The sequence below is a fragment of the Pseudomonas sp. GW821-FHT01E05 genome, assembly GCF_059422425.1.
In genome coordinates, this window is record NZ_JBWKWW010000014.1 from 1 (window position 1) to 54,938 (window position 54,938).

Genomic DNA, 54,938 nt, shown 5'->3' on the forward strand with positions numbered 1-54,938 from the left:
CGCCGATGGTAGTGTGGGGTTTCCCCATGTGAGAGTAGGTCATCGTCAAGATTAACTTCCGAAACCCCTATCTGCGTACGCAGGTAGGGGTTTTGTTTTTGCGCGCAAGAAGCTCACAGTCTTGCGTTTTCTATGCAACGGCTCTAGGCATGGCTATCATGCGTGCCTCATTGTGAGGCGGGATGCGCATGCTGACGTTGTTAAAGCTTCTGAAGGACGGTCGATTTCACTCGGGACAAGCGCTTGGTGCTGCTTTGGGCATTAGTCGCAGTGCTGTGTGGAAGCAGCTTCAGCATTTAGAAGCCGACCTGAATCTATCCATTCACAAGGTGCGTGGTCGTGGCTATCAATTGGCTACACCGCTGACGCTTCTAAATCCTGCCGAGATCGCCGGACAAGCGCCGGATTGTGCGTGGCCGGTGATGATTTTCGACTCTATTGACTCCACTAACGCAGAGGCCCTGCGCTCCATCGAGAGGGGGCTGCCTGCGCCGTTTGTTGTGCTTGCAGAGAGACAGACTGCTGGTAGGGGGCGGCGGGGTCGAAAGTGGGCAAGTCCTTTCGCAGAAAACATTTATTACAGTCTGGTACTGCGTATAGATGGCGGTATGCGACAACTTGAGGGGCTCAGTCTCGTCGTTGGTTTGGCTGTAATGCAGACCTTGCGTGAGTTGGGAGTGCTGGAGGCGGGTCTGAAGTGGCCAAATGACGTTCTAGTCGGTCAGAAAAAGATTGCCGGGATACTATTGGAGTTGGTTGGCGATCCTGCTGATGTGTGCCACGTCGTCTTGGGTGTAGGGATTAACGTGAACATGCAGATGACTGAGGAGGTCGATCAGCAATGGACCTCGATGCGCCTCGAGGCGGGCAAGGCTTTCGATCGCAATCACCTGGTTGCTAGCCTGGGGGGGATGCTTCAGAAGTATTTGAGTCTCCATCAGGATTCGGGCTTTGCCGCTATCCAGGCGGAATGGGAGCAGAACCATCTATGGCAAGGACGCGCAGTTTCGTTGATCGCTGGAGTTAACCAGATTGATGGAATTGTAATGGGCATCGATCGGCAGGGCGGGTTACGTTTGAAGGTGGGTGGCGTGGAAAAAGTATTCAGTGGCGGTGAGCTCAGCTTGAGGTTGCGCAATGATTCTTGAGCTCGACTGCGGTAATAGCTTCATCAAGTGGCGTGTGCTTCTTGCTGATGCGGCTCGTGTATTTGCCGAGGGGGTGGTTGATTCGGATCTCGCTCTGCTGGACAGCTTGCATAAGTGTGACGGGTTGCTCCTGACGCGCTGTCGGTTAGTCAGTGTCCGGACCAATGAAGAGACTCGCGCGCTTATCTCTTCATTGGTTGACTCGTTCGGGGTATCTGTTGCCTGTGCGGCGCCGGCTCGTGAGATGTCGGGGGTTCGAAACGGTTATAAGGAGTACGAGAGGTTAGGTCTCGATCGGTGGCTTGCGATGCTCGGTGGGTTCCATCTCGCGTCTGGAGCTTGTCTGGTGCTCGATTTTGGCACTGCAGTGACAGCTGACTTCATTGCAGCGGATGGCGAGCACCTGGGCGGATTCATCTGTCCAGGAATGCCGTTGATGCGTAACCAGTTGCGCACCCATACACGGCGAATCCGTTATGACGACCTTGCAGCTGAGCGGGCATTGGAAAAGCTGGTGCCGGGTATTACAACGGTCGAAGCGGTTGAGCGCGGTTGCTCATTGATGTTGAGAGGCTTCGTCCTGACTCAGCTGGAGCTGGCGCGCAACTATTGGGGGCAGAATAATTTCACGGTGTTCCTCACGGGTGGTGATGCGGGGCTGGTTTCAGAGGTTGTGCCGGGGGCCAGGGTTGTCCCGGATCTTGTATTTGTAGGCTTGGCTATGGCGTGTCCCTTGTCCTGAGGTTTTTATGCGTTGGTTGTTTCTGTTGTTGCTGGTTCTCAATGGGTTCTATTACGTCTGGCATCAGCAGGAGGCACCTTTGCGGGCAAAAGAGGTGATGCCGCTTACCTTGTATCGTGGTTCGCAGCAGGATATCCGTTTGCTGAGCGAGTCGGCTGATGCGGTGGCGAGGCGCGACAAGGGGCGGTTGGCTGATATGGATAGCAATTGCCTTTATGTGGGGGGCTTTGCTCGTCAGGAAGCTGCTCAGGCACTCGAGCAGCGGTTGAGTGGTCTGGATATCAAGGTCCGGCCGCAGTTACTCAACCTTGCTGATTCCGCCGGTTATTGGCTGCGTGTGGAGCCAGAAAGCCGGCATCTGGCGGACGATATGCTTCTGCAAAACCTTTCCAAAGAATTCAATGAGTTAAAACATAAAATAATGCCGTGCGAAGGCATTGCAACTGTCGAATAGTTTGCATAGAATGGCGCCCGCTCCGCAGTGAACACCTCTTGAGGTGTTAGCGGCGAAGCAGAAGGTCATGCAGCTAACCTCAGGTTTTTAATGAGAAAATGCTTGACAGAAGGGCAGCGTAGTATAAAATGCTGCCTCGCTTAGGAGGGGTTCCCGAGCGGCCAAAGGGATCAGACTGTAAATCTGACGTCTACGACTTCGAAGGTTCGAATCCTTCCCCCTCCACCATATTTTAAGCGTGAGCTGCAAGCTCCGCGGGTATAGTTTAGTGGTAGAACCTCAGCCTTCCAAGCTGATGATGCGGGTTCGATTCCCGCTACCCGCTCCAAGTTTGCTGTTTGTGCACAGTGTTTCGCTCTTGTAGCTCAGTTGGTAGAGCACACCCTTGGTAAGGGTGAGGTCAGCGGTTCAAATCCGCTCAAGAGCTCCATATAACAAGGCAGATATGAAAATATCTGCCTTTGTTTTAATGGTTGATGTAGCTAGCTCAATTCTTCTCCTGAGGGTGATTTCGATGGCTAAGGAAAAGTTCGAACGTAATAAGCCGCACGTCAACGTAGGTACCATTGGTCACGTCGACCACGGTAAGACCACGCTGACCGCTGCGCTGACTCGTGTCTGCTCCGAGGTTTTCGGTTCGGCAAAAGTTGACTTCGACAAGATCGATAGCGCCCCGGAAGAAAAAGCTCGCGGTATCACCATCAATACCGCTCACGTTGAATATGACTCGGCCGTGCGTCACTACGCACACGTTGACTGTCCGGGTCACGCTGACTACGTAAAAAACATGATCACCGGCGCTGCCCAGATGGATGGCGCGATCCTGGTTTGCTCGGCCGCTGATGGTCCTATGCCGCAGACTCGTGAGCACATCCTGTTGTCTCGTCAGGTTGGCGTTCCGTACATCGTTGTCTTCCTGAATAAGGCTGACATGGTTGACGATGCTGAGCTGCTGGAGCTGGTTGAGATGGAAGTGCGTGATCTGCTGAGCACTTACGATTTCCCAGGCGACGACACTCCGATTATCATCGGTTCCGCTTTGATGGCTCTGAACGGCCAAGATGACAACGAGATGGGTACCACTGCGGTTCGTAAGCTCGTTGAGACTCTGGATAGCTATATTCCTGAGCCGGTTCGTGCAATTGACAAGCCGTTCCTGATGCCGATCGAGGATGTGTTCTCTATTTCTGGTCGCGGTACTGTTGTGACTGGGCGTATCGAGCGCGGAATCGTCAAGATTCAGGAAGAGATCGAGATTGTTGGTCTGCGTGATACTATCAAGACTACTTGTACGGGTGTTGAGATGTTCCGCAAGTTGCTCGACGAAGGTCGTGCTGGCGAGAACTGTGGTGTTCTGCTGCGTGGTACCAAGCGTGACGACGTTGAGCGTGGTCAGGTTTTGGTCAAGCCAGGTAGCGTGAAGCCTCACACCAAGTTTGTTGCTGAGGTTTACGTTCTGAGCAAGGAGGAGGGTGGTCGTCATACCCCATTCTTCAAGGGTTACCGTCCGCAGTTCTACTTCCGTACGACTGATGTGACCGGTAATTGCGAATTACCGGAAGGCGTTGAGATGGTGATGCCGGGTGATAACGTTCAGATGACCGTTACCCTGATCAAGACCATTGCAATGGAAGATGGTTTGCGTTTCGCCATTCGTGAGGGCGGTCGTACCGTCGGCGCCGGTGTCGTGGCAAAAGTCATCGAGTAAGTTGTTGAAGTATCTTTGTCGGGCCGACATAATGGTCGGCCTGATTTTGTTTTTAGGTCAGTAGCTCAATTGGCAGAGCGACGGTCTCCAAAACCGTAGGTTGGGGGTTCGATTCCCTCCTGACCTGCCAGATTCACTCGGTGTGTCTGGCTTTCTTTTCACAGGATTTTCTTAGATGACACCCAAGGCTGAAGCTCAAGGTTCTCGCTTCGATCTGCTTAAGTGGCTTGTAGTAGTCGCTTTGGTGGTTGTCGGTGTTGTGGGTAATCAGTATTACTCCGGTTCGCCGATCCTGTACCGCGTACTCGTGTTGCTCGTCATTGCTGCTGTAGCTGCCTTTGTAGGCTTGCAGACTGTCAAGGGCAAGTCTTTCTTTGTACTGGTTAAGGAAGCTCGCACCGAAATTCGTAAAGTCGTATGGCCAACTCGCCAAGAAACCACGCAGACCACGTTGATTGTTGTGGCTGTTGTTCTGGTTATGGCGTTGCTGTTGTGGGGGCTTGACTCCCTGCTCGGCTGGCTTGTTTCCTTGATTGTTGGCTAAGGGTGTCCCGTGGCTAAGCGTTGGTACGTTGTGCATGCTTACTCGGGTTACGAGAAGCATGTCATGCGCTCGTTGATCGAGCGTGTGAAGCTGGCTGGCATGGAAGAAGGCTTTGGCGAAATTCTGGTTCCCACTGAAGAAGTGGTTGAAATGCGTAATGGCCAGAAACGCAAAAGCGAGCGCAAGTTCTTTCCAGGCTATGTGCTGGTTCAGATGGATATGAATGAGGGTACTTGGCACTTGGTCAAGGATACTCCTCGTGTGATGGGTTTCATCGGCGGAACCGCCGACAAGCCCGCGCCGATCACCGATAAAGAGGCTGAAGCCATTCTGCGTCGTGTTGCCGATGGTAGCGACAAGCCGAAGCCGAAGACGTTGTTCGAGCCGGGTGAAGTGGTGCGCGTCACGGATGGTCCGTTTGCTGATTTCAACGGTACTGTCGAAGAAGTTAACTACGAAAAGAGCCGGATCCAAGTGGCAGTGCTCATTTTCGGTCGCTCTACTCCGGTAGAGTTAGAGTTCAGTCAGGTCGAAAAGGCATAACTGAACAAGCATCCCATACCCCCGCAGCCCTAGGCTGTGGGGTTTTGTCGTCACTGGGATAAACGCGCGAGTAACCGGGGAGCCTTTTCAGGCGTTTGAACCCGTAATTGGAGTGCCTCATGGCTAAGAAGATTACTGCTTACATCAAGCTGCAAGTGAAGGCCGCACAGGCCAACCCAAGTCCACCCGTCGGCCCGGCTCTGGGTCAGCACGGCGTGAACATCATGGAATTCTGCAAGGCATTCAACGCCCGTACTCAGGGTCTTGAGCCAGGTCTGCCGACTCCTGTGATCATCACTGTTTACAGTGACCGCAGCTTCACTTTCGAAACTAAAAGCACCCCAGCTTCGGTTCTGCTGAAGAAGGCTGCTGGTCTGACTAGCGGTTCCGCTCGTCCGAACACCGTTAAGGTTGGCACCGTGACTCGTGCTCAGCTGGAAGAAATCGCGAAAACCAAAAACGCGGATCTGACTGCAGCTGATATGGAAGCAGCCGTGCGTACTATCGCCGGTTCTGCTCGTAGCATGGGCCTTAACGTGGAGGGTGTGTAATGGCTAAGTTGACCAAGCGTCAAAAGGCTATCGCCGGCAAAATCGAAGCAGGCAAGGCCTACAACTTTGTAGATGCCGCTGCTCTGCTGACCGAGCTGTCGACTGTCAAGTTCAGCGAGTCGGTTGACGTCGCTGTAAACCTGGGTGTTGACCCGCGTAAATCCGACCAGGTTGTTCGTAGCGCTACTGTGCTGCCGCACGGCACTGGCAAGACCGTTCGCGTTGCTGTTTTCACCCAGGGCCCAGCCGCTGAAGCTGCTCTGGCTGCCGGCGCTGATCGCGTAGGTATGGACGATCTGGCTGCTGAAATGAAGGGTGGCGACCTGAACTATGACGTCGTTATTGCTTCCCCGGATGCAATGCGCGTTGTTGGTCAGCTGGGTCAGATCCTCGGTCCACGTGGCCTGATGCCTAACCCTAAAGTCGGTACTGTTACTCCAGACGTCGCTACCGCGGTTAAAAACGCCAAGGCTGGTCAGGTTCGTTATCGCACCGACAAAAACGGCATCATTCACACTTCCGTTGGCAAGGTCGGTTTCGACGCCGTCAAGCTGAAGGAAAACGTTGAAGCCCTGATCGCTGATCTGAAGCGTATCAAGCCGGCCTCCTCGAAAGGCATCTACGTCAAGCGCGTTACCCTGAGCACCACTATGGGCCCAGGTCTGGTCATCGACCAAGGTTCGCTGGACGTATAAGACACAAATTGGCGTGAGAGATCGCGCCAATTGAAAGATTGGGGTCCCTGCCTGGCGGGGGCTATCCAAGACCGTAGGCGACGCAAGTCTTAAACCTCAAGCCTACGCAGATGGTGCTCCCGGTTCCTTACCGAATCAGACACCAAAACGACATCCGGTCTCGACTGGATGAAACGGTAACAAGCAGGAGTTAAACCCGTGGCAATTAAACTCGAAGACAAGAAGGCCATCGTCGCTGAAGTCAACGAGGCTGCCAAAGTCGCTCTGTCCGCTGTCGTGGCTGATGCCCGTGGCGTAACAGTAGGCGCGATGACCGGACTCCGTAAAGAGGCTCGTGAAGCTGGCGTTTACGTACGTGTTGTACGTAACACCCTGCTCAAGCGCGCTGTTGCTGACACTGAATACAGTGTTCTCAACGACGTGTTCACTGGCCCGACCTTGATCGCGTTCTCCAACCAACATCCTGGCGCTGCTGCCCGTTTGTTCAAGGAATTCGCCAAAGGTCAGGACAAGTTCGAGATCAAGGCAGCTGCGTTCGAGGGCAAGTTCCTCGCAGCTAATCAGATCGACGTACTGGCAACTCTGCCGACCCGTGACGAAGCAATTTCCCAGCTGATGAGCGTGATTCAAGGCGCTACCAGCAAGTTGGCTCGTACTCTGGCGGCTATTCGCGACCAAAAAGAAGCTGTTGCAGCCTAAGGCTGAGCACTTCCTTTCGCGCTTTTTTGTTTATTTCGATGGTCGCGTAGGCCGTCCCCAAATCAGGAATTAGAGTCATGTCTATCTCTCAAGACGATATCCTCAACGCCGTAGCTGAAATGTCCGTTATTCAGGTTGTTGAGCTGATCAAAGCTTTCGAAGAAAAATTCGGCGTTACCGCTGCTGCTGCTTCCGCTGGCCCAGCTGTTGCTGCTGCCGTTGCTGAAGAGCAAACCGAATTCAACGTCATGCTGCTTGAAGCTGGCGAGAAGAAAGTTAACGTGATCAAGGCTGTACGTGAGCTGACCGGTCTGGGCTTGAAAGAAGCCAAGGCTGTAGTTGACGGCGCTCCAGGCATGGTTCTGGAAGCTGTAGCTAAAGACGCTGCTGACAAAGCCAAGGCTACCTTGGAAGAAGCAGGCGCTAAAGTCGAGCTGAAGTAAGCATCGACTTTGCGTCTCCAGCCCAAGCGTTAAGCGGAAGGCTGATGGCTGGTGGCTCTTGCCACCGGCCTTTTTCCGTTATTGGCAATCGACTCGGTCGTCGCCACTAACGTGCTGTAACCACCCGATGCGGTGGCGCAAACCATGGGGTTTGCAAGATTTTCTGGCTGCTCCCGTCGGGAGGGGCCAAACAAGCAGGTGACCAAGCTGGGGAACGCTGATGGCTTACTCATATACTGAGAAAAAACGTATCCGCAAGGACTTTAGCAAGTTGCCGGACGTCATGGATGTGCCGTACCTCCTGGCCATCCAGCTGGATTCGTATCGTGAATTCTTGCAAGCGGGAGCGACTAAAGATCAGTTCCGCGACGTGGGCCTGCATGCGGCCTTCAAATCCGTTTTCCCGATCATCAGCTACTCCGGCAATGCTGCGCTGGAGTACGTCGGTTATCGCTTGGGCGAACCGGCATTTGATGTCAAAGAATGCGTGCTGCGCGGTGTCACGTACGCCGTACCTTTGCGGGTAAAAGTTCGTCTGATCATTTTCGACAAAGAATCGTCGAACAAAGCGATCAAGGACATCAAAGAGCAAGAAGTCTACATGGGTGAAATCCCCCTGATGACTGAGAACGGTACCTTCGTAATCAACGGTACCGAGCGCGTAATCGTTTCCCAGTTGCACCGTTCCCCGGGCGTGTTCTTCGACCACGACCGCGGCAAGACGCACAGCTCCGGTAAACTGCTGTACTCCGCGCGGATCATTCCTTACCGCGGTTCGTGGCTGGACTTCGAGTTCGACCCGAAAGACTGCGTGTTCGTGCGTATCGACCGTCGTCGCAAGCTGCCTGCATCGGTACTGCTGCGTGCGCTTGGCTATACCACTGAACAAGTGCTCGACGCGTTCTACACCACCAACGTATTCCATGTGCAGGGTGAAAGCCTCAACCTGGAGCTGGTGCCTCAGCGCCTGCGTGGTGAAATTGCTGTTCTCGATATTCAGGATGACAAAGGCAAGGTTATTGTCGAGCAGGGTCGTCGTATCACCGCTCGTCACATCAATCAGCTGGAAAAAGCCGGGATCAAAGAGCTGCAAGTGCCTCTGGACTATGTCCTGGGTCGCACTACCGCCAAGGTCATCGTGCATCCGGCAACCGGCGAAATCCTGGCTGAGTGCAACACCGAGCTGAACACCGAGATCCTGGCGAAAATTGCCAAGGCCCAGGTCGTTCGCATCGAGACGCTGTACACCAACGATATCGACTGTGGTCCGTTCGTCTCCGACACTCTGAAGATCGACTCCACCAGCAACCAATTGGAAGCGCTGGTCGAGATCTATCGCATGATGCGTCCTGGCGAGCCGCCAACCAAAGACGCTGCCGAGACCCTGTTCAACAACCTGTTCTTCAGCCCTGAGCGCTATGACCTGTCTGCGGTCGGCCGGATGAAGTTCAACCGTCGTATCGGTCGTACCGAGATCGAAGGTTCGGGCGTGTTGTGCAAAGAAGATATCGTCGCAGTCCTCAAGACTCTGGTTGATATCCGTAACGGCAAAGGCATCGTCGATGACATCGACCACCTGGGTAACCGCCGTGTTCGCTGCGTAGGCGAAATGGCTGAAAACCAGTTCCGCGTTGGCCTGGTGCGTGTTGAGCGTGCGGTCAAAGAGCGTCTGTCGATGGCTGAAAGCGAAGGCCTGATGCCGCAAGACCTGATCAACGCCAAGCCAGTGGCTGCGGCGGTGAAAGAGTTCTTCGGTTCCAGCCAGCTGTCCCAGTTCATGGACCAGAACAACCCGCTGTCCGAGATTACCCACAAGCGTCGTGTCTCTGCACTCGGCCCTGGCGGTTTGACTCGTGAGCGTGCCGGCTTTGAAGTTCGTGACGTACACCCGACTCACTATGGTCGTGTATGCCCGATTGAAACGCCGGAAGGTCCGAACATCGGCCTGATCAACTCCCTGGCCGCTTATGCGCGCACCAACCAGTACGGCTTCCTCGAGAGTCCGTACCGTGTGGTGAAGGACGCTCTGGTCACTGACGAGATCGTGTTCCTGTCCGCCATCGAAGAAGCTGATCACGTGATCGCTCAGGCTTCGGCCACGATGAACGATAAGAAAGTCCTGATCGACGAGCTGGTAGCTGTTCGTCACTTGAACGAGTTCACCGTCAAGGCGCCGGAAGACGTCACCTTGATGGACGTTTCGCCGAAGCAGGTAGTTTCGGTTGCTGCGTCGCTGATCCCGTTTCTCGAGCACGATGACGCCAACCGTGCGTTGATGGGTTCGAACATGCAGCGTCAGGCTGTACCGACCCTGCGTGCCGACAAGCCGTTGGTCGGTACCGGCATGGAGCGCAACGTTGCTCGTGACTCCGGCGTTTGCGTCGTGGCTCGTCGTGGCGGCGTGATTGACTCGGTCGATGCTAGCCGTATCGTGGTTCGTGTTGCTGATGACGAAGTTGAAACCGGCGAAGCTGGTGTCGACATCTACAACCTGACCAAGTACACCCGCTCCAACCAGAACACCTGCATCAACCAGCGTCCACTGGTGAGCAAGGGTGATCGGGTTCAGCGCAGCGACATCATGGCCGACGGCCCGTCCACCGATATGGGTGAGCTGGCTCTGGGTCAGAACATGCGCATCGCGTTCATGGCATGGAACGGCTTCAACTTCGAAGACTCCATCTGCCTGTCCGAGCGTGTGGTTCAGGAAGACCGTTTCACCACGATCCACATCCAGGAACTGACCTGTGTGGCGCGTGACACCAAGCTTGGGCCAGAGGAAATCACTGCAGACATCCCGAACGTGGGTGAAGCTGCACTGAACAAACTGGACGAAGCCGGTATCGTTTACGTAGGTGCTGAAGTTGGCGCAGGCGACATTCTGGTAGGTAAGGTCACTCCGAAAGGCGAGACTCAGCTGACCCCGGAAGAAAAACTGCTGCGTGCCATCTTCGGTGAAAAAGCCAGCGACGTTAAAGACACCTCCCTGCGTGTGCCTACCGGCACCAAAGGTACTGTTATCGACGTACAGGTCTTCACTCGTGACGGTGTCGAGCGTGATGCTCGTGCTCTGTCGATCGAGAAGACCCAGCTCGACGAGATCCGCAAGGACCTGAACGAAGAGTTCCGTATCGTTGAAGGCGCTACTTTCGAACGTCTGCGTTCCGCTCTGGTCGGCCACAAAGCCGAAGGCGGCGCCGGTCTGAAGAAAGGTCAGGAAATCACCGACGAAGTTCTCGACGGTCTTGAGCATGGCCAGTGGTTCAAACTGCGCATGGCTGAAGATGCTCTGAACGAGCAGCTTGAGAAGGCCCAGGCCTACATCGTTGATCGCCGCCGTCTGCTGGACGACAAGTTCGAAGACAAGAAGCGCAAACTGCAGCAGGGCGATGACCTTGCTCCAGGTGTGCTGAAAATCGTCAAGGTTTACCTGGCAATCCGTCGTCGCATCCAGCCGGGCGACAAGATGGCCGGTCGTCACGGTAACAAGGGTGTGGTCTCCGTGATCATGCCGGTTGAAGACATGCCGCACGATGCCAATGGCACCCCGGTCGACGTCGTCCTCAACCCGTTGGGCGTACCTTCGCGTATGAACGTCGGTCAGATCCTTGAAACCCACCTGGGCCTCGCGGCCAAAGGTCTGGGCGAGAAGATCAACCGCATGATCGAAGAGCAACGCAAGATCGCTGATCTGCGCAAGTTCCTGCACGAGATCTATAACGAGATCGGCGGTCGCAACGAAGAGCTGGACACCTTCTCCGACCAGGAGATCATGGACCTGGCTAAGAACCTGCGCGGCGGCGTTCCGATGGCCACTCCAGTGTTCGACGGTGCCAAGGAAAGCGAAATCAAGGCCATGCTGAAACTGGCTGACTTGCCAGAAAGCGGCCAGATGCAGCTGACTGACGGCCGTACCGGCAACAAGTTCGAGCGTCCGGTTACCGTTGGCTACATGTACATGCTGAAGCTGAACCACTTGGTAGACGACAAGATGCACGCTCGTTCTACTGGTTCTTACAGCCTGGTTACCCAGCAACCGCTGGGTGGTAAGGCACAGTTCGGTGGTCAGCGTTTCGGGGAGATGGAGGTCTGGGCGCTGGAAGCATACGGCGCGGCATACACTCTGCAAGAAATGCTCACAGTGAAGTCGGACGATGTGAACGGTCGGACCAAGATGTACAAAAACATCGTGGACGGCGATCACCGTATGGAGCCGGGCATGCCCGAGTCCTTCAACGTGTTGATCAAGGAAATTCGTTCCCTCGGCATCGATATCGATCTGGAAACCGAATAACACGTGACGCGAATCGAGAGCGGGGCAGGATTGCCCGCTCTCTGCTCCGCCAGGAGGAAAGGCCTTGAAAGACCTACTGAATTTGCTGAAAAACCAGGGTCAAGTCGAAGAGTTCGACGCCATCCGTATCGGATTGGCATCGCCTGAGATGATCCGTTCGTGGTCCTTCGGTGAAGTTAAAAAGCCGGAAACCATCAACTACCGTACGTTCAAGCCTGAGCGTGACGGCCTGTTCTGCGCCAAGATCTTTGGCCCGGTAAAGGATTACGAGTGCCTGTGCGGTAAGTACAAGCGCTTGAAGCATCGTGGTGTGATCTGCGAGAAGTGCGGCGTTGAAGTTGCGCTGGCCAAGGTTCGTCGTGAGCGCATGGCGCACATCGAACTGGCATCGCCTGTCGCCCACATCTGGTTCCTGAAATCGCTGCCGTCCCGTATCGGTTTGCTGATGGACATGACCCTGCGTGATATCGAACGCGTTCTCTACTTCGAGAGCTATGTCGTTATCGATCCAGGCATGACCACCCTTGAAAAAGGTCAGCTGCTGAACGACGAGCAGTACTTCGAAGCGCTGGAAGAGTTCGGTGATGATTTCGACGCCCGCATGGGTGCCGAGGCTGTCCGTGAGCTGCTGCACGCTATCGATCTGGAGCACGAGATTGGTCGTCTGCGTGAAGAGATTCCGCAAACCAACTCCGAAACCAAAATCAAGAAGCTGTCCAAGCGTCTGAAGTTGATGGAAGCCTTCCAGGGTTCCGGCAACCTGCCAGAGTGGATGGTGCTGACCGTTCTGCCGGTTCTGCCGCCAGATCTGCGTCCACTGGTCCCGCTGGATGGCGGTCGTTTCGCGACTTCCGACCTCAACGATCTGTATCGTCGAGTGATCAACCGTAACAACCGCTTGAAGCGCCTGCTTGATCTGTCCGCTCCGGACATCATCGTGCGCAACGAAAAGCGTATGTTGCAGGAAGCCGTCGACGCCCTGCTCGACAACGGTCGTCGTGGCCGCGCTATCACTGGTTCCAACAAGCGTCCTCTGAAATCCCTGGCTGACATGATCAAGGGTAAGCAAGGTCGTTTCCGTCAGAACCTGCTCGGTAAGCGTGTTGACTACTCCGGTCGTTCGGTAATTACCGTAGGTCCGACCCTGCGTCTGCACCAGTGCGGTCTGCCGAAGAAAATGGCTCTCGAGCTGTTCAAACCGTTCATTTTCGGCAAGTTGGAAATGCGTGGCCTGGCCACCACCATCAAAGCCGCGAAGAAAATGGTTGAGCGCGAGCTGCCAGAGGTTTGGGACGTTCTTGCTGAAGTAATTCGCGAACACCCGGTACTCCTCAACCGTGCTCCGACCCTTCACCGTCTGGGTATCCAGGCGTTTGAGCCAGTACTGATCGAAGGTAAGGCGATCCAGCTGCACCCACTGGTCTGTGCTGCGTACAACGCCGACTTCGACGGCGACCAAATGGCCGTGCACGTACCGTTGACACTGGAAGCCCAGTTGGAAGCGCGTGCGTTGATGATGTCGACCAACAACATTCTGTCGCCAGCCAACGGTGAGCCAATCATCGTGCCGTCGCAGGACGTTGTATTGGGTCTGTACTACATGACTCGTGAAGCGATCAACGCCAAAGGCGAAGGTCGTGTGTTCGCGGATCTGCAAGAAGTTGACCGTGTATTCCGCGCCGGCGAAGCCGCGCTGCATGCCAAAGTCAAAGTTCGGATCAACGAAACCGTAAACGATCGTGACGGTGGCAGCGTGACCAACACCCGTATCGTCGACACCACTGTCGGCCGTGCGCTGTTGTTCCAGGTTGTGCCAAAAGGCCTGTCCTTCGACGTCGTCAACCTGCCGATGAAGAAAAAGGCGATCTCCAAACTGATCAACCAGTGCTATCGCGTGGTTGGTTTGAAAGAGACCGTGATCTTCGCTGACCAGTTGATGTACACCGGTTTTGCCTATTCGACCATTTCCGGCGTTTCCATTGGTGTTAACGACTTCGTTATCCCTGATGAAAAAGCGGCCATCATCGGTGCTGCTACCGACGAAGTGAAAGAGATCGAAAGTCAGTACGCCTCCGGCCTGGTAACCCAGGGCGAGAAGTACAACAAAGTGATCGACCTTTGGTCCAAGGCGAACGACGAAGTTTCCAAGGCGATGATGTCGAACCTCTCGAAAGAGAAGGTTATCGACCGTCACGGCGTCGAAGTCGACCAAGAGTCCTTCAACTCGATGTACATGATGGCCGACTCGGGCGCACGGGGTTCTGCTGCGCAGATCCGTCAGCTCGCCGGTATGCGTGGTCTGATGGCCAAGCCGGACGGTTCCATCATTGAAACGCCGATTACTGCGAACTTCCGTGAAGGTTTGAGCGTACTTCAGTACTTCATCTCTACTCACGGTGCTCGTAAAGGTCTGGCGGATACCGCGTTGAAAACTGCGAACTCCGGTTACCTGACTCGTCGTCTGGTAGACGTGGCGCAGGATCTGGTTGTTACCGAGATCGACTGCGGCACCGAACACGGTCTGGTGATGACTCCGCACATCGAAGGCGGCGACGTTGTAGAGCCGTTGGGTGAGCGCGTGTTGGGTCGTGTAATTGCTCGCGACGTATTCAAGCCAGGTACTGAGGACGTTATCGTTCCTGCCGGCACTCTGGTCGATGAGAAGTGGGTCGAGTTCATCGAGCTGAACAGCATCGACGAAGTAATCGTTCGTTCGCCGATCAGCTGCGAAACCCGCTACGGCATCTGCGCCAAGTGCTACGGCCGTGACTTGGCTCGTGGTCACCAGGTGAACATTGGTGAAGCTGTCGGCGTTATCGCTGCTCAGTCGATCGGTGAGCCAGGTACACAGCTGACGATGCGTACGTTCCACATTGGTGGTGCGGCGAGCCGGACCTCTGCTGCTGACAGCGTTCAGGTGAAGAATGGCGGTACTGTCCGTCTGCACAACCTGAAGCACGTTGAGCGGGTGGATGGTCACCTGGTGGCTGTGTCCCGTTCCGGTGAGCTGGCAATCGCGGATGACTTCGGTCGTGAGCGTGAGCGTTACAAGCTGCCGTACGGTGCTGTGATTTCGGTGAAAGAGGGTGACAAGGTCGACGCTGGCGCAATCGTGGCCAAGTGGGATCCGCACACTCACCCAATCGTTACCGAAATGAAAGGTACCGTGACCTACGTGGGCATGGAAGAAGGCATCACGATCAAGCGTCAGACTGACGAATTGACCGGTATGACCAACATTGAAGTACTCGACGCCAAAGACCGTCCAGCTGCCGGCAAAGACATCCGTCCTGCCGTGAAGATGGTAGGCATGGATGGCAAGGATCTGCTGTTGCCAGGTACCGACGTACCGGCTCAGTACTTCCTGCCAGCCAACGCCCTGGTCGGCGTTGCGGATGGTGCGCAGATCGCGATCGGTGATGTTATCGCTCGTATCCCGCAAGAAACTTCGAAAACCCGTGACATCACCGGTGGTCTGCCGCGTGTTGCCGACTTGTTCGAAGCTCGTCGTCCGAAAGAAGCCTCGATTCTGGCTGAAGTCAGCGGCACCATCGCGTTCGGTAAAGAGACCAAAGGCAAGCGCCGTCTGGTCATTACCCCGAACGACGGTAGCGATCCGTACGAAGAGCTGATTCCGAAGTGGCGTCACCTGAACGTCTTCGAAGGCGAACAGGTAAACCGCGGCGAAGTTATCTCCGACGGTCCGAGCGATCCACACGACATCCTGCGTCTGCTGGGTGTGAGTGCGCTGGCCAAGTACATCGTCAACGAGATCCAGGACGTTTATCGTCTGCAAGGCGTGAAGATCAACGATAAGCACATCGAGACCATCCTGCGTCAGATGCTGCGTAAAGTTGAAATCGCTGAATCTGGCGATTCCACTTTCATCAAGGGCGACCAGATGGAGCTGACTCACGTTTTGGTCGAGAACGAGCGTTTGAGCGCGGACGAGAAATTCGTTTCCAAGTTCACTCGAGTGTTGCTGGGTATCACCAAGGCGTCGTTGTCCACCGAATCGTTCATCTCGGCAGCCTCTTTCCAAGAGACTACCCGCGTACTGACCGAAGCGGCGGTAACCGGCAAGCGCGATTACCTGCGCGGCCTGAAAGAAAACGTGGTTGTGGGTCGTTTGATCCCGGCCGGTACCGGTTTGGCTTATCACAGCGAGCGTAAGCGTCGCCGTGAAGCTGACAAACCGTTGCGCGTTAGCGCCAGTGAAGTGGAAGCTGCACTGACCGAAGCGCTGAACTCGAGCGGTAACTGAGTTCTGCGATAAATAGGCGCCGGGCCCTGACAGCCCCGTTCAGCGGATCGATGCATTTGTCGAGGTTCGTTGAGCGGGGAGGTCGGGGCCTTGCCTTGACTGGGGACAAGATCCTCTTTAGACTCTTGTACCCCTAAATTTGGCGGGAATTCGTTCCTGCCATTTTTGCTTTTCTTGCAAGACAATAGCGTCGCAAGACAACAGTGGAGCTAGTAGATGGCAACTATCAACCAGCTGGTACGTCAGCCGCGTAAGCGTATCGTCGAGAAATCCGACGTGCCTGCGCTGCAGAACTGCCCGCAACGTCGTGGCGTGTGCACTCGCGTGTATACCACTACGCCGAAAAAACCTAACTCGGCACTGCGTAAAGTATGCCGTGTGCGTCTGACCAACGGTTTCGAGGTTTCCTCGTACATCGGCGGTGAAGGCCACAACCTGCAAGAGCACAGCGTGGTACTGATCCGCGGCGGTCGTGTAAAAGACTTGCCAGGTGTTCGTTATCACACCGTTCGCGGCTCTTTGGATACTTCCGGCGTTAAAGGTCGTAACCAAGGTCGTTCGAAGTACGGTACCAAGAAGCCTAAGTAGTAGCGGCTTTTTGTAAAAACTGAATTATCTATTTTTCTGAGTCGATAAGAGTAAGGTCGGAGGCGTCCCGAAAGGGCACCGATTCCGAGCGAACCTGAAGACCGTTTGAGGGCTTATCCATGCCAAGAAGACGCGTAGCAGCCAAGCGCGAAGTGCTTGACGATCCAAAATACGGAAGCCAAATCCTGGCCAAGTTCATGAACCACGTAATGGAAAGCGGCAAGAAAGCCGTTGCCGAGCGTATCGTTTATGGCGCGCTGGAGAAGGTTAAAGAACGCAAGAACAGCGACCCCCTGGAAATCTTCGAGAAAGCTCTCGACGCCATCGCTCCGCTGGTCGAAGTGAAGTCGCGCCGTGTAGGCGGTGCTACTTACCAGGTTCCGGTCGAAGTTCGTCCGTCCCGTCGTAACGCTCTGGCAATGCGCTGGTTGGTAGACTTCGCCCGTAAGCGTGGCGAGAAGTCTATGGCTCTGCGTTTGGCTGGCGAACTGTTGGACGCTGCTGAAGGTAAAGGTGCTGCAGTTAAGAAGCGTGAAGACGTGCACCGTATGGCTGAAGCTAACAAGGCTTTCTCGCACTACCGCTTCTAATTTTAGCGTCACTAATTTTGCGAGGGCTTTATGGCTCGTACTACTCCGATTAACCGCTACCGTAACATCGGTATCGTTGCTCACGTGGATGCTGGTAAAACCACCACCACCGAGCGCGTCCTTTTTTACACTGGCGTAAACCACAAGATGGGCGAGGTGCACGACGGCGCCGCGACCATGGACTGGATGGTGCAGGAGCAGGAGCGTGGTATTACTATCACCTCCGCTGCAACCACGGCCTTCTGGTCGGGTTCTGTCAAGCAGTTCGACAAGTATCGCTTCAACATCATCGATACCCCGGGCCACGTTGACTTCACCATTGAAGTGGAGCGCTCGTTGCGCGTGCTCGATGGCGCGGTCGTTGTGTTCTGCGGTACTTCGGGTGTTGAGCCTCAGTCGGAAACCGTATGGCGTCAAGCCAACAAATACGGCGTCCCACGTCTTGTTTATGTAAACAAGATGGACCGTGCTGGTGCGAACTTCCTGCGCGTGATCGATCAGATCAAAAAGCGTCTGGGTCACACTCCGGTGCCAATCCAGTTGGCCATTGGTTCGGAAGACAACTTCCAGGGTCAGGTTGATCTGATCAATATGGAAGCGGTCTACTGGGATGATGCCGACAAGGGCATGGCTCCTCGTCGCGAGGCTATTCCGGCAGATATGCAGGAACTGGCTGAAGAGTGGCGCAGCAACATGGTTGAGGCTGCTGCCGAAGCCAGCGAAGAGCTGATGAACAAGTATCTCGAAGGTGAAGAACTCACCATCGAGGAAATCAAGGCTGCTCTGCGTCAGCGTACTATCGCTGGTGAGATCGTCTTGGCTGTTTGCGGTTCTTCCTTCAAGAACAAGGGTGTTCCCCTGGTTCTCGACGCCGTTATCGACTTCCTGCCGGCGCCAGTCGACATTCCTGCCATCAAGGGTACCGACCCGGATGACGAGACTGTTGAAATGGAGCGTCATGCGGACGACAGCGAGCCGTTCTCGGCTCTGGCGTTCAAGATCGCTACTGACCCATTCGTGGGTACTTTGACCTTTGCTCGCGTTTACTCGGGCGTGTTGAGCTCCGGCGACGGCGTGATCAACTCGGTTAAAGGCAAGAAAGAGCGCGTGGGTCGTATGGTGCAAATGCACGCAAACACCCGTGAAGAGATCAAGGAAGTACGCGCTGGCGACATCGCGGCCCTGATCGGCATGAAGGACGTTACCACTGGTGACACCCTCTGCTCCGCTGACAAGCCAATCATCCTGGTTCGTATGGACTTCCCGGAGCCGGTTATTTCGGTTGCCGTAGAGCCTAAGACCAAGGACGACCAGGAAAAAATGGGTATCGCTCTGGGCAAACTTGCTCAGGAAGACCCGTCTTTCCGCGTCAAGACTGATGAAGAGACTGGTCAAACGATCATCTCCGGCATGGGCGAGTTGCACCTGGACATCCTGGTTGACCGGATGCGCCGTGAGTTCAACGTCGAAGCCAACATCGGTAAGCCGCAGGTTTCCTATCGTGAGCGCATCACGAAGAACTGCGAAATCGAAGGCAAGTTCGTTCGCCAGTCCGGTGGTCGTGGTCAGTTCGGCCATTGCTGGATTCGTTTTGCTCCTGCTGATGAAGGTCAGGAAGGTCTGCAATTCGTGAACGAAGTGGTGGGTGGTGTGGTTCCTAAGGAATACATCCCGGCTATCCAGAAGGGTATCGAAGAGCAGATGAAGAACGGCGTTGTTGCCGGTTATCCGCTGATCGGCCTGAAGGCTACCGTTTTTGATGGTTCTTACCACGACGTCGACTCCAACGAGATGGCGTTCAAGGTGGCTGCTTCCATGGCAACCAAGCAACTGGCTACCAAAGGTGGTGGTGAGCTGCTTGAACCGATCATGGCTGTAGAGGTTGTTACACCTGAGGACTATATGGGTGACGTGATGGGTGACCTGAACCGTCGTCGCGGCATGATCTTGGGTATGGAAGACACGGTTTCCGGCAAAGTGATTCGTGCCGAGGTTCCGCTGGGTGAGATGTTCGGTTATGCGACCGACGTCCGTTCCATGTCTCAGGGTCGCGCAAGCTACTCTATGGAATTCAAAAAATATGATACGGCTCCGGCGCATGTCGCAGAAGCTGTCACTAAAAAACAAGGCTGATTCAGCCCTTTAGGCAAGGAGTTAATTGTCGTGGCTAAAGAAAAATTTGATCGTTCCCTACCGCACGTCAACGTTGGCACCATCGGTCACGTTGACCATGGTAAAACCACTCTGACTGCTGCTCTGACTCGCGTCTGCTCCGAAGTTTTCGGTTCGGCTCGTGTTGACTTCGACAAGATCGACAGCGCACCAGAAGAGAAAGCTCGCGGTATCACCATCAACACCGCTCACGTTGAGTACAACTCGAAGATTCGTCACTACGCTCACGTTGACTGCCCAGGTCACGCTGACTATGTGAAGAACATGATCACCGGTGCTGCCCAGATGGACGGCGCGATCCTGGTTTGCTCGGCTGCTGATGGTCCGATGCCGCAAACTCGTGAGCACATCCTGTTGTCCCGTCAGGTAGGTGTTCCGTACATCGTGGTCTTCCTGAACAAGGCTGACCTGGTAGACGACGCTGAGCTGCTGGAACTGGTTGAGATGGAAGTGCGCGATCTGTTGAGCACTTACGACTTCCCAGGCGACGACACTCCAATCATCATCGGCTCTGCCCGTATGGCTCTGGAAGGTCTGGACGATAACGAAATGGGCACCACTGCCGTTCGTAAGCTGGTTGAGACTCTGGACTCCTACATTCCTGAGCCTGAGCGTGCTATCGACAAGCCATTCCTGATGCCAATCGAAGACGTATTCTCGATCTCGGGTCGTGGTACTGTTGTGACTGGTCGTATCGAGCGCGGTATTGTTCGCGTTCAAGACGCTCTGGAAATCGTTGGTCTGCGTGACACCACCACCACCACCTGCACTGGTGTTGAAATGTTCCGCAAGCTGCTCGACGAAGGTCGTGCTGGCGAGAACTGCGGTGTTCTGCTGCGTGGCACCAAGCGTGACGACGTTGAGCGTGGTCAGGTTCTGGTCAAGCCAGGTTCGGTTAAGCCGCACACCAAGTTCACCGCAGAAGTTTATGTTCTGAGCAAAGAAGAAGGCGGTCGTCACACTCCGTTCTTCAAAGGCTACCGTCCACAGTTCTACTTCCGGACCACTGACGTGACCGGTAACTGCGAGCTGCCGGAAGGCGTTGAAATGGTAATGCCAGGCGATAACATTCAAATGACTGTTACCCTGATCAAGACCATTGCAATGGAAGATGGCCTGCGTTTCGCTATCCGTGAAGGCGGTCGTACCGTCGGCGCTGGCGTCGTAGCTAAAATCATCGAGTAATATCGATGAGTTGAAAAAAGCCCCCGCCTAGCGGGGGCTTTTTTATTGGGTTGACACTATGTTGGCCCGTCTATAGAATTGCGCCTCCTTTTAACGGGCGTATTGCGCTCGGTGGGAATAGCAGCCTGGAGTCTGAAATCCAATGCAAAATCAGCAAATCCGTATCAGGTTGAAGGCTTTTGACCATCGCCTGATCGACCAATCCACCCAGGAAATCGTGGAAACCGCGAAACGTACTGGTGCTCAAGTGCGTGGTCCAATTCCACTGCCTACCCGTAAAGAGCGGTTCACCGTTCTGGTCTCCCCGCACGTCAACAAAGACGCGCGCGACCAGTACGAGATCCGTACTCATAAGCGCGTACTGGATATCGTCCAGCCAACGGATAAAACCGTTGATGCACTTATGAAGCTTGATCTTGCGGCCGGTGTGGAAGTGCAGATCAGCCTCGGCTAAGACTCGGTCTTAGTCGTGTAACGCTCTGAAATGGGCGGCCATAGCGGGTGAAAGCCCCGTACACTCATGAGGTTTACAACATGACTATTGGTGTAGTCGGTCGTAAATGCGGTATGACCCGTATTTTCACCGAAGAAGGTGTCTCCATTCCGGTCACGGTCATTGAGATCGAGCCGAATCGCGTCACCCAGTTCAAAACTGAAGAAACCGATGGCTATCGTGCAGTGCAAGTCACTGTCGGCGAGCGTCGTGCTTCGCGTGTGACTGCTGCTCAAGCAGGTCACTTCGCTAAAGCAAACGTTGCAGCTGGTCGTACCGTAATGGAATTCCGTCTTGAAGAAGGCGAGTACCAGGCCGGCGATCTGATCAACGCTGAAATCTTCGCTGCTGGTCAACTGGTTGATGTAACCGGTCAGTCCAAAGGTAAAGGCTTCCAGGGTACGATCAAGCGTTGGAATTTCCGTGGCCAAGACAACACTCACGGTAACTCCGTTTCCCACCGCGTCCCGGGCTCTATTGGCCAGTGCCAGACTCCTGGTCGTGTATTCAAGGGCAAGAAAATGTCCGGTCATATGGGCGCTGAGCGCGTGACCGTGCAGTCCCTCGAAGTAGTGCGCGTCGACGCTGAACGCAATCTGTTGTTGGTCAAGGGTGCTGTTCCTGGCGCTACTGGCGGCAACCTGGTTGTACGTCCAGCGGCCAAGGCTCGCGGTTAAGGGGAAGCTGACATGCAATTAAATGTAAATGACGCTCAAGCGATCGAAGTTTCCGAACTGACATTTGGCGGCGATTTCAACGAGACGCTGGTTCACCAAGCAGTCGTGGCCTATATGGCTGGCGGCCGTCAAGGTAGCAAGCAGCAAAAGACCCGTTCCGACGTTTCTGGTGGCGGCAAGCGCCCTTGGCGTCAGAAAGGTACTGGCCGTGCTCGTGCCGGTACTATTCGTAGCCCAATCTGGCGTGGCGGCGGTACCACTTTCGCAGCTCGTCCACAGGATCACTCCCAGAAGCTCAACAAGAAGATGTATCGCGCTGCTCTGCGCTCCATCCTTGCTGAACTGGTGCGTACTGATCGTCTGGTCGTGGTTCAGGACTTCGCTGTTGAAGCGCCGAAAACCAAAGATCTGCTGAGCAAACTGAATGGCATGGGTCTGACTGATGTCCTGATCGTGTCTGAAGTTGTTGATCAGAACCTGTACCTGGCTGCTCGTAACCTGCCACACGTTGATGTACGTGACGTGCAAGGTTCCGATCCAGTTAGTCTGATCGCATACGACAAGGTGTTGATCACCGTGTCGGCCGTGAAGAAATTCGAGGAGCTGCTGGGATGAACCAGGAACGCGTATTTAAAGTTCTGCTTGGCCCGCACGTTTCCGAGAAGGCTACGGTTCTGGCAGACAAGAAAGGCCAGTTCGTTTTCAAGGTTGCTACTGATGCAACCAAGCTGGAAATCAAGAAGGCCGTCGAAAGCCTGTTCAGCGTGAAAGTAGAGCGTGTTACTACCCTGAACGTTCTGGGTAAGAGCAAGCGCACTGCTCGCGGTCTGGGCAAGCGTAATGACTGGAAGAAGGCAGTTATCTCCCTTCAGCCAGGCCAAGATCTCGATTTCAGCAGCAGTGCTGAGTAAGGAAGGGGTGCATCATGGCAATCGTTAAATGCAAACCGACTTCCCCTGGCCGCCGTTTTGTGGTCAAGGTGGTCAACCAGGAGCTGCATAAAGGCGCTCCTCACGCACCGCTGCTCGAGAAGAAATCGAAGTCTGGTGGTCGTAACAACAATGGCCGTATTACCACTCGTCACATTGGTGGTGGTCATAAGCAGCATTATCGTCTGGTCGACTTCCGTCGCAACGACAAAGATGGCATCGCTGCCACTGTCGAGCGTATCGAATACGATCCAAACCGTACTGCTCACATCGCTCTGCTGCTGTACGCAGATGGCGAGCGTCGCTACATCATCGCCCCTAAAGGCGTGAGCGCTGGCGACCAGCTGATCGCAGGTGCTTTGGCGCCGATCAAGCCGGGCAACGCTCTGCAACTGCGTAACATTCCAGTTGGTAGCACCGTACACGGCATCGAATTGAAGCCGGGTAAAGGCGCGCAAATCGCTCGTTCCGCTGGTGCTTCGGCTCAGCTGATCGCTCGTGAAGGTGTCTACGTGACCCTGCGTCTGCGCTCTGGTGAAATGCGTAAAGTATTGGCTGAATGCCGTGCAACGCTTGGCGAAGTCTCGAACTCCGAGCACAGCCTGCGTTCGCTGGGTAAAGCTGGTGCCAAACGCTGGCGTGGCGTTCGCCCAACCGTTCGTGGTGTTGCCATGAACCCGGTTGACCACCCACATGGTGGTGGTGAAGGTCGTACCTCTGGTGGTCGTCATCCGGTATCGCCATGGGGCTTCCCGACTAAGGGCGCGAAGACTCGTGGTAATAAGCGTACCGACAAAATGATCGTCCGTCGTCGCAAGTAAATAGAGGGATACGACAGTGCCACGTTCTCTGAAAAAAGGTCCTTTTATTGATCTTCACCTACTGAAGAAGATCGAAGTGGCGGCGGAAAAGAACGATCGCAAACCAGTTAAGACCTGGTCGCGCCGTTCCATGATCCTGCCACAAATGGTCGGTTTGACCATTGCTGTGCATAACGGTCGTCAGCATGTTCCAGTTCTCGTGAACGAAGACATGGTCGGCCACAAACTAGGCGAGTTTGCCGGTACCCGCACATATCGTGGGCACGTGGCAGACAAGAAAGCCAAGCGTTAAGGGGTAAGGAACGATGGAAGTAGCCGCTAAGTTGTCGGGCGCTCGAATCTCCGCCCAGAAAGCCCGCTTGGTCGCCGACCAGATCCGCGGGAAGAAGGTGGGCGAAGCGCTCAACCTGTTGGCTTTCAGCAGTAAGAAAGCCGCCGAGATCATCAAGAAAGTGCTGGAGTCGGCCGTAGCCAACGCCGAGCATAACGAAGGCGCAGACGTTGACGACCTTAAAGTCGCCACCGTTTTCGTCAACGAAGGGCGTTCGCTGAAGCGCATCATGCCGCGTGCCAAAGGCCGTGCTGATCGCATCGTCAAGCGGTCTTGCCATATCACTGTCAAGGTTGCTGACAAGTAACGGAGTCGAAGAGATGGGTCAGAAAGTACATCCCATTGGCATTCGCCTGGGAATCGTCAAGGAGCACACCTCTGTCTGGTACGCAGACGGTCGGACTTATGCGGACTATTTGTTCGCTGATCTGAAGGTGCGTGAGTATCTCCAAGACAAACTAAAAAGCGCGTCCGTAAGCCGTATCGATATCCATCGTCCGGCTCAAACTGCACGTATCACCATCCACACCGCTCGTCCAGGTATCGTTATCGGGAAGAAAGGTGAAGATGTTGAGAAACTGCGTCAGGACCTGACCAAGCAAATGGGTGTGCCTGTGCACATCAATATCGAAGAGATCCGCAAGCCGGAACTCGACGGTATGCTGGTTGCGCAGAGCGTAGCTCAGCAGCTGGAGCGTCGCGTAATGTTCCGTCGCGCTATGAAGCGCGCAGTACAGAACGCCATGCGCATTGGTGCCAAAGGCATCAAAATCCAAGTGAGCGGTCGTCTCGGCGGTGCTGAAATCGCACGTACTGAATGGTATCGCGAAGGTCGTGTGCCACTGCACACCCTGCGTGCCGACATCGACTATGCCAACTACGAAGCTCACACCACTTATGGTGTGATCGGTGTAAAGGTTTGGATCTTCAAAGGCGAAGTAATTGGTGGTCGCCAAGAAGAGCTGAAACCACAAGCACCAGCGCCTCGTAAAAAAGCTGCTAAGTAAGGGGTACGCCAAATGTTGCAACCAAAGCGTACGAAGTTCCGCAAGCAGATGACAGGCCACAACCGTGGCTTGGCTCAGCGCGGTAGCAAAGTCAGCTTCGGCGAATATGCGCTGAAGTCTGTTGCTCGTGGTCGTCTCACCGCTCGTCAGATCGAGTCAGCGCGTCGTGCTCTGACCCGTCACGTAAAACGTGGCGGCAAGATCTGGATCCGTGTATTCCCGGACAAGCCTGTTACCAAAAAGCCACTCGAAGTTCGGATGGGTAAAGGTAAGGGTAACGTGGAATATTGGGTTGCCCAGATTCAGCCAGGCAAAGTCCTGTATGAAATCGAGGGTGTTACTGAAGAGCTGGCGCGTGAGGCTTTCGCCCTGGCTGCTGCAAAGCTGCCGCTCGCCACCTCCTTTGTTAAACGGACGGTGATGTGATGAAAGCGAATGAACTTCGTGAAAAATCAGCACAGCAGCTGAACGAGCAACTGCTCGGCCTGCTGCGCGACCAGTTCAATCTGCGCATGCAGAAAGCAACTGGCCAGTTGGGGCAGTCTCACCTGCTCTCGCAAGTTAAGCGTGACATCGCTCGCGTGAAGACTGTGCTCAACCAGCAGGCAGGTAAGTAATCATGGCTGAAGCCGAAAAAACCGTCCGTACGCTGACTGGCCGTGTTGTCAGCGACAAGATGGACAAGACCATCACCGTTCTGATCGAGCGTCGCGTTAAGCACCCGATCTACGGTAAATACGTTAAGCGTTCGACTAAGCTGCACGCGCACGACGAAACCAATCAGTGCCACATCGGCGACAAAGTCACTATTCGTGAAACTCGTCCGCTGGCCAAGACCAAGTCTTGGGCATTGGTTGAAGTTCTCGAACGCGCTGTGGAAGTCTAAGGACTAGGGGTCGGAGAAATTATATGATTCAGACTCAATCCATGCTCGATGTGGCCGATAACAGCGGCGCTCGCCGCGTTATGTGCATCAAGGTGCTGGGTGGCTCCCATCGTCGTTACGCTGGTATCGGTGACATCATCAAAGTTACCGTGAAGGAAGCAATTCCTCGCGGTAAGGTGAAAAAAGGCCAAGTGATGACTGCTGTTGTAGTCCGCACTCGCCATGGTGTCCGTCGTGCTGACGGCTCCATCATCCGCTTTGATGGCAACGCTGCTGTTCTGTTGAACAACAAGCAAGAGCCGATCGGCACCCGTATCTTTGGGCCAGTGACCCGTGAACTTCGTACCGAGAAGTTCATGAAGATCGTCTCGCTCGCCCCAGAAGTGCTGTAAGGAGATCCGACATGCAAAAGATTCGTCGTGACGACGAGATCATCGTGATCGCCGGCAAAGACAAAGGTAAGCGCGGTAAGGTGCTTAAGGTTCTCGCTGACGACCGTCTGGTTGTTGGTGGTCTGAACCTGGTTAAGCGTCATACCAAGCCTAACCCGATGTCGGGCGTACAAGGCGGTATCGTCGAGAAAGAAGCGCCACTGCACGCTTCCAACGTCGCCATTTTCAACGGCGAAACCAACAAGGCTGACCGCGTTGGTTTCAAAGTAGAAGACGGCAAGAAAATTCGTGTCTTCAAGTCGACCCAAAAAGCGGTTGATGCTTGAACACTGCTAGGTAGAAGACCATGGCACGACTAAAAGAGATTTACCGGAAGGAAATCGCACCGAAACTTAAGGAAGAACTTAAGCTTTCGAACGTGATGGAAGTTCCGCGCGTTACCAAAATCACCCTGAACATGGGTCTGGGCGAAGCGATCGGCGACAAAAAAGTCATCGAGCACGCTGTTGCTGACCTGGAAAAGATCACCGGTCAAAAAGTCGTTGTGACTTACGCTCGGAAATCCATCGCTGGCTTTAAAGTCCGTGAAGGTTGGCCGATCGGCGTCAAAGTGACTCTGCGCCGTGAGCGTATGTACGAGTTCCTGGATCGTCTGCTGTCGATCTCCCTGCCTCGGGTTCGCGACTTCCGCGGCCTGAATGCCAAGTCCTTCGATGGTCGTGGTAACTACAGCATGGGCGTTAAAGAGCAGATCATCTTCCCGGAAATCGACTACGACAAGATCGATGCTCTCCGCGGTCTGGACATTACCCTGACCACCACTGCCAAGAACGATGATGAAGGTCGCGCTCTGCTGCGCGCTTTCAAATTCCCGTTCCGCAACTGATTGGAGTAGGAAAATGGCCAAGATGAGCATGAAAAACCGCGAGCTGAAGCGTCAGCTCACGGTTGCCAAGTACGCCAAAAAGCGTGCAGCGCTTAAAGCTATCATCGTTGATCTGAACGCAAGTCCAGAAGCGCGTTGGGAAGCTACCGTAGCTCTGCAGAAGCAGCCACGTGACGCAAGCGCTTCGCGCATGCGTAACCGCTGCCGCCTGACCGGTCGTCCGCACGGCGTTTACCGCAAGTTCGGCCTCGGCCGTAACAAGTTGCGTGAAGCAGCAATGCGTGGCGACGTACCGGGTCTGGTTAAAGCCAGCTGGTAAGTCCTGTCAAAGTCTCGATGTTCGGGATCGCAAGATCCTGACCGTCGGTGGCCTTGAATCTGAATCAAGCCCCTTTTGGGGCTTGATTCATTTCTGGGGTGTGTCTAGAATGACCGGCTCGCCTGAGCCCGTGCCTTTTGTGTGCGGAGTTTTTCGGCGAAGGTTGTAGCCGCAAGGCTTATTTTTTTTGTATCAGGAGCGTCTAGCCCATGAGTATGCAGGACCCGTTAGCGGACATGCTAACTCGAATCCGTAATGCCCAGATGGCTGAAAAGTCCGTCGTAAGCATGCCATCTTCCACGTTGAAGGTAGCTGTAGCAAAAGTCCTGAAGGACGAAGGTTACATCGCGGGTTATCAGATCAGCAGCGAAATCAAACCACTGCTGTCCATCGAGCTGAAGTACTTCGAAGGCCGTCCGGTCATCGAGGAAGTGAAGCGCGTTAGCCGTCCAGGCCTGCGTCAGTACAAGTCCGTCGAGGATCTGCCAAAAGTTCGTGGCGGTCTCGGTGTGTCTATCGTCTCCACCAACAAAGGTGTGATGACGGATCGTGCTGCGCGCGCTGCCGGTGTCGGCGGCGAAGTTCTTTGCACTGTGTTCTAAGGGGGGATAAGCATGTCTCGCGTCGCTAAGAACCCCGTTAAGCTGCCAGCTGGTGTCGAAGTAAAATTCGCAGGCCAACAGCTTTCGGTGAAGGGTGCCAAGGGTACTCTCGAACTGAACATCCATTCGTCCGTTGAGATCGTTGAAGAAGCCGGTGAGCTGCGTTTTGCTGCTCGCAATGGCGATCAACAGACTCGCGCAATGGCCGGTACCACTCGTGCGTTGGTAAACAACATGGTCCAGGGCGTAAGCCAAGGCTTCGAGCGCAAGCTCCAGCTGGTCGGTGTTGGTTACAAAGCGCAAGCAAAAGGCACAGTGCTGAACCTGGCTCTCGGCTTCTCGCACCCAGTGGATTACGAACTGCCGGAAGGCATCACCGCTGAGACTCCTAGCCAGACCGATATCCTGATCCGGGGTATCGATAAGCAGCTGGTAGGTCAAGTGGCCGCCGAGATCCGCGACTTCCGTCCACCAGAGCCTTACAAAGGTAAAGGTGTGCGCTACGCGGACGAAGTCGTCCGTCGTAAAGAAGCCAAGAAGAAGTAGGGCATAGCAAATGACCGACAAAAAAGTTACTCGACTGCGTCGCGCTCGCAAAGCACGCCTGAAAATGCACGAACTCGAAGTCGTGCGTCTCTGCGTGTTCCGCTCTTCGCAGCACATCTACGCCCAGGTCATTTCGGCCGACGGCAACAAAGTCCTGGCAAGCGCCTCGACTTTGGACAAAGAACTGCGTGATGGTGCCACTGGCAACATCGACGCGGCCACTAAGGTTGGCCAGCTGGTCGCTACGCGTGCTAAAGCCGCCGGCGTCTCGCAGGTGGCTTTCGACCGCTCTGGCTTCAAGTACCACGGCCGCGTCAAGGCGCTGGCTGATGCTGCTCGTGAAGCTGGGCTGGAGTTCTAAGTTATGTCAAATAACGACCAAAAGCGCGACGAAGGCTACATCGAGAAGCTGGTTCAAGTTAACCGCGTAGCCAAAACCGTTAAAGGCGGCCGTATCTTCACTTTCACCGCGTTGACCGTGGTTGGTGATGGTAAAGGTCGCGTTGGCTTCGGCCGTGGCAAGTCACGTGAAGTGCCTGCTGCGATCCAGAAAGCAATGGAAGCTGCTCGTCGCAACATGATTCAAGTGGACCTTAACGGCACCACTTTGCAGTACGCAATGAAATCCGCCCATGGCGCTTCCAAGGTGTACATGCAGCCTGCTTCTGAAGGTACCGGTATCATCGCTGGCGGCGCTATGCGTGCTGTCCTCGAGGTTGCTGGCGTTCAGAACGTTCTGGCCAAGTGCTACGGCTCGACTAACCCGGTAAACGTGGTTCACGCCACTTTCAAGGGTTTGAAAGCAATGCAGTCTCCTGAGTCCATTGCCGCCAAGCGTGGCAAAAGCGTCAAGGAGATCTTCTGATCATGGCTACCGTTAAAGTAACGCTGATCAAAAGCATGACCGGCCGTATCCCTAACCACAAATTGTGCGTTAAGGGTCTGGGTCTGCGTCGCATCGGTCACACTGTAGAAGTACTTGATACTCCCGAGAATCGCGGGATGATCAACAAGGCTTACTACATGCTGCGAGTCGAGGGTTAATCGATGAAACTCAATGATCTGAGTCCTGCGCCGGGTTCCCGTCGCGAGAAGCATCGTCCGGGCCGTGGTATCGGTAGTGGTTTGGGTAAGACTGGTGGCCGTGGTCACAAAGGTCAGTCCTCCCGCTCCGGTGGCACCATTGCTCCAGGCTTTGAAGGCGGTCAACAGCCGCTGCATCGTCGTCTGCCGAAGTTCGGTTTCGTTTCCCTGAAGGCTATGGACCGCGCAGAAGTGCGTCTGTCCGAACTGGCTAAAGTGGAAGGCGATATCGTCACCGTGCAGTCCCTGAAGGATGCCAACGTGATTAACCAAAACGTACAGCGTGTGAAAATCATGCTGTCCGGTGAAGTTACTCGCGCAGTCACCATCAAGGGTATCGCCGCCACCAAAGGTGCGCGTGCGGCTATCGAAGCAGCTGGCGGCAAGTTCGAGGAATAAATGGCTAAGCAAGGTGCTCTCTCAGCGCTCAGCAAAGGCGGGTTATCCGAGCTCTGGGCTCGACTGCGTTTTCTATTCCTGGCGATTATCGTCTACCGGATAGGCGCACACATCCCAGTTCCAGGTATCAACCCGGACCGGCTGGCGGACCTGTTTCGACAGAATGAGGGGACCATTCTTAGCTTGTTCAACATGTTTTCCGGCGGCGCGCTGGAACGGATGAGCATCTTTGCACTGGGGATCATGCCGTACATTTCGGCATCGATCATCATGCAATTGATGACCGCCGTCAGCCCGCAGCTGGAGCAGTTGAAGAAGGAAGGTGAGGCTGGTCGTCGTAAGATCAGTCAATACACCCGCTATGGCACCGTCGCCCTTGCTCTTGTTCAGGCTATCGGCATGTCCGTTGGGCTGGCGGGGCAGGGCGTTGCGTTCACTGGTGACTTTGGCTTCCATTTCGTCGCGGTATCCACGTTTGTGGCTGGTGCGATGTTCATGATGTGGCTGGGTGAGCAGATTACTGAGCGTGGTGTTGGTAACGGTATCTCGATGTTGATTTTTTCGGGTATCGTCGCCGGTCTTCCGAGAGCGATCGGGCAGTCTTTCGAGTCTGCGCGTCAGGGTGATATCAATATCTTCGCCCTGGTTGCCATCGGTTTGCTGGCAGTAGCGATTATCGGTTTCGTGGTGTTCATTGAGCGTGGTCAGCGGCGTATCGCCGTTCATTACGCCAAGCGTCAGCAGGGCCGTAAGGTGTTTGCTGCGCAGACTAGCCACTTGCCGCTGAAAGTGAATATGGCCGGTGTTATTCCTGCTATTTTCGCGAGCAGCATTTTGCTGTTCCCGGCTTCGTTGGGTGCCTGGTTCGGTCAGTCTGAAGGTATGGGCTGGTTGCAGGACATCTCGCAGTCGATCGCTCCTGGTCAGCCGTTGAATATTCTGCTGTTTAGTGCAGGGATTATTTTCTTCTGCTTCTTCTATACGGCGTTGATGTTCAATCCGAAAGACGTAGCGGAAAACCTGAAGAAGTCCGGTGCCTTTATTCCGGGTATCCGTCCAGGTGAGCAGTCTGCACGCTATATTGATGGCGTTCTGACCCGCTTGACCATGTTCGGTGCTCTATATATGACGGCCGTGTGCCTGTTGCCCCAGTTCCTGGTGGTTGCAGCAAACGTTCCGTTCTACCTTGGCGGGACCTCGTTGCTGATCGTGGTCGTGGTTGTTATGGACTTTATGTCCCAAGTACAATCGCACCTCGTTTCGCACCAGTACGAATCCCTGATGAAGAAAGCCAACCTGAAGGGTTACGGCAGCGGCATGTTGCGCTGAGTACCCATAAGGTTCGAGGAGTTGGTGATGAAAGTTCGTGCATCGGTGAAAAAGCTGTGCCGTAACTGCAAAATTATTCGCCGCGAAGGTGTTGTTCGAGTAATTTGCAGCGCGGAACCGCGTCACAAACAGCGCCAAGGCTGAGTGTGATCCGCTTGAAGCCCAGCAGCTAGTGCGCTGCTGGGTTGATTATTTGTTATTACAGCGATATTATCTCGCGCCCTATTTCTTGGCTTCCGGGGCGTAGGTAGCTGTCAATTGGAGTCCCACTGAATGGCCCGTATTGCAGGCGTTAACATTCCAGATAACAAGCACACTGTTATCTCGCTGACCTACATCTATGGTGTTGGTCGCACTACTGCACAGAAAATTTGTGCAGTGACTGGGGTCAACCCAGCCGCAAAGATCAAGGATCTGAGCGACGAGCAGATTGAACAGCTGCGTGGCGAAGTGGCGAAGTTCACCACTGAAGGTGACCTGCGTCGCGAAATCAACATGAAAATCAAGCGTTTGATGGACCTCGGTTGCTATCGCGGTCTGCGTCATCGTCGTGGTCTTCCAGTACGCGGTCAGCGTACCAAGACTAACGCGCGTACCCGTAAAGGTCCGCGTAAGCCGATCCGCAAGTAATCGCCCCAGCGAATCGACAGGAATTTAATCATGGCAAAACCTGCTGCTCGTCCTCGTAAAAAAGTCAAAAAGACAGTGGTTGATGGCATCGCCCACATCCACGCGTCTTTTAACAACACCATCGTGACCATCACCGACCGTCAAGGTAATGCGCTTTCTTGGGCTACCTCCGGTGGTTCGGGTTTCCGCGGTTCTCGCAAGTCCACTCCGTTCGCTGCTCAAGTAGCTGCTGAACGTGCTGGTCAAGCTGCGCTGGAATATGGCCTGAAAAACCTCGACGTTAACGTCAAAGGTCCAGGTCCAGGTCGTGAGTCCGCTGTCCGTGCATTGAACGGCTGTGGCTATAAGATCGCCAGCATCACCGACGTGACGCCAATCCCGCACAACGGGTGCCGTCCGCCGAAGAAGCGCCGCGTGTAATCCAGGAGATTGTAAAGAATGGCTCGTTACATTGGTCCAAAATGCAAACTCGCTCGTCGCGAAGGCACCGATCTCTTCCTGAAGAGCGGCGTGCGCGCGATCGAATCGAAGTGCAACATTGAAGCAGCACCTGGTATCCACGGCCAACGCCGCGGTCGCCAGTCCGATTACGGCACCCAACTGCGTGAAAAGCAGAAGGTCCGTCGTATTTATGGCGTTCTCGAGCGTCAGTTCAGCGGTTACTACAAAGAAGCTGCCGGCAAGAAAGGCGCTACTGGTGAGAACCTGTTGCAACTGCTCGAATGCCGTCTGGACAACGTTGTATACCGTATGGGTTTTGGCTCTACTCGTGCCGAATCCCGTCAGCTGGTATCGCACAAATCCGTCAGCGTTAACGGTCAGACCGTAAACGTGCCGTCTTACCAGGTTCGTGCTGGTGACGTGGTCGCGATTCGCGAGAAAGCAAAGAACCAACTTCGCATTGTCCAAGCTCTCGATCTGTGTGCCCAACGTGGCCGCGTAGAATGGGTAGAAGTAGACACTGAGAAGAAGTCGGGCGTTTTCAAGAACGTTCCTGCTCGCAGTGATCTGTCCGCCGACATCAACGAAAGCCTGATTGTCGAGCTCTACTCCAAGTAAGGGCTAGAAAATAGGTGCATCCATGCAGATTTCGGTAAATGAGTTCCTGACACCCCGCCATATTGATGTGCAGGTTGTCAGTCCAACCCGCGCCAAGATCACTCTCGAGCCTCTCGAGCGTGGTTTCGGCCACACCCTGGGCAACGCGCTGCGCCGCATCCTGTTGTCCTCAATGCCCGGCTGTGCAGTAGTCGAGGCCGAGATTGACGGTGTGCTCCACGAGTACAGCGCCATCGAAGGTGTACAGGAAGACGTAATTGAAATCCTGTTGAACCTTAAAGGTCTGGCTATCAAGCTGCATGGCCGTGACGAAGTTACGCTGACCTTGTCGAAGAAGGGTTCGGGGGTGGTTACCGCTGCCGATATTCAGCTGGATCATGATGTCGAGATCGTTAATCCCGATCACGTAATCGCTAACCTGGCGTCTAACGGCGCCCTGAACATGAAGCTCACTGTAGCTCGTGGTCGTGGTTATGAACCGGCCGACTCGCGTCAGAGCGATGAAGACGAAAGCCGCAGCATCGGTCGCTTGCAGCTTGACTCTTCGTTCAGCCCGGTTCGCCGTATCGCATACGTGGTGGAAAACGCCCGTGTCGAGCAGCGTACTAACCTGGACAAGCTGGTTATTGATCTGGAAACCAACGGTACTCTGGATCCTGAAGAGGCTATCCGTCGTGCTGCAACCATTCTGCAACAGCAGTTGGCTGCGTTCGTCGACCTCAAAGGTGACAGTGAGCCAGTGGTAATCGAGCAGGAAGACGAGATCGATCCGATCCTGCTTCGCCCGGTTGACGATCTGGAACTGACTGTACGTTCGGCTAACTGCCTTAAGGCGGAAAACATTTACTACATCGGCGACCTGATTCAGCGTACCGAAGTAGAACTGTTGAAGACTCCGAACCTGGGCAAGAAATCCTTGACTGAAATCAAGGACGTTCTGGCCTCCCGCGGTCTGTCCCTCGGCATGCGCCTCGACAACTGGCCGCCTGCAAGTCTTAAGAAGGACGACAAGGCGACTGCCTGATCGTCGTAATCACCGAACGTGAGTTTGGTAAGGAATGAACCATGCGTCATCGTAAAAGTGGTCGTCACCTGAGCCGTACCAGCTCGCACCGCAAGGCCATGTTTCAAAACATGGCGGTGTCGCTGTTCGAGCACGAGCTGATCAAAACTACACTGCCGAAAGCCAAAGAACTGCGTCGCGTTGCTGAGCCGCTGATCACTTTGGCCAAGACAGACAGCCTGGCTAACCGCCGTCTGGCCTTCGACCGTACTCGTTCGAAAGCCATCGTTGGTAAGCTCTTCAACGACCTGGGCAAGCGTTACGCTACCCGTGAGGGTGGCTACCTGCGCATCCTCAAGTGCGGTTTCCGCGCTGGCGACAACGCGCCTATGGCGTACGTCGAGTTGGTTGATCGTGCTGTCGGCGGTGAAGCTGTATCCGCTGAGTAAGACGTCAGACTGAACAAAGAACCGGGCCTAGTGCCCGGTTTTTTGTGTTCGCCATATTAGTAAATTTCTATCGATAGCAATGAATTAATGAATTTGATGGTGTCATCTCGACGGTCAATACTCCCGCTCAGCCGATTAGCCGGCAGTTCAAAGACTGACAGAGGAAGTTTGAGCATGAGCCAGAAAAAAACGCTTACTACCGCCAGTGGTGCCCCTGTAGCTGATAACCAGAATTCTCGTTCCGCCGGCCCACGTGGCCCGCTGCTGCTCGACGACTTTCACCTGATCGAGAAGCTTGCCCACTTCAACCGTGAAAACATCCCCGAGCGCCGTGTCCACGCCAAAGGTTCGGGTGCTTACGGTACATTCACCGTTTCCCGTGATATCACCCAATACACGAGCGCCAAGCTGTTCGAGTTCGTCGGCAAGCAAACCCCAACCTTCTTACGCTTCTCTACTGTAGGTGGTGAGCGCGGCTCGGCTGATACCGAGCGTGATCCACGTGGCTTCGCTTTGAAGTTCTATACCGAAGAAGGCAACTGGGACATTGTTGGCAACAACACTCCAGTGTTCTTTATCCGTGATCCACTGAAATTCCCGGACTTTATCCACACCCAAAAACGCCTGCCGCAAAGCAACCTGAAGAGCGCGCAGATGATGTGGGACTTCTGGTCGCATTCGCCTGAAGCGTTGCATCAGATCACCATCCTGTTCTCGGATCGCGGGATCCCTGACGGCTATCGCCACATGCACGGCTTTGGTAGTCACACCTACAGCCTGATCAACGCCAAGGGCGAGCGGCACTGGGTGAAATGGCATTACAAAACCAGGCAGGGAATCAAGAATCTGGGGCCGGCGGAAGCCGCACGGCTGGCCGGTACTGATCCAGACTATGCCCAGCGTGACCTGTTTGGGGCAATCGAGCGTGGTGACTTCCCGAAATGGCGCGTGAGCATTCAGATCATGACCGAGGCCCAAGCCGCGGCGCACTATGAGAACCCGTTTGATGTGACCAAGACCTGGTCGCAGAAGGAGTTCCCGCTGATCGAAGTGGGTGAACTGGAACTCAATCGTAATCCGCAGAATTACTTCGCTGAAGTCGAGCAGGCGGCTTTTGCTCCAAGCAACATGGTGCCAGGTGTTGGGCTGTCGCCGGATCGCATGCTGCAAGGCCGCGTGTTCGCCTATGCCGATGCACACCGCTATCGTATTGGCACCAATCACCAGCATTTGCCGGTGAATGCGCCGAAGAGTCCGGTCAACAGCTACCAGCGTGATGGCTCCATGGCGTTTGGCAGCAACGCAGGTGCTACTCCGAACTACGAGCCAAACAGCTACGCTGACGCACCGAAACAAGCGCCGCAGTACGCAGAGCCAGCGCTGGCTTTGAGTGGTGCCGCAGATCGGTACGATCATCGCGAAGATACCGACTATTACAGTCACGCCGGTGCGCTGTTCCGCTTGATGAACGATGAGCAGAAGGCGCTGCTGATCAACAACATTGCGGGGGCCATGAGCGGAGTTTCGGCCGATGTCGTTCAGCGTCAACTGCAGCACTTCTCCAAGGCCGATGCCGCTTACGGGGAAGGTATCGCCAAGGCGTTGGGTGTACAGCTTAACTAAGTCTAAGTGATAAACGAAACCGCCCTCATTTGGGCGGTTTTCGTTTCAGTTCGCCGGTTTTTCTCGACAATTTCGCACCTTCCAGGCTTTTTTGAAGTGACCTGTAAGTCAGCTTGGTTCAAACTACAAGCTTTCAAGCAGGGAGATGCAGAGCGATGCAAGGCCACCCGGATGTAATCGATTACCTCAACACGTTGCTGACGGGCGAACTGGCGGCGCGTGATCAATATTTCATCCATTCGCGGATGTATGAGGACTGGGGCTTCAGCGAGCTCTACGAGCGCATCAATCACGAGATGGAAGAAGAAGCGCAACACGCTGACGCCTTGATGCGTCGGATCCTGATGCTTGAGGGTACGCCGCGTATGCGTCCGGATGACCTGGACACTGGTACCACGGTGCCTGAGATGCTCGCCAGTGACCTGCGCCTGGAATACAAGGTCCGTGCCGCACTCTGCAAGGGCATTGAGCTTTGTGAGTTGCACAAGGACTATGTCAGCCGCGAGATCCTGCGTGTCCAGTTGGCCGACACCGAAGAAGATCACACCTATTGGCTTGAGAAGCAGCTGGGTCTGATCAAATTGGTCGGCCTGGAGAACTATCTGCAATCGCAGTTCTGAATCCCGCCGGTGCTTTGCTCGCGATAGCGGTCTAACAGATACAAAAAAGCCCCTGTCACTGACGAAGTGACAGGGGCTTTTTCATTGGCCTCAGGCCCTGTCGCGTTCCAGCAGCGGCTTCAAGTAGTAGCCGGTGTAGGACTGTGGCATCTCTGCCACTTCTTCAGGTGTGCCGACAGCAATGATCTGTCCGCCCTTTGAGCCACCTTCAGGCCCCAGGTCCACCAGCCAGTCGGCGGTCTTGATCACGTCCAGGTTGTGTTCAATCACGACCACAGTGTTGCCGTGATCGCGCAGGCGATGGAGTACATCGAGCAGTTGCTGGATATCGGCGAAGTGCAGGCCGGTGGTCGGCTCGTCGAGGATGTACAGGGTCTTGCCGGTATCGCGCTTGGACAGTTCGCGGGATAGCTTGACCCGCTGTGCCTCACCACCGGACAGGGTGGTTGCCGACTGCCCCAGCTTGATGTACGACAGACCAACGTCCATCAGCGTTTGCAGTTTGCGCGCCAGGGCCGGAACCGCGTCGAAGAACACTCGTGCTTCTTCGATGGTCATTTCCAGCGTCTCGTGGATGCTCTTGCCCTTGTACTTGATCTCCAGAGTTTCGCGGTTGTAGCGCTTGCTCTTGCAGACGTCGCACGGCACGTAAATGTCCGGCAGAAAGTGCATCTCCACCTTGATCAGACCGTCGCCCTGACACGCCTCGCAGCGCCCGCCCTTCACGTTGAACGAGAAACGTCCCGGACCGTAGCCACGGGAGCGCGATTCCGGTACGCCGGCGAACAGCTCGCGAATCGGCGTGAAGAGCCCGGTGTAAGTCGCCGGGTTGGAACGCGGCGTACGACCGATCGGGCTCTGGTCGATATCCACCACTTTGTCCAGATGCTGCAAGCCGTTGATGCTGTCGTGACCCGACGCCTCAAGGGTGGTCGCCCCGTTCAGTGCCGTAGCGCTGAGGGGGAACAGGGTGTTGTTGATCAACGTCGACTTGCCCGAGCCGGACACGCCGGTGACACACGTCAGAAGGCCGATCGGGATATCCAGGTCGACTTCGCGCAGGTTGTTGCCACGGGCGCCCTTGAGCGACAGCGAGAGCTTTTTGTTACGGGGCGTACGTTTGGCTGGCACTTCAATCTTCACCCGGCCGGACAGGTACTTGCCGGTCAGTGAGTCAGGGTGAGCCATGACTTCAGCCGGCGTACCTTCGGCAACGATATGGCCGCCATGCACGCCAGCGCCTGGACCGATATCCACTACATAGTCGGCCAGACGAATCGCGTCTTCGTCGTGTTCGACCACGATCACGGTATTACCGATATCCCGCAGATGCTTCAGCGTACCGAGCAGTCGATCGTTATCGCGCTGATGCAAACCAATCGACGGTTCATCGAGGATGTACAGAACTCCGACCAGGCCTGCACCGATCTGACTGGCCAGACGAATACGCTGAGCCTCGCCACCGGACAAGGTATCGGCACTTCGATCAAGGGACAGGTAGTCGAGGCCGACGTTGACCAGAAACTGCAAGCGCTCGCGGATTTCCTTGAGAATCTTGTCGGCAATTTCGCCACGTCGGCCGGTCAGTTTCAGGACGCCGAAATACTCACACGCGTCGCCAATGGGCAGGTTGGTGACCGCCGGTAGCGTCTTCTCACCAACCCACACGTGACGTGCCTCCCGACGCAGACGGGTGCCGCGGCAATCCGGGCAGGGTTGGGTGCTGAGGAACTTGGCCAGCTCTTCACGTACGGAGGCCGACTCGGTTTCGCGGTAGCGACGCTCCAGGTTCGGCACGATGCCTTCGAACGGGTGCGAGCGTTTGACGATATCGCCACGATCGTTCAGGTATTTGAAGTCGACGTTCTGCGAACCGCTGCCATGCAGGATGACTTTTTGTTGATCCGCCGGTAGTTCATTGAACGGCACCTCCAGGCTGAAACCGTAATGGGAGGCCAGGGAGCCGAGCATCTGGAAGTAATAAACGTTGCGCCGGTCCCAGCCGCGAATCGCTCCCTCGGCCAGTGTCAGCTCACCATTGACTAAACGCTTGATGTCGAAGAACTGTTTGACCCCCAGACCATCACAGGTCGGGCAAGCGCCCGCTGGATTGTTGAAGGAGAACAGCTTGGGCTCCAGCTCGCTGATGGCGTGGCCACAGATCGGGCAGGCGAAGCGCGCAGAAAAGATGATTTCTTCGCCAGGCTCTTCGTCCATCGGTGCGACCAGCGCAATACCGTCGGCGAGCTTCAAGGCGGTTTCGAATGACTCGGCCAGTCGTTGCTGCAGATCAGCGCGAACCTTGAAGCGGTCGACCACTACGTCGATCGAGTGCTTCTTCTGTTTGTCGAGCTTGGGCAGCTCATCCAGTTCATGGAGCTTGCCATTGACCCGGGCGCGTACGAAGCCTTGGGCACGCAACTCTTCGAACACCGAAAGGTGTTCGCCTTTGCGTTCGCGAATTACCGGAGCCAGCAGCATCAGCTTGCTGCCTTCGGGCTGTGCCAGGACCAGATCGACCATCTGGCTGACGGTCTGCGCCTCCAGCGGGATGTCGTGGTCCGGGCAGCGTGGAATACCGACGCGAGCGTAAAGCAGACGCAGGTAGTCGTAGATTTCGGTGATGGTACCGACGGTCGAACGCGGGTTGTGCGAGGTCGACTTTTGTTCGATGGAGATCGCCGGCGACAGGCCTTCGATGGTGTCGACGTCAGGCTTTTCCATCATCGACAGAAACTGCCGGGCATAAGCCGACAGCGACTCGACATAGCGGCGTTGTCCTTCGGCGTACAGCGTGTCGAAAGCCAGGGATGATTTGCCCGATCCGGACAGTCCGGTGATGACGATCAGTTTGTCCCGTGGAAGGGTCAGGTCGATGTTCTTCAGGTTGTGGGTTCGGGCCCCACGAATCAGGATCTTGTCCAAAAGTGGCCTCGCTCGGCGGGCGTAAACGTAGGAGTATAAGGCCAAATACTGGATGGATGCACACTATCAAATTAGAGTATTTGAGCTACCCATGACAGGGCGCGGCACAAGTGCGCAGAGCAAGCTCGCGACAAAGCGTCGCCCTATACCCCCTCAATCGATGGGACTGGTAGAATCTCCGCCGGTTCACATGAGGTTTATCCATGCACGATCCCCACAGCGAACGCATGAGTGGCAGCGAGACCCGCGCAGCAAGCGGTCTGGCCCTGGTGTTCGCATTCCGTATGCTTGGCATGTTTATGGTATTGCCGGTCCTGGCGACCTATGGAATGGATCTCGCAGGAGCGACCCCGGCCCTTATCGGGCTGGCGATAGGCGCTTACGGCTTGACCCAGGCAATCTTCCAGATCCCGTTCGGGTTCATTTCCGACCGCATTGGTCGGCGTCCGGTGATTTACCTGGGGCTGATCGTGTTTGCGCTTGGCAGTGTGCTGGCGGCCAATGCCGATTCGATCTGGGGTGTGATCGCCGGACGAATCCTGCAAGGCGCCGGGGCGATTTCCGCTGCGGTCATGGCCTTGTTGTCAGACCTGACCCGCGAACAGCACCGCACCAAGGCCATGGCCATGATCGGCATGACCATTGGCCTGTCCTTCGCGGTCGCCATGGTTGTCGGCCCGTTGCTGACCCGTGCATTCGGGCTGTCCGGGCTGTTCCTCGCCACTGGCGGCATGGCGCTGTTCGGCATCGTGATCGTGATGTTCATGGTGCCGCGTTCCACCGGACCGTTGCAGCATCGTGAATCGGGCGTGGCGCGTCAGGCCTTGGGGCCGACCTTGCGGCATCCCGATTTGCTGCGCCTGGATCTCGGGATTTTTGTGTTACATGCGATGCTGATGTCCAGCTTCGTTGCCTTGCCTCTGGCACTGGTGGAAAGAGCCGGATTGCCTAAAGAGCAGCATTGGTGGGTCTATCTGACAGCCTTGTTGATTTCATTCTTCGCCATGATCCCGTTCATTATCTACGGCGAGAAGAAACGCAAAATGAAACGAGTTTTACTCGGTGCGGTCAGTACGCTGATGCTCACTGAGCTATTCTTCTGGCAGTTTGGCGATAGCTTGCGGGCCCTGGTGATTGGTACGGTGGTGTTTTTCACTGCGTTCAATCTGCTGGAAGCCTCGCTGCCGTCGTTGATCAGCAAGGTTTCACCGGCGGGTGGCAAAGGCACGGCGATGGGGGTTTATTCCACCAGCCAGTTTCTTGGGTCGGCGGCGGGCGGGATTCTCGGCGGCTGGCTGTTCCAGCATGGCGGTCTGTCGGTTGTGTTCCTTGGATGCGCGGGCCTGGCTGCACTTTGGTTGGCCTTTGCTGTTACCATGCGTGAACCCCCATATGTGACGAGCCTGCGCTTGCCGTTATCGCCTGAAGCGATCCGCGAAGCTGGTCTGGTCGAGCGCCTGCTGGCCGTCGTTGGGGTAACAGATGCAGTGGTGGTTGCTGATGAAGCGGCCATTTACATCAAATTGGACACCGAACTATTGGATCGCACGACCCTCGAGCGCCTGGTCAACAACCCGGCGCCGACGATGTGCGAAGCCTAGGAGAACGTTATGGCCCGTGGGGTTAACAAAGTCATATTGGTCGGCACTTGCGGCCAGGATCCCGAAGTTCGCTACTTGCCTAACGGTAACGCCGTGACCAACCTGAGTCTGGCGACCAGCGAACAGTGGACCGACAAGCAAACCGGTCAGAAGGTCGAGAAGACCGAATGGCACCGTGTGTCGATGTTCGGCAAGGTTGCGGAAATCGCTGGCGAGTACCTGCGTAAAGGTTCGCAGGTCTACATCGAAGGCAAACTGCAAACCCGCGAATGGGAAAAAGACGGTATCAAGCGTTACACCACCGAAATCGTGGTCGACATGCAAGGCACCATGCAACTGCTGGGCGGCCGTCCACAGGGCGACCAACAAGGCCAGGGTGGCATGTCCAACTCGGCGCCGCGTCCTCAGCAGTCGCGTCCGCAGCAATCTCAGCCATCGCAGCAGCCACAACGTGAGTCGCGTCCAGCGCCACAACAGGCCGCACCGCAACCGGCTCCGGATTTCGACAGCTTTGATGACGATATTCCGTTCTAGAGATAAATTTCTCTAACGGCAGACAAAAGGCCCGTAGCTTTCAACCGCTACGGGCCTTTTGTTTTTTGGCGCGTTGATCAGCTCCTGGCAAACGCCAGCATGTCAGCGTTGACCTTTTCCTTGTGGGTGTCAGTCGGGCCATGGGGCGCGCCGGGATAGACGATCAGTTTGGCGTGTTCGATCAGCCTGGCGCTTTCCAGTCCGGCGGCCTGGATGGGCACGATCTAGTCATCGTCGCCGGATGATCAGGGGCGGGGGGGCGATAGTCTCCAATGAGTTTGCGATGGGGAGGCCTAGTGGCCTGTGTGGCTAGCGGCTGGCAGCCAGGAAATCGTCGGTGGACACCACAGTTGCATAGGCAAAGCCCAATGCCGACATGAAGGCGGCATGCACGTGGGCGGCCGGAACAGTCAGGCCGTTGAACTCAAGATCGCGGGTGGCGCAGGCGTCATGGATTACCGTGACGGTGTAGCCAAGGTCGGCTGCGGCTCGAGTGACGCCGTCGATGCACATGTGGCTCATGCTGCCGACGATCACCAGGCTCTCGATGCCCTGCTGGTCGAGGATTGACTGTAGTTCGGTTTCGCGGAACGAGTTGACGAAGTGCTTGAGCACCACCGGCTCGTTGGCGCGGTTGATGACTTTAGGGTGCAGGCGTGCGCCTTCAGAGCCAGGGGTGAAGAACGGCGCCGTGTCGGAGGTGAATTCGTGGCGGATGTGCACCACCGTGTCACCGGTATCGCGAAATGCCTGAATCAGCCGTGCGGCGTTGTCGGCGGCGGCTTCGACGCCCACCAACGGCCATTTGCCGTGGGGGAAGTAGTCGTTCTGGATATCGACTACGATGAGTGCTTGCTTGGCCATGGGTGTTTCCTCGGATGTGTTTGTGTGGCGTGAAGTATTGGGGTTAGCCGGCCGTTCGAGGATTGGCCGCACCGACAATAGAAGGGGGAAAACTGACAATGGGCGTAGAAAGCGCAGTCGCCGAATTGGGCGTGCTGATCTATCCCGGCGCGCAGATGGCGGCGGTACATGGCTTGACCGATCTGTTTGGTGTAGCAAACCGCATTGCGGTCGAATATCAGGCTACGCAGCTGCCGCTGCTGCGGGTCAGCCACTGGCGTACCGATGCCTTTGAGGCGCCGGTGCGGGTCTTCGACAGTCATCCGGGGCCCGACCAGGCGTTGATGGCGGTGTTGATCCCGCCTTCGATCGCCGGGTTTTCTGACGCTCAGGCTCCGTCAGCGTTGACCCATTGGCTTCGCCAGCAACACGCCAGCGGTGCGACTCTCGGCGGCGTGTGCGTGGGTTCTATTCTGATGGCGCAAAGCGGTTTGCTGGATGGCCGCAGCGCGACCACTCACTGGACCTCGGCGAAACAGTTCGCCGAGCGTTACCCGGGGGTCAAACTCAATGCCGACAAACCTATTGTCGACGACGGCGACCTGATCACCACCGCCGGGCTAATGGCCTGGTCCGAGTTGGGATTGCGTCTGGTGGACCGTCTGCTCGGGCCGAGCATCGCGACCGGCACTGCGCGGTTTCTGGTGATCGAGCACAGCGACAGCGCGAGCCGGTGCGGCAGTAACTTTGCGCCACTACTCGGCCATGGCGACCCGGCGATCCTCAAGGTCCAGCATTGGCTGCAAGGTAACGGTGCGGTGGAGGTCTCGCTGACGGCGATGGCCCAGCAGGCCGGTCTGGAGGAACGCACCTTCCTGCGGCGCTTTCGCTCGGCAACCGGTCTGAAACCCACCGAATACTGTCAGCATCTGCGGGTCGGCAAGGCCCGGGAGATGCTCGAATTCACCAACGGGACCATCGACCACATTGCCTGGACCGTCGGCTATCAGGACCCAAGTGCTTTTCGCGCCACGTTCAAAAAAATCACCGGCCTTGCCCCAAGTGATTACCGCGCACGGTTTGGAGTGACGGCACCCGCGCGGGTATAAGTGGGGGCGTACAAAAAAACGCAGCCCGAAGGCTGCGATCTTTTAATGCCCGGCGACAATCTGCGCCGAACCCTGCGCCGGCTCTGGATACACCGGGCCGAGACGATCGAGACGACCACTCCAGGCGGTCAATGCAAGGGCGACCAGCACCACCAGACCGCCGATCCATGCGGTATGAATCAGGCCCATGTGGGCGACGATCAGACCGCCACCCCAAGCGCCGCCGGCGATGCCAAGGTTGAAAGCAGCGATGTTCAGACCCGAAGCCACGTCCACCGCATTCGGGGTGTGATGTTCGGCCTGGCGCACTACATACACTTGCAGGCCCGGTACGTTGCCGAAAGCGACCGCGCCCCAGACCAGTACGGTGGCCAATGCCAGCCAAGGATTACCGGCGGTCAAGGTCAGCACAAAGAGCACAGCGGCGAGCAGGGCGAAGATGAGCTTCAAGGCGCTGATCGGGCCGCGTTTATCGGCCAGTTTGCCGCCCCAGATGTTACCGATGGCCACCGAGATGCCGTAGACCAGCAGCACCAGGCTAACGGTGCTGGCGCTAAAGCCGGAGATGTCCTGAAGAATTGGCGCCAGGAAGGTGAACGCAATGAACGATCCGCCGTAGCCGACCGCAGTCATGGCGAACACCAGCAACAACCGTGGCTGTTTCAGAACTTGCAGTTGCTGTAGCAGCGAAGCAGGTTTGCTGTGGGCAATGTTTTTCGGCACGTAAATCAGGCTGCCGATAAAGGCGATCACACCCAGGGCCGAGACGGCGAGGAAGGTTTCGCGCCAACCGAAGTGCTGGCCAATGAAGGTGCCCAGTGGCACGCCAGTGACCAAGGCTACGGTCAGACCGGTAAACATGATCGCAATCGCGCTGGCGGCCTTTTCCTTGGGCACCAGGCTGGTGGCAATGGTCGAGCCGATGGAGAAGAACACCCCGTGGGCGAGCCCGGTAACGATTCGTGCAATGACCAGCGATTCGTAGCTGGGTGCTTTCCAGGCCAACAGGTTGCCGAGGGTGAACAGCACCATCAACGACAACAGCAAGAGTTTACGCGGCACTTTGCCGGTCAATGCGGTGAGTACCGGTGCGCCAATGGCCACGCCCAGCGCGTAAAGGCTGACCAAAAGACCGGCGGACGGCAGGCTGACGCCAAGGTCGGCACCGATAGTGGGTAACAGGCCAACGATGACGAACTCGGTCGTCCCGATGGCAAATGCGCTTAGGGTTAGCGCGAGCAAGGCAATGGGCATGGCTGCAACTCCGGTGGGTTTAAATCAGGAGCGCAGTGTCGGTGTTTGACTCGTGTGGAAAAATAGCGGTATCGGCACAAGATATTTGATCGCAAGTCAAATATACGGTCTTGTGTGTTGACCGTTCCCACGCTCGCGCGTGGGAATGCAGCCGGTGACGCTCCGCGTCACAGTAAGAGCGGACGCGGAGCGTCCAGTGAGGCGTTACCACGCAGAGCGTGGGAACGATCACTTACTCAAGAGCGGTGTTGCACCAGTTTGTTGCGCACCTCGGCACTGGCCTGCTGATCCAGTTCCAGCCAGAAATGCTGCTTGCCGGCGATTTCGGCGGCGGCAGGCAAGCCGTCGCGGTACACCAACCGATTGCTGGCCAGCGCAGGGACTTTGCTGCCCGGCAGCAGCGTACCGGCCAGGTTCAACGGGTCGACGCCGCAGACACCAATCAGGCTGCCGTCATGGGGGCGTCGACGTACTTCCCGCAGTAGAGGAATCGCCTCCGGCAACGCGAACTGCTCGCCCGCCAGGCCGCTGACAAATCGCCCACCGCGAATTTCGCCTCGGGCCTCGAGGCGATGGAACGTGCGCAGCAGTTCGCGCCAGACTGGCAGCCAATCAGCCTCGCGCTCAAGCAAACGCCAGAAGACCACGCCATAACGCCGAAGCAGAGTCTTCGCGACATGCTCCAGTGTCGCCGTCGGGGTTTGCCCGGGACGAGTGATTTCGCTTGCCACTGCTGCAGCGGGGCGTCGCAACAAGGCCCAACGTCCGGCATCGTCCATCCCGCCGATAAACGCCCCGCGGCCACGGCGACTGCTGCGGGCCTGGCGTTTGCTGGCGGGGGTGATCAGCGCCCGCAGCCCGGCAAAACTGTCGGCATTCACCAGTCCCGCACCAACCAGCTCCTGCAATGCGCTTTCCAGTTCGCTGCGCAGCAGATGCGCTTCATGCAGCAGTTCGTCGAAGAACAAGGCGCCATGTTGGGTCAGGGCCTGGTGGACTTTCCGGGTTTTTGGCGATAACTCGCTGCTGTCGGTCTGCTCGGTCAAGCCGCTCCAGAGCGCAACCTGGTTGCGTGGCAACAACACGATTGGGGTACTGCGAAGCGCGGCACTCGCGGGCTTGTTGCGCGCGGTCAACCGGGTCCAGACCAGTTTGCCGCTGCGGCACAGGTCATCCAGCCAGCTGACTGAATAACCCTTGAGCCGCGCCGGCAAAATATCGCTGTCCCAGGCCGCGGCGGCGGCTGGGTAGCCTTCAAACTGGTTGACGATCTCTGGCAAAACGGCGCTGCCCTGGCCTTGAGTTGTCGTAGACAGATGCTGCCAGTCAAACAGGAATCGCATGAAGTCCTGCAACGCTACCGGCTCGATTTCCCGGCGCAGTCGTCTGACCGTGTAGCGATGAATACGCGCCAGCAAATGTCGTTCGCACCATTGATCGTCGCTGGCGCCCGGGCTGAAGCGTCCGCGCAGCACGTAACCTTCACGTTCCAGTTGCGCCAAGGCCTGAGTGACGCTGGCCATCGGCAGCGCCAGTGGTTCGGCGATCTGGTTCAAAGGCAGAGGCCCGAAACCACTGAGACGGGCGCGGATCACTTCCACCAGCGCCTCATCGACATCCCAGGGTTCATCGAATCCGGGCAAAGCCTGCAACCCAGGCTGCAACGCAGCGTCGGGATACAGCGCCCGCAAACACGTCAGCCGCTCCAGTGCCAACCATAACGACTGCTCGGCATTGAGCTGCAGACGGCAGGCCCGACCACTGTCGGCCAAGGCGTGCAGCCAGGTCAGCCAGTGCTCATTGGTCTGCGCCTCAGCATCGCTGATGCACGCCAGACTCATCAGCGCTTCGTGCATTTCGTCGACGCCCGTGGGCGCGGGCCAAGCTTCGTCGCGCACGGCCTGAATCGCCTCGCTATCCAGCGCGCCCAGATCATCGGTCGATTGCGGGTCGCTCCAGCGGCGGTTGAGCACGGCTTGGGTGCGACGTTCTTCCAGTGGTGCGTCATCGAGAAAGGTGTAGGGCCGGGCGCTCAGAATTTCGGCGGCCAAGGGCGACGGCGCCGGCAGATTGCGGCTGATCAACCGCACTTCGCCGTTCTCCATACGCCGCAGCAGTGCCAGCCAGCCTTCGCTGTCCATGGCGTCATGAAGGCAGTCATCGAGGGTTTGCTCCACCAGCGGATGCTCGGGAATTTCCCGCTCGCCGGCGAGGTTTTCCAGGCAAGCGATCTGATCGGGAAACACACTGGCGATCAGGTCTTCGCTTTTCATCCGCTGGATCTGCGGCGGGACTTTGCGCCCGCCGGAATAACGCGGCAGGGCCAGGGCGACGCCAGCATTCCAGCGCCAGCGCACGCCGAACAACGGGGCCTCCAATACAGCCTGGATCAGGATGTGCTCAGCGCTGTTGCTGTGCAGGTAACGCCAGACGTCGTCCAGCTCAAAGCTGTGACTGGTGGACAGCGAGAGCACGATGGCGTCTTCGCTGGCAGCGGCCTGCAATTCGAAATTGAAAGTACGGCAAAAACGCTTGCGCAGCGCCAGGCCCCAAGCGCGATTGATGCGACTGCCAAACGGCGTATGGATGATCAGTTGGGTGCCGCCGGACTCATCGAAAAAACGCTCCATGATCAGCGTGTCCCGGGACGGTAATGCACCCAGCGTCAAACGTGCGCGCGCCAGATACTCCACCAGCTGCTCGGCGCTGGAGATGCTTAGGCCCAAGGTGTCGGTCAACCAGTCGAGGCTCGGTTGCAAGTCGCCGGGGCTGGCGCTGAGCAGTTCATCGAGTTGCGCGTGCAGGCGCGCCACGGCGAACGACAGTTCTGCGCTGCGACCGGGCGCTTCACCGAGCCAGAACGGAATGGTCGGCGGTTGGCCTTGAGCATCTTCGACCCGTACTTTGCCGGTTTCGATGCGCAGGATCCGGTACGAGGTATTGCCCAACTGGAAGATGTCGCCGGCGATGCTTTCGACGGCAAAGTCCTCGTTGACACTGCCGATGTTCAGGCTCTGTGGCTCCAGCAATACGCTGTAGTCGGCGTTGTCCGGGATCGTCCCGCCGCTGGTTACAGCGGTGAGTTTGCTGCCGCGACGGCCTCGCAGGGTTCGTGTCACGGCATCGCGATGCAGATAAGCGCTGCGGATTCCCTGACGGCTGTTGTAGCCCTCGGCGAGCATCTGCAATAACGCCTGAAAATGTGCTTCATCGAGATCGCTATAGGGTGACGCACGGCGGAGCATTTCCAGTAGCGCTTGCTCCTGCCATTGCTGGCAACTGACCTCGGCGACGATCTGCTGGGCCAGCACGTCAAGCGGCGCCACGGGAATCAGCAAGGTGTCGAGTTCACCGCGACGCACGCAGTCGAGCAGGGCCGCGCATTCGATCAGGTCGTCCCGTGTGGTGGCGAACAGACGCCCCTTGGGTGTGCCGCCGACCTGGTGTCCGGAGCGGCCAACCCGTTGTAGAAATGCCGCAATTGAACGCGGCGAGCCTATCTGGCAGACCAGATCGACATCGCCGATATCGATGCCCAGCTCCAGTGACGCGGTGGCGATCAGCACTTGCAGGTCGCCACGCTTGAGCCGTTGCTCGGCGTCCAGTCGGAACTCTTTGGCCAGGCTGCCGTGGTGGGCGGCCACCGCCTCTTTGCCAAGACGTTCGCTCAAATGCCGGCTCAAACGCTCTGCCAGGCGCCGGGTGTTGACGAAAACCAGCGTGGTTTTGTGCTCGCGGGCGAGCACGGCGAGCCGGTCGTAGACCAGTTCCCAGACGTCATTGGCCATCACCGCTGACAACGGTACCGGCGGCACTTCGATGCTTAAGTCCCGTGGACGGGCGTGGCCAATGTCGACAATCTCGCAGGCGTGGTCGCGGCCCACCAGAAAGCGTGACACCGCTTCGATGGGTTTTTGCGTGGCCGATAAGCCGATGCGCATCAACGGATCCGGGCACAGCGCCTGTAGGCGCTCCAGGCTCAGGGTTAAATGACTGCCGCGCTTGCTGGAGGCAATGGCGTGGATCTCGTCGACGATCACTGTGCGGGTGCGGGCGAGCATGCGTCGGCCGGAGTCCGAACCGAGTAATACGTAAAGCGACTCCGGGGTGGTCACCAGAATATGCGGTGCGCTTTTGCGCATCGCCGTGCGGTCTTTTTGGGTGGTGTCGCCGGTTCGCACAGAGGTGTTGATCTTCAGTTGAGGCAAGCCCATGCAGCGCAATTGTTCGGTAATCCCGGCAAGCGGGTTTTGCAGGTTGATCTGAATGTCGTTGGACAGCGCCTTGAGCGGCGAGACGTAGACCACCAGCGTCTCGTTCGGCAGTTCGCCGTTTTGCTCCAGTCCTTGATGGACCAGGTCATCGATCACCGCGAGAAACGCGGTGAGGGTTTTTCCGGAGCCTGTGGGCGCGGCAATCAACGTCGAGCGGCGCTGGCGGATCAACGGCCACGCCTGAGCCTGGGCGGCGGTGACCGAGGGGAACGTCGCGTTGAACCAGGCTCTGACGGCAGGGTGGAAGCCAGTCAGGGCGTTGTCCGCTGATTCGGGAAGATTCATGAGCAGATTTATGCGACTGACAGGCAGAACTTGCAACCCCTCGCCACAAAGGCCGTATTGTCGGGCCCTGATCTGGCCGTTCTACACTTTGCGGGTGACGGCTGCGCTGGAAACCCGCAAAATGCAACGATTCTGGCAAATGCCAACGGCAAGGCTATATGGCTTGTCCGATATAAACCATCGTTCTAAACAGACTGGGCCTGCTGACTCTATGCGAATGCGCCTTATGTTACTGGGCGGCGGAAATGCCCTTGGGCAAGCGCTGATTCGCCTCGGTGCGGAGGAAGATATTGGTTTCCTCGCCCCCCGTCCGCCGCAAGACGGCTGGGATGCCGCGAGCCTGACGCAACTGCTCGATGACACCCGTCCGGATGCCTTGATCAACCTTGCCTATTACTTCGACTGGTTTCAGGCGGAGACGGTCGGCGAGACGCGTCTGGCCGGGCAGGAGCGGGCGATCGAGCGGCTTGCCGAGCTGTGCCAACATCACAATATCATCCTGGTGCAGCCCTCCAGCTATCGGGTCTTCGATGGCTCGCGAGCGACTGCCTACAGCGAAAAAGACGAACCGGTGCCGCTGGGTCTGCGTGGCCAGGCCTTGTGGCGGATCGAGCAGAGTGTGCGCGCAACCTGTCCGCAGCATGTTTTGTTGCGCTTTGGCTGGCTGCTCGATGACAGTGCCGACGGCACGCTCGGGCGCTTCCTGGCCCGGGCCGAGCGACCCGAAGAGTTGCTGATGGCCGACGACCGTCGCGGTAATCCGACCCCGGTGGATGACGCGGCGCGAGTGATTATTTCGGTACTCAAACAGCTCGATTGCTCGGCGCCGCTGTGGGGCACTTACCACTACGCCGGGCATGAAGCGACTACGCCGCTGGCATTGGGTCAGGCGATTCTCGCCGAGGCCCGGCAGTTGCATCCGCTGGCCATCGAGGCGCCGACTGCGCAAGCCCATGCTGCGCGCCCTGATGCTGCTGAAGAGCCGCAACATGCGGTCCTGGCCTGCAAGAAAATTCTGCATACCTTCGGGATCAAACCCCGCGCCTGGCGTGCGGCACTCCCGGGCTTACTGGATAGGTTTTATCGCCATGGCTGACGGCCCTGTTTTAATCACCGGCGGCGCCGGGTTTATTGGTTCGCACCTGGTCGATGCCTTGCTCGCCAAGGGTTACGCGGTGCGGATTCTCGATGACTTGTCCACCGGCAAACGCAGCAACTTGCCATTGGATAATGCTCGGGTCGAACTGATTGAAGGCGACGTCGCCGATGCTGCGCTAGTGGCGCGGGCGATGGTGGGTTGCCAGGCTGTCGCCCATCTCGCGGCTGTGGCTTCGGTGCAGGCTTCGGTGGATGATCCGGTGCGCACCCACCAGAGCAACTTCATCGGCACGCTGAACGTTTGTGAAGCCATGCGTCAGGCTGGCGTCAAGCGCGTGCTGTTCGCCTCAAGCGCGGCGGTCTATGGCAACAATGGCGAAGGTGAGTCGATCAGCGAAGACACGCCCAAGGCGCCGTTGACGCCTTACGCGTCGGACAAACTGGCGAGCGAGTACTACTTCGACTTCTACCGTCGCCAGCACGCTCTGGAGCCGGTGGTGTTCCGCTTCTTCAACATCTTCGGTCCACGCCAGGATCCGTCGTCGCCGTACTCCGGGGTGATCAGCATTTTCAGTGAGCGGGCACAGAAAGGCCTGCCGATCACCGTGTTTGGTGACGGTGAGCAAACCCGTGACTTCGTTTACGTTGAAGACCTGGTGGACGTGCTGATTCAGGCCATCGAAGCGCCGCAGGTCGAAGAGGGTGCAGTCAACGTCGGGCTGAATCAGGCGACCACACTCAAGCAGATGCTCGAGGCATTGGCTGAGGTAGTGGGACAGTTGCCTCCGGTGAGCTACGGCCCGGCGCGCTCGGGCGATATCCGTCATTCCCGGGCGAATAATCAACGGCTGTTGCAGCGTTTCAAATTTCCTGAGCAGACGCCGATGAGCGTTGGTCTGGCGCGGTTGCTGGGGCGATAGTGTTTTATTGAATGAAAATGGCGCCTTTCGAGGCGCCTTTTTATTGTCGTCGGACTTCAGGTCCTGGGGGGCGGGCCGACGACTTCGCGGGCAAGCCTGTTCCTACAGTTGGCGCGGTGCTCTTGTAGGGGCGAGGCTTGCCCGCGATAGAGGTTGAATCAGAACTTGTAACCAACACCCACCATGTACACCCACGGGGAAACATCCACGTCGACTTTGGTCTGGCCGACACCCAGTGCAGTCGGGCCATCGACGGTGGCTTGGGTGTCGATATCGACGTACCAGACCGAGGCGTTGAACAGCATGTGGTCGGTGATCATGTAGTCAAAGCCCAGTTGCCCGGCGATACCCACCGAGTCCTTGAGTTTCAGGTTGCTGAAACCTTCGCTTTTACGCTGACTGGTCAGGTCTTCGCCAAAGAACATGGTGTAGTTGATACCGACACCGGCATATGGCTGGAACCTGGATGAAGCGTCCAGCGGGTAGTACTGCAGCGACAGGGTCGGTGGCAATTGCTTGATGTCGGCGAGCTTGCCGTCCAGCGCCGGACCAAGACCTTTTACACCGACTTGGTGCTTGAACGGTGTGGCAGCCAGCAGTTCGAGGCCGATGTGGTCGGTGAACATGTAGGCGAACGCCAGACCCAGTTGCGTGTCGCTGTCCAGAGTCGCTTTGGTACCGGAGATTTTCCTACCGTCGAGTTTCAGCTCGCCGCTGTCTTCGTTGGGCGCGGTGCTGGCAGCACCGGCACGGACGATGAAATCACCGGCCTGGTGGGCGTGAGCGAGTGGGGCTGCAAGCGCGAGGGCGAACAGCGAAGCGCGAAGCAAAGACTTGTGCATGGAGGCTCCAAAGGACGATTCAAGTTGGCTATGTCCAATGTTAAGGAGCGTCAAGAACGAGCCTTTGACTCAGCTCAATGGAATGGTGACGGGGGATAAAAGCGCAGAGCCTTCAGGGGAGGCGCCAACCCCTGTAGCAGGCTTCGCCAGTTACAGGGAGAGTCGTTCCTACTCCGGCAATTCGTAAGCGTAGATTTTCTCGGCATCCATTTGGTAACCCGCATCGGCCAGCTCGCTGGTGGACGCTTTGACCTGCATCGCGCCCTCGATCCAGTACGGCTGATACAGCTCATCGAGCTTCACCCCCACCTTGCTTTTGACATGGACGATCTGATTCGACGGCGGTGGCGGTACGTGGATGCAGGCGCCGAAATACGGCACCAGCAAAAACTCGGTGGTGCGGCCTTCTTCGCTGACTTCCAGTGGCACGATATAACCCGGCAAGCGGATCCGCTGCCCGTCGAGGCTCTTGACTACCGGTGCGTTGGGCAGGTCTTGCGTGGCCGCCGGTGCCGCTTCGGCGGACAGGGCGTCGCCCATCTTCGACAGATCGTGCAGCGGCGTCATGTTCGGGACTTGCGGCGCGGCGTCCGGCGGGATCATTTCCAACCAGGTCAGGTCTTTCGGTTGGGCGGCCCACAACGGCATGGCGACCAGCAACAACAGCGCAAGCAGGGCGCGGGGCATGACGTGGCTCCTCATAAACGGGATGGTCATAAACAGATACTTCATAAACGAATGGACAGGCCATCGGCCAACGATTGTCGGTAGGCGCGCCAGGCCGGCACGCTGCCCATCAGCAATGCGGCAAGCAGGATACCGCCGAGCAGCGTCCACTCATACTCGCTTGGCCAGGCCAGCGGCAGGTACAAACCATAAGTCGACTGCACATAGCCTTGCGCCAGGGCGATGCTCAGGTACAACAGCCCCAACCCGGCAATCACTCCGGACAACGCCAGGGCGAAGGCTTCGAGCACCAGTAAGGTCGCGATATGCCAGGGCCGCGCGCCGACCGACCGCAGGATAGCCATCTCCCGACGGCGTTCGTTGAGGCTGGTGAGAATGGCGGTGAGCATGCCGATCAATCCGGTCAGCACCACGAATAACGAAATCACAAACAGGGCTTTTTCAGCCGTTCCCATCATGCTCCAGAGCTCCTGCAAGGCTACGCCCGGCAGAATCGCCAGCATCGGCTCGCCACGAAACTCGTTGATCTCGCGTTGCATGGCGAAGGTCGCGATCTTGCTGTTGAGGCCCAGCATGAAGGCGGTGATGGCTTGCGGAGTGAGGTCCATGTTACGTGCCTGATCGGCGCTGATGCGGCCATTGCCCTGGGCCGGAGCACCGTTGTGCCAATCGATGTGGATCGCTTCCATGCCGCCGAGGCTGATGTGCAGCGTGCGGTCCACCGGGGTGCCGGTGCGCTGCAAAATGCCAACCACGGTGAACGGTTTGTCGTCGTGTTTGACCAGGCTGATTACCGCCACACCGTGAGCCAGTACCAGTTTGTCGCCGAGTTTGTAATGCAGGGCATCGGCGACTTCGGCACCGAGTACCACTTCAAACGGATCGGTGGCGAAGGCGCGGCCGCTGGCCAGTTGCAGGCTTTGTTGGCGACCGTATTGGTAGTGCTGGAAGTAGGCGTCAGTGGTGCCCATTACTCGATAACCGCGATGGGAATCACCGAGGGAAATCGGAATCGCCCACTTCACTTTCGGGCTGTTTGCGAAGTGCTCGAAGCTGTCCCAACGAATGTTGTTGGTGGCGTTGCCGATACGAAATACCGAGTACAGCAGCAGATTGACCGAGCCGGAACGGGCGCCGACGATCAGGTCGGTGCCGCTGATGGTGCTGGCGAAGCTGGCGCGGGCTTCGGTGCGCACGCGCTCAACGGCCAGCAACAGGCAAACCGACAGCGCGATGGCGAAGGCGGTGAGGATCGCGGTAAAGCGGCGGTTAGCCAGGCTGGCCATGGCTAGACGAAACAAATACATCTCAAACCTCTGCGGGCACTGCGGCGCGATTGAGTTCGGCCAGCGACAGGTTGCGATCAAACAGCGGCGCCAGGCTTTGGTCATGGCTGACAAACAGCAGGCTGGCCCCGGCCTCACGGCACTCGGCGAACAACAACCGGATAAACGCCTCGCGGGCGTCATAGTCCAGGGCCGAAGTCGGCTCGTCGGCGATCACCAGTTCGGGTTGGCCGATCAACGCCCGGGCGGCGGCGACCCGTTGTTGCTGGCCAATGGACAGTGAGTCGGCGCGACGGCTGAGCAGGCTTGGATCTTTCAAACCCAAGTGGGCCAGCAACGTCGCGGCCGCCTGATCGACACTGCCGTGATGCTGGATTGCCCGGTTGGCGCGCAATTTGGAAAAGTGACAGGGCAGTTCGACGTTCTCCCGCACCGAGAGAAACGGTAGCAAGTTGAACTGCTGGAAAATGTAGCCGGTGTGGTCGACCCGGAAGCGGTCACGGGCGCCGGCCGAGAGCTCGGTCAGTTCCTGGCCGAGCAGGCGAATGCTGCCGCGATTGGGCTTCTGCACCCCGC

At 56.7% G+C, this 54,938-nt stretch carries 59 protein-coding genes, 4 tRNA genes and 1 pseudogene (1 of these 64 running past the window's edge); 55 read left to right on the forward strand and 9 right to left on the reverse strand.

Going from position 1 to position 54,938, the window contains the following annotated elements:
* Positions 1-188: 188 nt before the first annotated feature.
* The 50 genes from birA (at position 189) to bfr (ending at position 36,704) form a co-directional block, all read left to right on the forward strand.
* Positions 189-1,148, forward strand: coding sequence for a bifunctional biotin--[acetyl-CoA-carboxylase] ligase/biotin operon repressor BirA (birA, locus tag AC07W5_RS25410; RefSeq protein WP_494994961.1), 960 nt, complete (start codon positions 189-191; stop codon positions 1,146-1,148).
* On the forward strand, positions 1,138-1,890 hold the full coding sequence (locus tag AC07W5_RS25415) for a pantothenate kinase (protein ID WP_494994962.1): 753 nt from the start codon (positions 1,138-1,140) through the stop codon (positions 1,888-1,890). The genes birA and AC07W5_RS25415 overlap by 11 nt, the downstream gene beginning before the upstream one ends.
* 7 nt (positions 1,891-1,897) lie before the next feature.
* Entirely contained in the window at positions 1,898-2,344 is a 447-nt protein-coding gene (locus AC07W5_RS25420; RefSeq protein WP_495024535.1) for a hypothetical protein, read from the forward strand.
* 143 nt (positions 2,345-2,487) lie between these two features.
* Positions 2,488-2,572 (forward strand) — tRNA-Tyr (locus AC07W5_RS25425).
* 26 nt (positions 2,573-2,598) lie between these two features.
* Positions 2,599-2,672 (forward strand) — tRNA-Gly (locus AC07W5_RS25430).
* 26 nt (positions 2,673-2,698) lie between these two features.
* Positions 2,699-2,774, forward strand: a tRNA-Thr gene (locus AC07W5_RS25435).
* 84 nt (positions 2,775-2,858) lie between these two features.
* Positions 2,859-4,052, forward strand: a complete 1,194-nt coding sequence (gene tuf, locus AC07W5_RS25440) for an elongation factor Tu (protein WP_150804250.1) — start codon at positions 2,859-2,861, stop codon at positions 4,050-4,052.
* Positions 4,053-4,106: 54 nt separating this feature from the next.
* Positions 4,107-4,182 (forward strand) — tRNA-Trp (locus tag AC07W5_RS25445).
* 45 nt (positions 4,183-4,227) lie between these two features.
* Positions 4,228-4,596 carry a preprotein translocase subunit SecE gene (secE, locus tag AC07W5_RS25450; RefSeq protein ID WP_494994964.1) on the forward strand — a complete coding sequence of 123 codons (369 nt, stop codon included), beginning with the start codon at positions 4,228-4,230 and terminating at the stop codon, positions 4,594-4,596.
* A gap of 9 nt (positions 4,597-4,605) precedes the next feature.
* A complete protein-coding gene (gene nusG / locus AC07W5_RS25455) occupies positions 4,606-5,139 on the forward strand; it encodes a transcription termination/antitermination protein NusG (RefSeq protein WP_123573478.1) in 534 nt (177 codons plus the stop codon).
* Between the two features lie 119 nt (positions 5,140-5,258).
* Entirely contained in the window at positions 5,259-5,690 is a 432-nt protein-coding gene (rplK, locus tag AC07W5_RS25460; protein ID WP_007933726.1) for a 50S ribosomal protein L11, read from the forward strand.
* Positions 5,690-6,385: a 50S ribosomal protein L1 gene (gene rplA / locus AC07W5_RS25465; protein ID WP_003232403.1), complete on the forward strand. Its 696-nt coding sequence runs from the start codon at positions 5,690-5,692 to the stop codon at positions 6,383-6,385. The genes rplK and rplA overlap by 1 nt, the downstream gene beginning before the upstream one ends.
* Positions 6,386-6,583: 198 nt before the next feature.
* Positions 6,584-7,084: a 50S ribosomal protein L10 gene (rplJ, locus tag AC07W5_RS25470; RefSeq protein ID WP_095147408.1), complete on the forward strand. Its 501-nt coding sequence runs from the start codon at positions 6,584-6,586 to the stop codon at positions 7,082-7,084.
* Between the two features lie 77 nt (positions 7,085-7,161).
* Positions 7,162-7,527, forward strand: coding sequence for a 50S ribosomal protein L7/L12 (gene rplL, locus AC07W5_RS25475; RefSeq protein ID WP_494994965.1), 366 nt, complete (start codon positions 7,162-7,164; stop codon positions 7,525-7,527).
* A 220-nt stretch (positions 7,528-7,747) separates the two neighbouring features.
* Positions 7,748-11,821: a DNA-directed RNA polymerase subunit beta gene (rpoB, locus tag AC07W5_RS25480; protein WP_494994966.1), complete on the forward strand. Its 4,074-nt coding sequence runs from the start codon at positions 7,748-7,750 to the stop codon at positions 11,819-11,821.
* Positions 11,822-11,885: 64 nt separating this feature from the next.
* The gene (gene rpoC / locus AC07W5_RS25485; RefSeq protein WP_494994967.1) at positions 11,886-16,085 is read left to right on the forward strand and encodes a DNA-directed RNA polymerase subunit beta'; all 4,200 of its coding nucleotides are present in this window, start codon (positions 11,886-11,888) and stop codon (positions 16,083-16,085) included.
* A gap of 216 nt (positions 16,086-16,301) precedes the next feature.
* Positions 16,302-16,673 (forward strand): 30S ribosomal protein S12, encoded by a 372-nt coding sequence (rpsL, locus tag AC07W5_RS25490; protein ID WP_002555494.1) that lies wholly within the window; start codon positions 16,302-16,304, stop codon positions 16,671-16,673.
* A 119-nt stretch (positions 16,674-16,792) separates the two neighbouring features.
* On the forward strand, positions 16,793-17,263 hold the full coding sequence (gene rpsG / locus AC07W5_RS25495; protein WP_002555493.1) for a 30S ribosomal protein S7: 471 nt from the start codon (positions 16,793-16,795) through the stop codon (positions 17,261-17,263).
* Positions 17,264-17,293: 30 nt separating this feature from the next.
* Positions 17,294-19,396 (forward strand): elongation factor G, encoded by a 2,103-nt coding sequence (gene fusA, locus AC07W5_RS25500; RefSeq protein WP_494994968.1) that lies wholly within the window; start codon positions 17,294-17,296, stop codon positions 19,394-19,396.
* A gap of 30 nt (positions 19,397-19,426) precedes the next feature.
* Positions 19,427-20,620, forward strand: coding sequence for an elongation factor Tu (gene tuf / locus AC07W5_RS25505; protein ID WP_494994969.1), 1,194 nt, complete (start codon positions 19,427-19,429; stop codon positions 20,618-20,620).
* Between the two features lie 142 nt (positions 20,621-20,762).
* On the forward strand, positions 20,763-21,074 hold the full coding sequence (gene rpsJ, locus AC07W5_RS25510; protein WP_003186070.1) for a 30S ribosomal protein S10: 312 nt from the start codon (positions 20,763-20,765) through the stop codon (positions 21,072-21,074).
* Positions 21,075-21,154: 80 nt separating this feature from the next.
* Positions 21,155-21,790, forward strand: a complete 636-nt coding sequence (rplC, locus tag AC07W5_RS25515) for a 50S ribosomal protein L3 (protein WP_003186059.1) — start codon at positions 21,155-21,157, stop codon at positions 21,788-21,790.
* 12 nt (positions 21,791-21,802) lie between these two features.
* Positions 21,803-22,405: a 50S ribosomal protein L4 gene (rplD, locus tag AC07W5_RS25520; protein ID WP_494994970.1), complete on the forward strand. Its 603-nt coding sequence runs from the start codon at positions 21,803-21,805 to the stop codon at positions 22,403-22,405.
* Positions 22,402-22,701: a 50S ribosomal protein L23 gene (gene rplW / locus AC07W5_RS25525; RefSeq protein WP_002555488.1), complete on the forward strand. Its 300-nt coding sequence runs from the start codon at positions 22,402-22,404 to the stop codon at positions 22,699-22,701. The genes rplD and rplW overlap by 4 nt, the downstream gene beginning before the upstream one ends.
* Before the next feature lie 14 nt (positions 22,702-22,715).
* Entirely contained in the window at positions 22,716-23,540 is an 825-nt protein-coding gene (gene rplB / locus AC07W5_RS25530) for a 50S ribosomal protein L2 (RefSeq protein WP_003186055.1), read from the forward strand.
* Between the two features lie 16 nt (positions 23,541-23,556).
* Positions 23,557-23,832, forward strand: a complete 276-nt coding sequence (gene rpsS, locus AC07W5_RS25535; RefSeq protein WP_002555486.1) for a 30S ribosomal protein S19 — start codon at positions 23,557-23,559, stop codon at positions 23,830-23,832.
* Between the two features lie 13 nt (positions 23,833-23,845).
* Positions 23,846-24,178 (forward strand): 50S ribosomal protein L22, encoded by a 333-nt coding sequence (gene rplV, locus AC07W5_RS25540; protein ID WP_419116571.1) that lies wholly within the window; start codon positions 23,846-23,848, stop codon positions 24,176-24,178.
* A 13-nt stretch (positions 24,179-24,191) separates the two neighbouring features.
* Positions 24,192-24,878 (forward strand): 30S ribosomal protein S3, encoded by a 687-nt coding sequence (gene rpsC / locus AC07W5_RS25545; RefSeq protein WP_003176422.1) that lies wholly within the window; start codon positions 24,192-24,194, stop codon positions 24,876-24,878.
* Positions 24,879-24,890: 12 nt separating this feature from the next.
* Positions 24,891-25,304 carry a 50S ribosomal protein L16 gene (rplP, locus tag AC07W5_RS25550; RefSeq protein ID WP_095080428.1) on the forward strand — a complete coding sequence of 138 codons (414 nt, stop codon included), beginning with the start codon at positions 24,891-24,893 and terminating at the stop codon, positions 25,302-25,304.
* Positions 25,304-25,495: a 50S ribosomal protein L29 gene (gene rpmC / locus AC07W5_RS25555; protein ID WP_002555481.1), complete on the forward strand. Its 192-nt coding sequence runs from the start codon at positions 25,304-25,306 to the stop codon at positions 25,493-25,495. Before rplP ends, rpmC begins: the two co-directional genes overlap by 1 nt.
* Positions 25,496-25,497: 2 nt before the next feature.
* Positions 25,498-25,764 (forward strand): 30S ribosomal protein S17, encoded by a 267-nt coding sequence (gene rpsQ, locus AC07W5_RS25560; RefSeq protein WP_096514759.1) that lies wholly within the window; start codon positions 25,498-25,500, stop codon positions 25,762-25,764.
* A 23-nt stretch (positions 25,765-25,787) separates the two neighbouring features.
* Positions 25,788-26,156 (forward strand): 50S ribosomal protein L14, encoded by a 369-nt coding sequence (rplN, locus tag AC07W5_RS25565; RefSeq protein ID WP_002555479.1) that lies wholly within the window; start codon positions 25,788-25,790, stop codon positions 26,154-26,156.
* Positions 26,157-26,167: 11 nt separating this feature from the next.
* Positions 26,168-26,482 (forward strand): 50S ribosomal protein L24, encoded by a 315-nt coding sequence (rplX, locus tag AC07W5_RS25570; protein ID WP_007896770.1) that lies wholly within the window; start codon positions 26,168-26,170, stop codon positions 26,480-26,482.
* Positions 26,483-26,502: 20 nt separating this feature from the next.
* Positions 26,503-27,042 carry a 50S ribosomal protein L5 gene (rplE, locus tag AC07W5_RS25575; protein ID WP_003210069.1) on the forward strand — a complete coding sequence of 180 codons (540 nt, stop codon included), beginning with the start codon at positions 26,503-26,505 and terminating at the stop codon, positions 27,040-27,042.
* Between the two features lie 13 nt (positions 27,043-27,055).
* Positions 27,056-27,361: a 30S ribosomal protein S14 gene (gene rpsN, locus AC07W5_RS25580; protein ID WP_003176414.1), complete on the forward strand. Its 306-nt coding sequence runs from the start codon at positions 27,056-27,058 to the stop codon at positions 27,359-27,361.
* Between the two features lie 209 nt (positions 27,362-27,570).
* Positions 27,571-27,963, forward strand: coding sequence for a 30S ribosomal protein S8 (gene rpsH / locus AC07W5_RS25585; protein ID WP_017848802.1), 393 nt, complete (start codon positions 27,571-27,573; stop codon positions 27,961-27,963).
* A gap of 12 nt (positions 27,964-27,975) precedes the next feature.
* Positions 27,976-28,509 carry a 50S ribosomal protein L6 gene (gene rplF / locus AC07W5_RS25590; RefSeq protein ID WP_007896774.1) on the forward strand — a complete coding sequence of 178 codons (534 nt, stop codon included), beginning with the start codon at positions 27,976-27,978 and terminating at the stop codon, positions 28,507-28,509.
* Positions 28,510-28,519: 10 nt separating this feature from the next.
* Positions 28,520-28,870, forward strand: a complete 351-nt coding sequence (rplR, locus tag AC07W5_RS25595; RefSeq protein WP_003186037.1) for a 50S ribosomal protein L18 — start codon at positions 28,520-28,522, stop codon at positions 28,868-28,870.
* 3 nt (positions 28,871-28,873) lie between these two features.
* Positions 28,874-29,374: a 30S ribosomal protein S5 gene (gene rpsE, locus AC07W5_RS25600; RefSeq protein ID WP_003186035.1), complete on the forward strand. Its 501-nt coding sequence runs from the start codon at positions 28,874-28,876 to the stop codon at positions 29,372-29,374.
* Between the two features lie 2 nt (positions 29,375-29,376).
* Entirely contained in the window at positions 29,377-29,553 is a 177-nt protein-coding gene (gene rpmD / locus AC07W5_RS25605) for a 50S ribosomal protein L30 (protein ID WP_003186033.1), read from the forward strand.
* A gap of 3 nt (positions 29,554-29,556) precedes the next feature.
* Positions 29,557-29,991 (forward strand): 50S ribosomal protein L15, encoded by a 435-nt coding sequence (rplO, locus tag AC07W5_RS25610; RefSeq protein ID WP_002555470.1) that lies wholly within the window; start codon positions 29,557-29,559, stop codon positions 29,989-29,991.
* The gene (secY, locus tag AC07W5_RS25615) at positions 29,992-31,320 is read left to right on the forward strand and encodes a preprotein translocase subunit SecY (RefSeq protein WP_494994971.1); all 1,329 of its coding nucleotides are present in this window, start codon (positions 29,992-29,994) and stop codon (positions 31,318-31,320) included.
* A 27-nt stretch (positions 31,321-31,347) separates the two neighbouring features.
* Complete coding sequence (gene rpmJ, locus AC07W5_RS25620; RefSeq protein ID WP_002555468.1) at positions 31,348-31,464, forward strand: 50S ribosomal protein L36; 117 nt, start codon at positions 31,348-31,350, stop codon at positions 31,462-31,464.
* A gap of 129 nt (positions 31,465-31,593) precedes the next feature.
* The gene (gene rpsM / locus AC07W5_RS25625) at positions 31,594-31,950 is read left to right on the forward strand and encodes a 30S ribosomal protein S13 (protein ID WP_003186020.1); all 357 of its coding nucleotides are present in this window, start codon (positions 31,594-31,596) and stop codon (positions 31,948-31,950) included.
* Between the two features lie 30 nt (positions 31,951-31,980).
* Complete coding sequence (gene rpsK, locus AC07W5_RS25630) at positions 31,981-32,370, forward strand: 30S ribosomal protein S11 (protein WP_002555466.1); 390 nt, start codon at positions 31,981-31,983, stop codon at positions 32,368-32,370.
* Between the two features lie 18 nt (positions 32,371-32,388).
* The gene (rpsD, locus tag AC07W5_RS25635; protein ID WP_003210056.1) at positions 32,389-33,009 is read left to right on the forward strand and encodes a 30S ribosomal protein S4; all 621 of its coding nucleotides are present in this window, start codon (positions 32,389-32,391) and stop codon (positions 33,007-33,009) included.
* Positions 33,010-33,031: 22 nt separating this feature from the next.
* Positions 33,032-34,033 (forward strand): DNA-directed RNA polymerase subunit alpha, encoded by a 1,002-nt coding sequence (locus AC07W5_RS25640; protein WP_003176403.1) that lies wholly within the window; start codon positions 33,032-33,034, stop codon positions 34,031-34,033.
* A gap of 41 nt (positions 34,034-34,074) precedes the next feature.
* Positions 34,075-34,461, forward strand: coding sequence for a 50S ribosomal protein L17 (rplQ, locus tag AC07W5_RS25645; protein WP_007924175.1), 387 nt, complete (start codon positions 34,075-34,077; stop codon positions 34,459-34,461).
* A gap of 174 nt (positions 34,462-34,635) precedes the next feature.
* Positions 34,636-36,084 (forward strand): catalase, encoded by a 1,449-nt coding sequence (locus AC07W5_RS25650; protein ID WP_495024536.1) that lies wholly within the window; start codon positions 34,636-34,638, stop codon positions 36,082-36,084.
* A gap of 155 nt (positions 36,085-36,239) precedes the next feature.
* Complete coding sequence (gene bfr, locus AC07W5_RS25655; protein WP_494994973.1) at positions 36,240-36,704, forward strand: bacterioferritin; 465 nt, start codon at positions 36,240-36,242, stop codon at positions 36,702-36,704.
* Between the two features lie 90 nt (positions 36,705-36,794).
* Here bfr and uvrA read toward each other — a convergent pair whose 3' ends face one another.
* A complete protein-coding gene (uvrA, locus tag AC07W5_RS25660) occupies positions 36,795-39,629 on the reverse strand; it encodes an excinuclease ABC subunit UvrA (protein ID WP_494994974.1) in 2,835 nt (944 codons plus the stop codon).
* Positions 39,630-39,832: 203 nt separating this feature from the next.
* Between uvrA and AC07W5_RS25665 the strand changes: the two genes are divergently transcribed.
* Positions 39,833-41,230 (forward strand): MFS transporter, encoded by a 1,398-nt coding sequence (locus tag AC07W5_RS25665; protein WP_494994975.1) that lies wholly within the window; start codon positions 39,833-39,835, stop codon positions 41,228-41,230.
* 9 nt (positions 41,231-41,239) lie between these two features.
* Positions 41,240-41,764, forward strand: a complete 525-nt coding sequence (locus AC07W5_RS25670; RefSeq protein WP_419116578.1) for a single-stranded DNA-binding protein — start codon at positions 41,240-41,242, stop codon at positions 41,762-41,764.
* Positions 41,765-41,841: 77 nt separating this feature from the next.
* Here the strand turns inward: AC07W5_RS25670 and AC07W5_RS25675 are convergent.
* Positions 41,842-42,003, reverse strand: a pseudogene (locus AC07W5_RS25675) (alpha/beta fold hydrolase); the annotation flags it as partial.
* 70 nt (positions 42,004-42,073) lie between these two features.
* Positions 42,074-42,628 (reverse strand): cysteine hydrolase family protein, encoded by a 555-nt coding sequence (locus AC07W5_RS25680; protein ID WP_495024537.1) that lies wholly within the window; start codon positions 42,626-42,628, stop codon positions 42,074-42,076.
* A 98-nt stretch (positions 42,629-42,726) separates the two neighbouring features.
* On the opposite strand from AC07W5_RS25680, the gene AC07W5_RS25685 reads away from it, so the two are divergent.
* Entirely contained in the window at positions 42,727-43,716 is a 990-nt protein-coding gene (locus tag AC07W5_RS25685; protein ID WP_495024538.1) for a GlxA family transcriptional regulator, read from the forward strand.
* A gap of 42 nt (positions 43,717-43,758) precedes the next feature.
* Here AC07W5_RS25685 and AC07W5_RS25690 read toward each other — a convergent pair whose 3' ends face one another.
* A complete protein-coding gene (locus AC07W5_RS25690; RefSeq protein ID WP_494994978.1) occupies positions 43,759-44,970 on the reverse strand; it encodes an MFS transporter in 1,212 nt (403 codons plus the stop codon).
* A gap of 236 nt (positions 44,971-45,206) precedes the next feature.
* Positions 45,207-49,529: a DEAD/DEAH box helicase gene (locus AC07W5_RS25695; RefSeq protein ID WP_495024539.1), complete on the reverse strand. Its 4,323-nt coding sequence runs from the start codon at positions 49,527-49,529 to the stop codon at positions 45,207-45,209.
* A gap of 211 nt (positions 49,530-49,740) precedes the next feature.
* Here AC07W5_RS25695 and AC07W5_RS25700 point away from each other — a divergent pair, with 211 nt between their 5' ends.
* Both AC07W5_RS25700 and AC07W5_RS25705 read left to right on the forward strand, forming a co-directional pair.
* The gene (locus tag AC07W5_RS25700) at positions 49,741-50,625 is read left to right on the forward strand and encodes a sugar nucleotide-binding protein (protein WP_494994980.1); all 885 of its coding nucleotides are present in this window, start codon (positions 49,741-49,743) and stop codon (positions 50,623-50,625) included.
* Entirely contained in the window at positions 50,618-51,547 is a 930-nt protein-coding gene (locus AC07W5_RS25705) for an NAD-dependent epimerase/dehydratase family protein (RefSeq protein WP_495024540.1), read from the forward strand. The genes AC07W5_RS25700 and AC07W5_RS25705 overlap by 8 nt, the downstream gene beginning before the upstream one ends.
* Before the next feature lie 158 nt (positions 51,548-51,705).
* Here the strand turns inward: AC07W5_RS25705 and AC07W5_RS25710 are convergent, their stop codons facing one another.
* The 4 genes from AC07W5_RS25710 to AC07W5_RS25725 form a co-directional block, all read right to left on the reverse strand.
* Positions 51,706-52,389 carry an OmpW/AlkL family protein gene (locus tag AC07W5_RS25710; RefSeq protein WP_495012473.1) on the reverse strand — a complete coding sequence of 228 codons (684 nt, stop codon included), beginning with the start codon at positions 52,387-52,389 and terminating at the stop codon, positions 51,706-51,708.
* Positions 52,390-52,557: 168 nt separating this feature from the next.
* Positions 52,558-53,076: a DUF3299 domain-containing protein gene (locus AC07W5_RS25715; RefSeq protein WP_495024541.1), complete on the reverse strand. Its 519-nt coding sequence runs from the start codon at positions 53,074-53,076 to the stop codon at positions 52,558-52,560.
* 41 nt (positions 53,077-53,117) lie between these two features.
* The gene (locus tag AC07W5_RS25720) at positions 53,118-54,383 is read right to left on the reverse strand and encodes an ABC transporter permease (RefSeq protein ID WP_494994984.1); all 1,266 of its coding nucleotides are present in this window, start codon (positions 54,381-54,383) and stop codon (positions 53,118-53,120) included.
* A gap of 1 nt (position 54,384) precedes the next feature.
* A protein-coding gene (locus AC07W5_RS25725; RefSeq protein WP_495024542.1) for an ABC transporter ATP-binding protein crosses the window boundary here: on the reverse strand, positions 54,385-54,938 show its 3' portion. Its footprint extends 157 nt past the window's final position; 554 of the gene's 711 nt are visible here — the last part of the coding sequence; its start codon lies beyond the right edge, outside the window; it ends in the stop codon at positions 54,385-54,387.

Excerpts from the sequence above, each read along its gene's own strand:
- rplD (WP_494994970.1), top strand. The coding sequence starts at position 21,803 with ATGCAATTAAATGTAAATGACGCTCAAGCGATCGAAGTTTCCGAACTG.
- rpsK (WP_002555466.1), top strand. The coding sequence starts at position 31,981 with ATGGCAAAACCTGCTGCTCGTCCTCGTAAAAAAGTCAAAAAGACAGTG.
- rplE (WP_003210069.1), top strand. The coding sequence starts at position 26,503 with ATGGCACGACTAAAAGAGATTTACCGGAAGGAAATCGCACCGAAACTT.
- rplF (WP_007896774.1), top strand. The coding sequence starts at position 27,976 with ATGTCTCGCGTCGCTAAGAACCCCGTTAAGCTGCCAGCTGGTGTCGAA.
- AC07W5_RS25710 (WP_495012473.1), bottom strand. The coding sequence starts at position 52,389 with ATGCACAAGTCTTTGCTTCGCGCTTCGCTGTTCGCCCTCGCGCTTGCA.
- AC07W5_RS25640 (WP_003176403.1), top strand. The coding sequence starts at position 33,032 with ATGCAGATTTCGGTAAATGAGTTCCTGACACCCCGCCATATTGATGTG.
- tuf (WP_150804250.1), top strand. The coding sequence starts at position 2,859 with ATGGCTAAGGAAAAGTTCGAACGTAATAAGCCGCACGTCAACGTAGGT.
- rpsE (WP_003186035.1), top strand. The coding sequence starts at position 28,874 with ATGTCAAATAACGACCAAAAGCGCGACGAAGGCTACATCGAGAAGCTG.
- rplK (WP_007933726.1), top strand. The coding sequence starts at position 5,259 with ATGGCTAAGAAGATTACTGCTTACATCAAGCTGCAAGTGAAGGCCGCA.
- AC07W5_RS25720 (WP_494994984.1), bottom strand. The coding sequence starts at position 54,383 with ATGTATTTGTTTCGTCTAGCCATGGCCAGCCTGGCTAACCGCCGCTTT.
- rplW (WP_002555488.1), top strand. The coding sequence starts at position 22,402 with ATGAACCAGGAACGCGTATTTAAAGTTCTGCTTGGCCCGCACGTTTCC.
- rpsD (WP_003210056.1), top strand. The coding sequence starts at position 32,389 with ATGGCTCGTTACATTGGTCCAAAATGCAAACTCGCTCGTCGCGAAGGC.
- AC07W5_RS25715 (WP_495024541.1), bottom strand. The coding sequence starts at position 53,076 with ATGCCCCGCGCCCTGCTTGCGCTGTTGTTGCTGGTCGCCATGCCGTTG.
- AC07W5_RS25680 (WP_495024537.1), bottom strand. The coding sequence starts at position 42,628 with ATGGCCAAGCAAGCACTCATCGTAGTCGATATCCAGAACGACTACTTC.
- rpmD (WP_003186033.1), top strand. The coding sequence starts at position 29,377 with ATGGCTACCGTTAAAGTAACGCTGATCAAAAGCATGACCGGCCGTATC.
- AC07W5_RS25670 (WP_419116578.1), top strand. The coding sequence starts at position 41,240 with ATGGCCCGTGGGGTTAACAAAGTCATATTGGTCGGCACTTGCGGCCAG.
- AC07W5_RS25700 (WP_494994980.1), top strand. The coding sequence starts at position 49,741 with ATGCGAATGCGCCTTATGTTACTGGGCGGCGGAAATGCCCTTGGGCAA.
- rpsL (WP_002555494.1), top strand. The coding sequence starts at position 16,302 with ATGGCAACTATCAACCAGCTGGTACGTCAGCCGCGTAAGCGTATCGTC.
- rplP (WP_095080428.1), top strand. The coding sequence starts at position 24,891 with ATGTTGCAACCAAAGCGTACGAAGTTCCGCAAGCAGATGACAGGCCAC.
- AC07W5_RS25420 (WP_495024535.1), top strand. The coding sequence starts at position 1,898 with ATGCGTTGGTTGTTTCTGTTGTTGCTGGTTCTCAATGGGTTCTATTAC.
- rpoB (WP_494994966.1), top strand. The coding sequence starts at position 7,748 with ATGGCTTACTCATATACTGAGAAAAAACGTATCCGCAAGGACTTTAGC.
- AC07W5_RS25695 (WP_495024539.1), bottom strand. The coding sequence starts at position 49,529 with ATGAATCTTCCCGAATCAGCGGACAACGCCCTGACTGGCTTCCACCCT.
- rplR (WP_003186037.1), top strand. The coding sequence starts at position 28,520 with ATGACCGACAAAAAAGTTACTCGACTGCGTCGCGCTCGCAAAGCACGC.
- rplO (WP_002555470.1), top strand. The coding sequence starts at position 29,557 with ATGAAACTCAATGATCTGAGTCCTGCGCCGGGTTCCCGTCGCGAGAAG.
- rpsQ (WP_096514759.1), top strand. The coding sequence starts at position 25,498 with ATGGCTGAAGCCGAAAAAACCGTCCGTACGCTGACTGGCCGTGTTGTC.
- secY (WP_494994971.1), top strand. The coding sequence starts at position 29,992 with ATGGCTAAGCAAGGTGCTCTCTCAGCGCTCAGCAAAGGCGGGTTATCC.
- rpsG (WP_002555493.1), top strand. The coding sequence starts at position 16,793 with ATGCCAAGAAGACGCGTAGCAGCCAAGCGCGAAGTGCTTGACGATCCA.
- rplV (WP_419116571.1), top strand. The coding sequence starts at position 23,846 with ATGGAAGTAGCCGCTAAGTTGTCGGGCGCTCGAATCTCCGCCCAGAAA.
- rpsN (WP_003176414.1), top strand. The coding sequence starts at position 27,056 with ATGGCCAAGATGAGCATGAAAAACCGCGAGCTGAAGCGTCAGCTCACG.
- rpsH (WP_017848802.1), top strand. The coding sequence starts at position 27,571 with ATGAGTATGCAGGACCCGTTAGCGGACATGCTAACTCGAATCCGTAAT.
- birA (WP_494994961.1), top strand. The coding sequence starts at position 189 with ATGCTGACGTTGTTAAAGCTTCTGAAGGACGGTCGATTTCACTCGGGA.
- rpsC (WP_003176422.1), top strand. The coding sequence starts at position 24,192 with ATGGGTCAGAAAGTACATCCCATTGGCATTCGCCTGGGAATCGTCAAG.
- rpmJ (WP_002555468.1), top strand. The coding sequence starts at position 31,348 with ATGAAAGTTCGTGCATCGGTGAAAAAGCTGTGCCGTAACTGCAAAATT.
- rplB (WP_003186055.1), top strand. The coding sequence starts at position 22,716 with ATGGCAATCGTTAAATGCAAACCGACTTCCCCTGGCCGCCGTTTTGTG.
- rplC (WP_003186059.1), top strand. The coding sequence starts at position 21,155 with ATGACTATTGGTGTAGTCGGTCGTAAATGCGGTATGACCCGTATTTTC.
- rpmC (WP_002555481.1), top strand. The coding sequence starts at position 25,304 with ATGAAAGCGAATGAACTTCGTGAAAAATCAGCACAGCAGCTGAACGAG.
- AC07W5_RS25690 (WP_494994978.1), bottom strand. The coding sequence starts at position 44,970 with ATGCCCATTGCCTTGCTCGCGCTAACCCTAAGCGCATTTGCCATCGGG.
- rplX (WP_007896770.1), top strand. The coding sequence starts at position 26,168 with ATGCAAAAGATTCGTCGTGACGACGAGATCATCGTGATCGCCGGCAAA.
- rplA (WP_003232403.1), top strand. The coding sequence starts at position 5,690 with ATGGCTAAGTTGACCAAGCGTCAAAAGGCTATCGCCGGCAAAATCGAA.
- AC07W5_RS25705 (WP_495024540.1), top strand. The coding sequence starts at position 50,618 with ATGGCTGACGGCCCTGTTTTAATCACCGGCGGCGCCGGGTTTATTGGT.
- bfr (WP_494994973.1), top strand. The coding sequence starts at position 36,240 with ATGCAAGGCCACCCGGATGTAATCGATTACCTCAACACGTTGCTGACG.
- fusA (WP_494994968.1), top strand. The coding sequence starts at position 17,294 with ATGGCTCGTACTACTCCGATTAACCGCTACCGTAACATCGGTATCGTT.
- AC07W5_RS25685 (WP_495024538.1), top strand. The coding sequence starts at position 42,727 with ATGGGCGTAGAAAGCGCAGTCGCCGAATTGGGCGTGCTGATCTATCCC.
- rpsM (WP_003186020.1), top strand. The coding sequence starts at position 31,594 with ATGGCCCGTATTGCAGGCGTTAACATTCCAGATAACAAGCACACTGTT.
- AC07W5_RS25415 (WP_494994962.1), top strand. The coding sequence starts at position 1,138 with ATGATTCTTGAGCTCGACTGCGGTAATAGCTTCATCAAGTGGCGTGTG.
- rplN (WP_002555479.1), top strand. The coding sequence starts at position 25,788 with ATGATTCAGACTCAATCCATGCTCGATGTGGCCGATAACAGCGGCGCT.
- rpsJ (WP_003186070.1), top strand. The coding sequence starts at position 20,763 with ATGCAAAATCAGCAAATCCGTATCAGGTTGAAGGCTTTTGACCATCGC.
- secE (WP_494994964.1), top strand. The coding sequence starts at position 4,228 with ATGACACCCAAGGCTGAAGCTCAAGGTTCTCGCTTCGATCTGCTTAAG.
- rplL (WP_494994965.1), top strand. The coding sequence starts at position 7,162 with ATGTCTATCTCTCAAGACGATATCCTCAACGCCGTAGCTGAAATGTCC.
- AC07W5_RS25650 (WP_495024536.1), top strand. The coding sequence starts at position 34,636 with ATGAGCCAGAAAAAAACGCTTACTACCGCCAGTGGTGCCCCTGTAGCT.
- rplQ (WP_007924175.1), top strand. The coding sequence starts at position 34,075 with ATGCGTCATCGTAAAAGTGGTCGTCACCTGAGCCGTACCAGCTCGCAC.
- AC07W5_RS25665 (WP_494994975.1), top strand. The coding sequence starts at position 39,833 with ATGCACGATCCCCACAGCGAACGCATGAGTGGCAGCGAGACCCGCGCA.